This window comes from Thalassobacter stenotrophicus (genome assembly GCF_001458315.1).
GTDB classification, from domain to species: Bacteria; Pseudomonadota; Alphaproteobacteria; order Rhodobacterales; family Rhodobacteraceae; genus Thalassobacter; species Thalassobacter stenotrophicus.
The window spans coordinates 56,281-111,745 of record NZ_CYRX01000031.1 but is presented as its reverse complement, the minus strand read 5'-3'; the positions used below and the strand labels follow the sequence as shown (position 1 = coordinate 111,745).

Below are 55,465 nucleotides of genomic sequence, written 5' to 3'. Positions count from 1 at the left end.
ACCGAGTGGATTGGTCCATGGGCCGATGAGAAAGCTGGCTTCCAAGAGATCACCAAGACCTACTACACCGCTGGCTTCCATGAGCCAGGCGCAGGTCTGTCCGTGGCGACCAACCGCGAAGTGTTTGAGGGCCTGAGCCCCGCGCACCAGAAGGTCATTGAAGTCGCCTGTGCCGAAACCCACCAGTGGAACCTCGCACAGTTCTTGGCCAACAACGGGACCGCGCTGCAGCGTCTTCAGTCTGCTGGCGTCCAGATCCGCAGCTTCCCCGACAGCGTCTGGGATGCATTCGGTCGCGCCTCGCAAGAAGTCCACGACGAGAACATGGGCGACGAAATCTACAAGTCGGTCTACGACAGCGCAATGACCTCCATGCGTGCCTCGTCGCGTTGGATCGAAGCTGCCGAAGGCACATACCGCGCACAGCGTGACCGCGTGCTCGGCTAATCGCCAAAACGTGGGTGGGGCCGTCGTGGTCCCGCCCACACCTTTTGTCATCACATATGATAAGTGGGCATGAGCGTAACAGCTTGTGACGCAGTTTGTGGCGGGTCTTGTCCCGCCCAACCAACGATACACCCCGCATCGAAATGCGTGGGAGGGGAATACCGGTCAAAAGGTGCATAAACCTACCGGGTATTATCGCGAGGGAAACGAGATGCTCGACGCAGCGCTTTGGGTCATTACCAACATTGGAGCGGCCTTCTACAACACCGGCTATGCGATCCTAAACCCCGGCACGTGGCTTGATTGGTCCGATCCAGTCGCCAAGGTGCGGTTCATTTACTACGGCGGCTCGGTCGAGTTTTTCTTTGTCGTGTTCACGACGTTCCTTGTTCTGACAGGGATCGGCTTTTGGAAGCGGACGTTCCTGTGGGGGCTTGTGCGCGGGCTTGAGGGCTTTGCAAACGCGTTAGGCCGGTTTGCGGCTTGGGCGGGTCTGCTGATGGTGCTGCAACAGATCATGATCGTGTTCTTGCAGCGAATTTTCCGTGTGTCTGAGATCACGCTTGGGCCATTTGGCACCGTGTTTACGCGCGACCTGAGTTGGTACTCAGAAGAGCTAAAGCTCTATAACGCAATGATTGTTTGCCTGTGCGTGTCCTATACCTTCGTGCAGGGCGGCCATGTCCGTGTGGACCTTGTGTACGCGGCGGTGTCGCACCGCACCAAGCGGGTGATCGATATGCTGGGCAGCATTTTGTTCATGATGCCGGTTATGGTTCTGACGTGGATGTACGCGTGGTTCTTTATGTGGCGCCACCTCGTGACACCGAAAATTTCGGCCTCCGACAATCTCGATTTGTTGGAGCGCAAAGCGCGCATTTTGAAATGGAACGTTGAGACCATCGGCTTTTCGCCCAATGGATTTGACGCCTACTTCCTATTCAAGGTGTTGATCGTCGCGTTCTGCGGCTGTGTGTTCCTGCAAGCCTGCGCGTTTTTCTGGCGCAGCTACCTCGAATTCGTCGAAGGTGAGGCTTCCGCAGGCAAATATCTGGACAAAGACAAGCTGGGCGACGCGGAAGCGGAACGCGCGGCAGAAATCCACTAAGGGGCAGACAGATGATTTTGGGGTTGGACGGGATCGAAGTCGGTCTGTTGATCGTGTTTATGTGCCTTTTCGGGGGCATTATGTCGGGCTTTCCGGTGGCTTTTGCCATCGGTGGGGCGGGGATTATTTCGTTTGGCATCATCGCAGCACTCGATAGTGCGGGCATTTTGATCCACCAAGCGATCGACTCTGGCTCCGCTGAATATGGTGCGCTGGTGGCCGATGGGATCGCGCGTGATGCGATTTCGGTTTTCCGGTACCCGGAATTGCCGCGCGTCGAAGAGGCACTGTTCCCCGGTGGGTGGGAACTGGCGGTTGACCGCAACCTCAGCTTCATCGTGAACCGTATGAATGAGCGGGTGATCGCGGGCGCCTCTATCGAGACGCTTTTGGCGGTTGCGATGTTTGTGATGATGGGCATCACGCTTGAACGCTCAAAGATTGCCAATGATCTGCTGACGACGATGGCGCGTTTGTTCGGGCCATTGCCCGGCGGGCTTGCCGTGTCCATCGTGATCGTGGGGGCGTTCCTTGCGGCTTCAACCGGGATCGTGGGCGCGACTGTTGTGACGATGGGTCTGTTGGCTTTGCCGACAATGCTGCGCAACGGGTATTCGCCTGAATTGTCCACGGGTGTGATCGCGGCCTCGGGCACTTTGGGGCAGATCATTCCACCCTCGATTGTGATCGTTTTGCTCGGGACACTGGCCGGTGATCTTTATTCCACCGCACAAGAGCAACGCGCGCAGTTCGTGGGCTGCGGTGACGCGCTGACGTACCTTGGCAAGCCTGCGGTTGTATCCGTGGGGACCTTGTTCCAAGCCGCACTTTTGCCTGGCATTATGCTGGCGTTCCTGTACGCAGCCTATGCGTTTGGCTTTGCTTTGCTGAACCCGTCCAAGGCCCCGCCGGTGATTTTCGCCGATGATAAACCCTCGTTGATCACGCGATCAGACGCCTTGACGTGGTTCTTGTTTGCGCCGGTTGGCATAATCGTGGCTGTCGTCATCGCGGTGCAGGCAGGGTTCGTCGGCTCACAATCCGTTCAGGTCAGCGCGTTTTCAGCTTCTGGCCAAACGGCATCCTTGCGGACCAACGTGTCCGAACAATGCTCGGCCGCGATGATCGACCTACACGGCCAAGAAGCGTGGGACACTGCGGTGGCGGAGCAGGCTGAGATTGAAGCCTCGGGCGGTGTTGTTGCCTCACGCGAACTGACGACCGAAGAGCGGGACGTTCTGCGCCAAGAGGTCGTGGCCAATGCGCCTGCGATTGGGTCGGGCATCGCGACATTGTTCGTTCTCTTGGCATTAGTCCTGACGACGGCGCGGGGGGTGAACCCGATGGCGTCACCCGCGCCGCTGATTGTCGGAGGCTTGGGTGTCGTGTTGGCCTTTGCAATCGACATCGCGCTGCTGGGGCCGCTGACGTCCTCTGGCACGACGTTCGTGTTGATGGCCATTCCCTTGGCCTTGGTGGCTTACGGTTTGCGCACAGCGTTTGGGCGCTTGGCACAAAATGAGCTGCTGCGCGTAGTGTTCCCACCTCTGGTGCTGATCGTAGCGGTTCTGGGGTCGATCCTTGGCGGGATCACCAACCCAACTCCCGCGGCTGCTTTGGGGGCAGGGGGCGCTATCATGCTGGCCGCCTACCGCAAGCTGCGCGAGGATCAGAAATCCGGCAAATGGATCCTGATTGCGAGCTTCTCGATCATCATCCTGATCATCTTTGGTGTGAACTTCGATCTGCGTGTGGGCGTGGGCACCACCACGATTGCGGACCGGATCGCGATGCTGATCGCGCAGGCCTCGTACCACATCGCCTTTGGTGGGCTTCTGTATGCCTGTTGGGTTCTGTTCAAGACCGGCGTTCTGCCACCCGTGGTGCGTGAAACGGCCAAGGTTACATCCATGGTCTTCACCATCCTGATCGGTTCGCAATTGCTGAACCTTGTGGTGATTTCCTTCGGGGGTGAGCATTACATCCAAGAGTTCCTGCGCAGCTTCGACTCAGAGATCAAGGTGTTCTTGATCGTGATGCTGGTGCTGTTCATCCTTGGCTTTGTGCTCGATTTCCTTGAGATCATTTACATCGTGATCCCAATCGTCGGCCCGGTCATCTACGGCGGGACGATGGACCCAAAGTGGGTGACGATCATGATTGCCGTGAACCTCCAGACTTCGTTCCTGACACCGCCCTTTGGCTTTGCACTGTTCTATCTTCGCGGGGTCGCCCCGAAGGAGGTCACGACGGGCCACATCTATCGCGGGGTGCTGCCGTTCGTCTTGATCCAAATCGCAGGACTGGGGCTGTTGTGGATGTTCCCCGGTGTCGTGTCGATCGTTCCGGATTTATTACCGAACAACTGATAAGAAAAGGGCGCCCCACGGGGCGCCTTTTTTACATCTGCGGTCTGTTTTGGCCGATGCGCTTAGCGGGCAGGCTGGCTATTGGGCAGGGTGATCTTGGCCACCTGTTCCGCAATTGGATCGACGGACAAAGGATGCATCTCGGCGGTGTGGTCCTCTGGGTTGCCGATGTCCTGCCACTCACCATTCTTGTAAATCTCAAGACCCGAGAAGTTGGCTTTGTAACCCATCTTGGATGAACCCGGCACCCAATAGCCTAAGTAGACGTAAGGCAGATCGGCATCCAGCGCGATGCGTACGTGATCCAAAATGACATATGTCCCGAGGGAGGCTTTCTCCATCGTGGGGTCATAGAACGAGTAGACCATCGACAAACCGTCCTCGAGGACGTCCGTCAGGCACACGGCGCGCAACTCCCGCTCGTGGGCGGATTTCTGCCAATACTCGACCACACGGGATCGGATCGGTGTCTCTTCGACCATTGCCGCGAACTCAAAGATGTCCATATCGGCCATGCCGCCGTCGGCATGACGGCTATCGAGATACGACCGAAAGAGCGCGTATTGCTCTTCTGTGGCCCAAGGGGAGATCGCCTCGCGTTCAAGGGTCTTGTTGCGGCGGATGGTACGGCGCTGACTCTTGGACAATTCGAAGTCAGAGACCCGAATACGGGCGGACATACAGGCCGCGCAATCCGCGCAAGAGGGGCGGTAGAGGACGTTCTGCGAACGACGAAACCCCTGCTGAGAGAGCGTGTCGTTAAGCTGTTTCGCGTTGTCCCCCTGAAGTGCGGTGAACAACTTCCTTTCCTTCCGGTCCGCAAGATACGGGCACGGTTGCGGCGCAGTCACATAGAACTGCGGGGCAATGGGAAGGGTGTGGCGCATGGAGGTCCGACTGTTAATTTTGATAAACGTACCATTGCGCAAACGGTGTGACCAATGGTTTTTGGTCACAGAGTTTTTATCGGATCTTGTTCTTTAGAGCCGGGGGCGATTGATGGCTGCGGTGCCTAGCAACACATCGTGCAGACCCTGACGGCGCTGCGTCATTAACATCATTCCCCAAGAGATTACCTGAGGCAGGAAAAAGGTTAAGCTGATCAGGTAGAAGATTGTATGCAGGGCTGCTTCACCGGGGGTGAGTTGATGGCCCTCACGGTTGCGAAATTCGATGCCCACGATGCGCATGCCCGGCGTTGCGGATTTGGCGGCAATCGTGGTGATCCGGTAGACAACCGACAGAGCCAAAAACACGACCGGGAAAAAGAAGAACCCCACAAAGAGCGTCGCAAACCCAATGAGGACCGTCAGTGTCCCGATCACGGCCGTGTCGAGCACCCAAGCTAACACCCGTTTTAACGTGACCCCGTCATAAAAGCCGGGCTGGAATTCAGGATCGGGAAGGCCGGAGGTGTGCGTATCGTAATGCATGGTGCGGATCATCTGCTGAAACTATGGGTTGGAAGAGTATGCAGGCACGGGCCGCGTTTGTCAGCGGCCCTGTGCCTTGGGTGTTTATGCGTCGGCTGGTTCCGCCGCCTTGTCAGCGGTGGCCTTTTGGGCGGCCTTCGCACGATCAGCCATAAAGTCGTCGAACTCGGACTTGTCTTTGGCTTCGCGCAACCGCTGAAGGAATTCTTCAAACGCGGCTTGCTCATCTTCTAGGCGGCGCAACATGTCGGCTTTGTAGGCGTCAAAGGCAGAGTTGCCAGAGGTCGAGAAAGCGGTGCGGGCGTTGGCCGTGCGGCGGCAGGATTTTCCAGAAAACATGCGTTTGCTCCAAATCATATAGGCAAGAAGGGCGAGGCCGAGGGGCCAGAAAAAGATAAATCCAAGGACCATAGCGGCGATCCAAGCGCCTTTGCCACGGGCATCAAGCCAGCTTTCGGCGCGCGCGAGCCAGCCAAGGGGGCGGTTGGCTGTATCGGAGGGTGAGGCAAATGTGGTCATCGGGGCAGTCTCCTTGGTGCGGTGTAAATGTAGATGTAAATGCGTTTCACATCATAGGAGATGGGGAATGTTAATCACCTTAACAAGAGTGCCTGCCGAAAAAAGTGAATCTTTTTTACATTGATCGTCAGCTGAGTGCAGAGGCTAGACGAACCGCTCTAGCAATTCGCGTACGGCGACCTTGGCTTGCAGCTTGGCACAGAGCAAAAAGATACCGCCAAATTTTCGCTGCAAGAACAGTGCATCAATCGGTAAGGGCGGGGGGATAAATCCGGCAGCGGCCAGCGCGCGCCCTTCCTCCTGCATTCGCCGCGGCATCACCGGATCGGCCATATCAAAAGGCGTATCGCTGCGTAACGGTGCAAACACGATATCCATCATCCGGAGGATTTGTTCACGGTGCGCAGGTGCGGTTTCGCGCTGATAAAACCCGATCTCAAGGCAGATCGCGTCCATGGCTGTGTGGTCGGCATCAAGGCCTGCGCGCATCAGCCTGCGGTATTGCGCAACGATCTCTGGGCCCAACCGGCGCGTCGCCCCAAAGTCGAGCAATATGATCTGGCCAGTGGCGGGATCGTAGCGATAATTCGCAAAGTTCGGATCGGTTTGCATCACGCCGAATTCGAACAGTTCGCGCAGCAACAACTCAATCAGGGCATGGGCAATCGCGTTGCGCATTGGCTCGGGCGCTTGGGCGGCGGCTTCAATCGGATCCTCCTTAATGAAGCTCATCGCAAGGATGCCGGGGGTTGTCCAATCCTCGTGTAGGGTCGGCACGATGTAGCGATTATCACCGGCCAAGAGGTCACCGAATTCGCGCAAGTATTCACCCTCTAACGCGTAGTCGGTTTCATCGTGCAGTTGCTTGCGGGCTTCCTCTAGATAAGGGGCCAGCTCGAACCCCTTGGGCAGCAGGCCAGACATCCGCACGAGCGCGCCGACATTGGCGACATCGCTGTCGATACTTTGGGCAACGCCGGGGTATTGGACCTTGATCGCCATGTCGCGGCCATCGCGGGTTTGCGCCCTGTGCACTTGCCCGATAGAGGCGGCTGCGATGGGGCGGACGTCAAAGCTTTGGAACTGGCCCAGCCAACCCTTGGGCCAATGGGCGGCAAGCACCTTTTTCAGCTGTGCTGGAGGCATAAAGTGCGCGTCATCCCGAAGTCGGGCGAAAATGTCGGCCAGTTCTGGGGGCAGAACATCGCCCGTATCCATGGACACCAACTGCCCGACTTTCATAGCCGCTCCGCGCATCTTGGCCAATTGATCCGCCACGCGGGACATATTGGCCGGTGTCATCAGCAGATCGCGAAACTGGGGGCGTTTGCCACGACCCAACTCGGCTGCCCCCCGCAACGCCATGTTGCCGGCCACACCTGCGGTCATCGTGCTAAGCCGCGTGAGCCGTGAAATGCGGCTGGAGGGCACGGGCAATGGGCGGCTATCAGAGGGTGGTCGGGCCATGATTTGTCCTTATGGGGCGAACCTCAAGGATAGGGCGTGTAACGGCGCGACAAGGGCCGGATCAAAACATTGCGCAATCCGAGCCCGGGGGCAGGGGATCGGCGCCCTCCGGTAGGGTGGGGGTGTAGTCGAAACTGACGACAGATGCGCCGCTGTCAAAGGCGATGAACAATTGCCCAGAGCCGGGCCGGATCGCGATACCCTCGGGGTCGGTGCCGTATTCCAACAGGGGGGCGGTGGACAGAAGCGTGCCGTTTGCGTCGAACTCATAGAGGCTGTTCGTGCCCTCCAAATCATCAACAATCAGCAGGTGGCCCGTGCGCGGGTCGCGCGCGATTCCTTGGGCCTCACTTAGGGGCGGGTTGAGCGACAACGTATTTATCCGGCGCAGGATTTGACCGTTTGGGGCAAGCCAGCTGAGGTACTCAGGGTCGTCCTCAACGGTGATGATTGAGCCATCTGCGTCCACCACCATGCCTTCGGTATCGGCCCAGCTGGATGAGATTGTGAAGGGCGGCGCAATTGCCGCGCCATCCTTGGTGAGCCGTTGGAAATTACCCCGCCCGTCGGCCACGATCAGGGCGGACCCTTCAAGGGCTATGGCCTTGATCCGGCCCATGTCAGAGCGGATGCGGCGCAGCTCATACCCGTCGAGGGTGGTCAAAACCGCCTCCGGCCCTTCATTCGCGATCCAAAGGCCACAGAAATCCGGGTCGTACTCAAGGCTTGCGGGACGGTTGAGCGTGAAGGCGCCTGTTTGCGTCAGTTCCAATGCTGCCGCAGAGGTGCCCCAAAGGAGGGCGAATAGGATCATCAACCGGGTCATCGTAGCCTCCTGATAGGATGCTTTAACGATGGGGCGAAACGGGCCGGGTTCAAGGTTCGCGCCCTGTGTAACGGGCGCGTGAAGGCGGTTGGCTTAACTCGCGACAGGTTGAAACGCGGCTGCAAATTTCTCGCGCAGCTGGTTCTTTTGAACCTTGCCCATCGTGTTGCGCGGAAGCTCGGCCACGACTTCAATGTGCCGAGGACGTTTGAAACCAGCAAGGTCGCGGCGTGCGATCTCTTGGATGGCTGAGGCGTCGATCGTAGCGCCATCCTCGGGCACCAACACGGCAATCACGCTCTCTCCAAAATCGGGATGCGGCGCGCCAATCACAGCGCTTTCTTTGACGTTGGGCAGGGCATCAAGGAATAGCTCGATTTCCTTGGGATAGATGTTGTAGCCACCAGAAATGATCAAATCCTTGCCGCGCCCCACGATGTGGACATAACCCTTTGCGTCGATCAGCGACAGATCACCGGTGATAAAGAACCCATCGTCACGCAGCTCTTCGCGTGTCTTTTCCGGCATTTGCCAATAGCCCTTGAACACGTTGGGCCCGCGCACCCACAAAACACCTATCTCTCCGGTGGGCAGCTCTGCTCCGGTCTCTGGGTCGCAGACCTTTGCCTCAACCCCCGGCAGGGGAAACCCGACCGTGCCCGCGCGCCGCGCCCCTTCATAAGGGTTAGAGGTGTTCATCGAGGTTTCTGTCATGCCGTAGCGTTCCAGAATGCGGTGGCCGGTGCGGTCCTCAAACTGCGTATGTGTATCGGCCAGCAAGGGCGCAGAGCCAGAGATGAAGAGACGCATGTGCGCGACCAAATCTTTGGAAAAACGGGCCTCATCCAGAAGGCGGGTGTAGAAGGTGGGCACGCCCATCATCGTCGTGGCCTCGGGCAGGCGGCTCAGCACGGTTTCAACGTCAAACTTGGGCAAGAAGATCATCGACCCTCCGGCCAACAGCATGACATTCGTGGCCACAAACAGCCCATGGCTGTGGAAAATTGGCAGCGCATGCAGCAGCACATCATCGCGGGTAAACCGCCATGCCTCGACCAAGGATTTGGCGTTTGACAGCAGGTTCTCGTGCGTCAGCATCGCGCCCTTTGAGCGACCCGTGGTGCCCGAAGTATAAAGTAGGGCGGCCAGATCATCTTTGTCCCGGGCGACCGGAGTGAAGGCCGCCGGTTGTGCTGCGACCAAGTCCGTTAGGCTGCCTTCGCCATTCGCGCCCAAGGTTTTCAGCTGGGCGCCGGTCTGGGCTGCGATATCGCGCAACTCGGCCTCTTCGGATGGGTCGCAGACAAATAGGGCCGCACCACTATCACCGACAAAATACTCCAATTCGCGGGGCGTGTAGGCGGTGTTGAGCGGCAAAAACACTGCGCCTGATTTCACGCAGGCCGCATATAGGGCCAACGCTTGGCGCGACTTGATCACATGCACCGCGACCCGGTCCCCCGGCGCGACACCCAATGACACCAAGGCGTTTGCGGTGCGATCGACCTCTTGCAAAAACGCGCCGTGGCTGACGGTTGTCCCATCGCTAAGCTTTAGGAAAGGGGTCGTTTTGCCCTCATGCGGTGCGAAAAGCGCGTCGTACAGGGGATTGGTCATTGGGTCGTCTTTCTTGCTTGGCGCAATGGTCTAGTCGGCGGCGGCTGTGTCCGCTTTGTCTGCTTGGCTCAGGTACCTGGTAAAGCCGGAGGTTGTGTGCTGCTCACCCGCGCGGCGTGCCGCATCTGTGTCGCCTGCGATGATGGCATCGCTGATCGCGCGGTGCTCTTCGAGGGAGCGGGCGATGTTGGTCGCGTTCGATAGGCCGCGACGTCGGAACAGGTGCATTTCCTTGATCATGTTGTCGTACATCGCCTTGGCGCGAGGGTTGCCTGCGTTCTCAAGGATCAGATCGTGAAATTCGATATTCAACGGATAGTAGGCCTTGGGGTCGTTGCTATCGTTGGCCTTTTGCATCCGCTCAAGGTTTGTCTCTAGCTTCCGCGCGAGGTGAGGGGTGTCACCGTCGGCCATACGGCGGGCACAGGCGGAACACGCCATTGCAAAGATCGCACCACGCAGATCGTAGAGATTGCGGATCTCGTCCAAGGTAGTTTCATGCACGAACGCGCCGCGGTTCGCGATCAGATCGATCAGCCCAGAGTCAGCTAGGGACCGGATCGCCTCCCGCACGGTGCCACGGCTGACACCCATCGCGTTAGAGAGTGAAAGCTCGTTCAGCTTTACGCCGGCCGCAAGCTCGCCCTCAACGATTAATCGCTCAATCTCGCCACGGACCTCGCCAGCCAGCGTCGCGCGTCCTTGTCCGATTGTGTTTGTCGAAAGAGCCATAGGTTCGTTTCTCCCACCTCTGAAAATTTGTCAACAATTAACATTTATATTGCTAATCGCTGATCGCTGCCATACACCTTATCTTATAATTTGACCACGGGAGAACCAAGATGGCGCAACCCGCAGATCACGCGGACCACGATGCGGCTCAGCCAACGTCAAACGGCGCAAGCCCAGCTGCAAGCATGGCGTTGCGCGGCATCCGCGTTTTGGATTTGACCCGCGTTCGGTCTGGGCCGACATGCGTGCGGCAGTTCGCGGATTGGGGGGCAGATGTCATCAAGATTGAAACGCCCGTTGATAACGCGCAGCTTGGCGGGCCACGCTCTGGGCCGGATTTTCAGAACCTGCATCGCAACAAGCGGTCGCTGACGATAAACCTCAAATCAAAAGAAGGGGTTGAGGCGTTTCGCAAGCTGGCAAAAACAGCGGATGTGATCGTCGAAAACTTCCGTCCCGGCGTCAAAAAGCGCCTCGGCATTGATTATGAGACCTTGTCTGCGGACAATCCCGGGTTGGTCTATGCTTCAATTTCGGGCTTTGGGCAGGATGGTCCATTAGCCGGACGGCCAGGTTTTGATCAGATTGCGCAAGGCATGGGTGGGCTTATGTCCATCACGGGCCAGCCGGGTGAGGGGCCCATGCGCGTGGGCATTCCCATCGCGGATCTGTGTGCGGGTCTTTTTGCCGCACAGGGTGTTTTGATCGCCCTGATGGAGCGTGCGACATCAGGTAAGGGCCAATGGGTGCAAACCTCGCTGCTTCAGGCGCAGGTGTTCATGCTCGATTTCCAAGCCGCGCGGTTCTTGATGGATGGTGTTGTGCCGAAACAGGCGGGCAACAATCATCCGACGTCGATCCCCACCGGCGTGTTCAAAACCAAAGACGGCCATATGAACCTCGCGGTAGCAGGGCAGGAGATTTGGAAGCGGTTCGCCATAGCCGTTGAGCGGGAAGATTGGCTTGAGGATGCGCGGTTCGCCACGCCGGCCGCACGCTCTGACAATCGGGATGTTTTGGGGGGGCAGATTGAGGACATCACCGTGACCCGCACGACCGCAGAATGGATCGAGGTTCTGAATGACGCCGGGGTCCCTGTGGGGGAGATTAACGACATTGGACAAGTCTTTGATAACCCTCAAGTGCATCACCTTGGTCTTGCGCAGCCCGTCACCAGCCAAGAGCGCGGCGAGACGCATCTTGTGGGCCAGCCCATCTTGATGAGCCGCACCCCAAGCCACATTGCATCGCCCCCGCCGCTTGCGGGGCAGCATTCGACCGATATCCTCAAAGAAATCGGATATTCTGATGCAGACATCACATCCATGAAAGCGCTTGGCGCGATCTGAACCCTACCAACGGACGAGACTATGACCGATAAAATCATCACCGAAAAATCGGGCGATATTGCCCGCATTATTTTTAACCAACCCGAAAAGCGGAACGCCGTTTCGCTTGAGATGTGGGAGGCGGTCGAGGCGGCGCTTGATGCGTTTGAGGTCGACCCCGAGGTTCGCATTCTGATCCTGTCGGGTGCGGGTGGTAAGGCGTTTGTTTCGGGGGCCGATATCTCAAAGTTCGAAAGCGAGCGCGCCAGCGAGGAGGGCGTTGCGCGTTACAACGCCACGACCAAGCGGGTCTATGACAAGCTCGAAGCGTTCCCCAAGCCCACCATCGCCCAGATCAACGGCTTTTGCATCGGTGGCGGTGTCGCGCTGTCGCTGAGCTGCGATATGCGGATTTGTGGCAAGGGCTCGCAGTTTGCGGTGCCTGCCGCAAAGCTGGGCCTTGGATATGGGTTCCCGGGCATCAACCGTCTCGTGAACGTGGTCGGTCCGTCCTTTGCCAAGGAAATCTTCTTCACCGCGCGCCGATTTGATGCCGAAGAGTCGCGGGTCATGGGCTTGGTGAACCGTGTGGTCGAGGACGAAGACGTCGCCCAGGTGGCTGAAGATACCGCCAAGATGATCGCGGCCAACGCGCCGATGACCGTGGCCTCGGTCAAATTCATCGTTGGTGAGACGCTGAAGGACGAAAGCAAGCGCGACGAAGAGGAATGCGCCCGCCGGGTCAAAGCCTGTTTTGACAGCCAAGACTACGTAGAGGGGCGTCGCGCCTTCCTCGAAAAGCGCAAGCCCCAGTTCGTGGGGGCCTGATGGCGGATGATCGTCCTGCCCGTGTAGATGAGGCAGTCGTTCGAGAGCACATGGAAGAGGTCATCGAAAGCCATGAACAGGCGTTCGAGACCTTTTTCTTTGCTCGGTTCCTTGGCCTAAACTTCGAATATCTCCCCGCCGAGGCCCCGGATGCGGACAAAGAGGTCTGTCGCCTAACGTTTGAGGTCACAGATATGCTGCGCAATCCGCAAGGGTCGTTGCATGGCGGGGTTATGGCGTCGGCGATGGATATCTCGATGGGGCACTTGGTGAATAAAATCGCAGGTGCTGGTGCGACGATCGAATTAAAGGTCCAATTCATGCGCCCCGTGATGGAGGGGCTGGTCACTTGCGAGGGACGGTTTACAAAGAAGGGGCGGTCCTTGTCCTTTATGGAAAGCCGTCTTATGGGGCCGGATGGGAAACTTGCGGCCTTGGCCACAGCAACATGGAAAATGCCGGGATGACTGAACAGCTTACGTCCGAGATTAACCCTCAACTTTTGTCTGAAATCAGGGGCCGCTTTGCCCATGTCGATAGCTGCCCGTTTGAGGGCGAACGGGTGTTCTTTGAAAACGCCGGGGGCGCGCTGACGCTGAATTCGGTTGTGGAAACATCGGCTAAATTTGCGGCCATCCCTGACAATCAGGGCCGCGACAATCCCGCAGCTCATGCGCTTGTGGCTTTGATCAACAAAGCCAAGGCCGACATGGCCGTCTTTTTTAACGCGCCCGAGGGGCAATTTTTCGTGGGCGAAAGCGGTACGGAATTGTTGTTCCGTCTGGTCCGGACGGCTTGTGTTGCCACAGGGGCGGGCCGTGTTTTGGGCACGACGCTTGAACACCCAGCCACCCGCAGTGCCGCGCGCCACTGGTGTGAGGTTGTCGGCAAAGACCACGTTTTGGTGGCACATAACGACGCGACCGGCTCTGTCACGGCGGCCGAATACGCAGCTGAGGTCACGCCGGACACGCGTGTGGCCACCATCCTGCACACATCTCCCGTCACGGGCATGGGTGTTGATGTGGCCGCCATCGCCGCTGCAATCCGCAAGGTTGCGCCCGAGTGCATCATCATCGTCGATGGCATTCAGCACGCGGCCCACGGGCGGCTTGATATCGCAAGCTACGACATTGATGGCTATGTGGTCTCGCCGTACAAGGTATTCTCGCGCCATGGTTACGGTGTTGCGTGGGTGTCGGATCGTTTGAACGCGCTCAAGCACGAGCATCTGATCGATGCCCCCGGTGATCCGTGGGAATTCGGGACCCGCGACACGGGCGCCTATGTGACGTTCTCGGACGTGGTGGACTATTTCGATTGGTTGGGCGGAGAGGTGTCTGACGCCACCGATAAACGCGCGCGGATCGTAGCGGCAGGTGCGGCCATTCATGCGTACGAAAAAGGCCTGACCGACGGAATGATCCACGGTGTTGGGAACCAAACTGGGCTGGCGGATATGCCAAGCGTCACGATCATCGGCGGCGTCGACAATCCGCAGCGTGAGGGCCTTGTGTCCATCACTGTGGATGGGATTGCCGCCCCTGATGTGGTCACGCAGCTGCGCGAGCGCGGTATCCGCACCCACACCCGCAAGGCAGATCACTATTCGGGCAACATCCTTGATCCCCTAGGGATGGAGGCTGCGGTGCGTGTATCCATGTGCCACTATAACAGTGATGCTGAGGTCGCTCAGTTCCTGCAAGCGATGCGGGAGATTACGGAAGCCGCGTCCTAGGCGTCTTCTGCAAGAGCCGTCAGACTGTCCAGCAGGTCTGGTGCGATTTCGATCCCTTCCTTGCGCGCAGACGCGAGTGAGGCAAGGGCCCGCGCACCGGGCAGGCGCGGCGGGTTCGTTTCGGTGCCGGGGACCGCGCTATTGCGCACCAATTTACGTGCATCGTTGATCCGGGTGCCAAGGGTGTCACGGCTTATAAGCTTTGCGGCATCGATCACGATAAACATGTGGCCAACATTTGCCGTCGCACTGGTATCGAGGTTGGCGTTTGGCACTTCTGATAGCATCGCGGCGCCGGACAAGCCGCCCGCAAGCAAATCAAGACACAGCGCGAGGTTGGCGCCTTTGCCGCCGCCAATCGCCTGCATCAAACCCTTCATTGCGGCTGCTGCATCGGTTGTCGGGATGCCGTCCGCATCAGTGGCCCAGGTGTCTGGGATCGGTGCGCCTTTGGCAGCCGCTTGTCGGACTTTGGACCGTGCTGCGACAGACATCGCGATATCAAGGATGACATGCTGGCCGCTTGGATCGGGCAGGGCAATGCCAAGGGGCGTGTTGCCGATGACCGCGCGATTGCCGCCCTGGGGGGCGATCATGGGGGATGTATTGGTTGTGAATATTGCGGCAAAACCCGCGTCTGCCGCGCAAAGTAGTTGCGGTGCCAAGGCCCCTAAATGGGTTGAGGCCCGGCAAAACGCGGCGCCCATTCCCACATCGCGGGCGGCCTCAATCGCGGCGCGGGTGGCCCGGATTGCGACGGCGGCCCCCAAGCCGTTTTGACCATCCACATGGCGCAAGGCGGGGGCTGGGGCGCGGATGATCGGCACGGCATCAGGGTTCGCCCCACCATCGCGCAAGCGCGCCACATAGGCTGGTACGCGGGCCAGACCGTGAGTGCGGATGCCCATCATTTCGGCAAGGACAAGCATCTCAGCGGCGTCATCGGCCATGTTGGCCTGCATCTTGGACGCCCTAAAGGCCCTCGAGACTAACGCGCGTGTGTACTCCTCGGGGAGCCGTGGCATGGTGCTATCCATCCGCCTTCGCCGGTTGGTCGACCTTGGGCTTGCCGAAACGGTTCAGCATCGGCAGCAGCACGATCAATGTGAGCGTCACTCCGATAATCCATAGTGACGGCGTGCGTTCCACAAAGATGGAAAACGAGCCTCGGGAAATGGTCATGGTTTGGCGCAAGGCTTCCTCTGCCAGTGGCCCCAGCACGAGGGCCAACACTAACGCGGCAGGCGAAAAACCATAAAGCCGCATAAAGAACCCGACGATGCCAGCGGCGAACATTAAATACGTCTCAACAAAACTGGCATGGACGCTAAAAGTGCCAAGCGCGCAAACCACGACGATGCAAGGGGCCAGCATCCGGTAGGGAACCTTGATGATTTGTACGAACAGCGGGATCGCAAAGATCGAGATTGCCAAAAGCGCCATGTTCCCAAGGTACATGGAGGCAATCAGCCCCCAAGCAAATTCGGGGTTCTGCTCCATGAACAACGGACCGGGGCGCAGGCCCCACATGATGAACGCGGCCAAAAGAACCGCTGTGGATGCTGAACCGGGAATGCCCAGCGTCAGCAGCGGGATCATCGCCCCAGACGAGGCGGCGTTGTTGGCGGTTTCAGGCGCAACAAGGCCTGCCATCTCACCCTTGCCAAAATTCTCGGAGTTTTTGGACAGGGAGCGTTCCGTTGAATACGCCATGAGCGAGGCAATGGTCGCGCCGGCACCGGGGATCACGCCCACCACAAACCCTAGAACCGAGCCACGCACCATTGTCATCCGTGTCGAAAGCCAGTCCTGAGCCGTGGGCCAAAACCGTTCCTCATTGTCGTATTGTACGATCCCGCCGGTGCCGGTTTTGTGCAGGCCATTGTAAAAGGCGTAGAACAGCTCACCCAAGCCGAAGAGCCCAATTGCAATTGGGATGAAATAGATGCCCCCAATCAATTCAGCGGAGCCAAAGGTATAGCGACCTTGGCCTGTTTCCAAATCGACGCCGACGGTGCCAAGAGCAAAGCCGATCAGTGCTGAGATCACGCCGAGCTTCCAGTTGGAGCCGATCATGACCAACAGGGTGAGCATCCCCATCACCGCCAAGAGAAAGTATTCCGGTGGCCCAAAGCTGCGCGAGACTTGGCTAAACAGCGGCGCGAGGATCGTGATCAAGATCACACCGACAGTGCCGCCAACGAATGACGCGGCAGCTTGCATCACAAGGGCAGGGCCCGCGCGGCCGTTTTTGGCCAATGGAAATCCGTCGAAGGTCGAGGCGACCGTGGCGCTTTCGCCCGGAGTGTTCAAAAGGATCGAGGTGATCGTACCGCCGTACATCGCCCCGTAATAGATCGCGGCCAGCATCATGATCGCGCCAATCGGGTCCATCCCGAACGTTACCGGCAACAAGATCGCAAGCCCTGCCGAAGGGCCGAACCCGGGAATAACCCCCACGATCATGCCCACAATAGCACCGATCAAAAGGTAGAGAATGTTGATCGGAGAGATGGCAACCGACAGCCCCATCATCAGGTCCGCAAAGATATCCATGGGTCTACTCCGGCAAAAGGGTGGCGCGCAGCCAGTAGGGCGTAAAGGTCATATCGGTAGTTCAAACAGCGCCGGGGGCATGTTGGCGTTTAGAACGCGGTCAAACAGCAGGTACACTCCGCTTGGCACAAGGGTCGCGACAAGGACGTTCTTGATGGGTTGTGCCCGGTTCAGCAGCATCAAAGTCGCGCCAAGGAAGATAACTGTCGCCACAAAGCCGCCGAACAGCTTCAAAAGGACAGCGTAGCTACAGGCCAGTGCCATCAGGATCACGACGTCTTTCCATTTTCTGGGATCGGTGCGCTCGCGCTCGGCTTTGCGCAGTTCCTCAACGAGGGTCCAAAGCGTGAAGATGATGGCGGCGGTACCAATCAATCGAGGGAAAAAGCCCGGACCAGGTCGGCCCGTTCGCGTCAAGAAGTTGAGGTCGGCATAGGCCACATAAGAGTAGAAGATCGCCCCCGCGAGGAGAACGACAAAGAAGGCGACGCGCATGATCTTGATGTCCTGTTGGGTCTTGTCGTCGGCCCCAACCTATGCGGGGCCGACGACGTATTCGCCAAAGTGGGCTTAGTCGATTGCGCCGACTTCGCGCAGAACAACCTCAAAGCCGTTCTTTGTGTTCACGAGGAACTGGCGGAAGTCTTCACCATACAGAACCGTGGGGGTCAGCGTGTTGCTGGAGATATATTCACCCCATTCTGGCGTCTGCACGACTTCTTTCATGGTGTTGATCCACCACTCCTGCGCCTCTGCTGGGGCGTTGGGGGCAAGGATCAGACCGCGTGGCATCGACACACCGATGTCAAAGCCGATGCTTCCCATTGTTGGCACGCCTTCCAGTGCGGCGGGCGTTGTTTGGCCAGAGAACACCAGTGGTTTCAGATCACCAGACTCGATGAGACCGAGGATCTCACCGGGGTTGCCGACCATCGCATCAAGCGCGTTGGACAACAGGGCGGTCGTCTGCTCGGACATGGAGTTGAACGAGACGTAATCGAACTCGAACCCCGCCTTTTCCGCAAACAGCGTCGGCACGATGAAGTCCACATTGACCGAACCGGTGCCGCCGATATTCGTGGGGTTCGCTTTGGCGTTTGCAATGAATTCGTCGATCGTGTCGATCTCACTGTCGCCGTTTACAACCAGCACAAGGTCATCGGTTGCCAAAAGGGCCACGGGGGTGAAGCTTTCGGGTTGCCACGGTGTATCCGCCTGAAGCGGGGTGGTGACAAAGCTGCCCGATGTGGTCGAAATGCCGTAGGCGTTGCCGTCTTGGCCATAGAGATAGCCCCAGCCCACAGCGCCTGAACCGCCCGCGCGGTTTTCGGCCGAAATCTCACCATCATACAGGTCGTACTTGTTGAGAATTTCGATGATGCTGCGGGCCATGATGTCGTTGCCGCCACCGGGACCGAACGCGATGGTCCAATCCAGCGTCTCGTCTGCGGATGGGTAGCTTTGTGCGATCGCAGGTGTCGCGACGGCCAGTGGTGCCGCAATGGCCGCAGCACAAGCCGCGCCCAACATCCGGCGTCCAAGAGTTTTCGTCAGTTCCATGGATTTTCCTCCCTATATCCAAAAGAAAGCGAATGATCCGGCGGTTTTTGTGCCTGTGATCATTTGGGGTCTTGTCGTTATGTTTGCGCGCCTCGCTCGCGGCTGTAGGTGCCCAGAAGACGTTGTTTGCCGTTCAGGTGGTGTTGGCTGCCAGCGCGACTTGCGGCTTTGATGTCCCCGCTTTCAATCGCGCGGACAATCGCCTCGTGCTCTTGATTTGAGACCTCTAACGCCAATGGACCGCTCAGAACCCGCAGGCGCATCAGGCGCACTTCTTTGCAAAGACTGATATACAGTTCGGCCACCCGTCTGCTGTCGGCGGCTTCTGCAATTTTGTCGTGAAATGCGAGGTTTTCGGTGAAGTAGGTACTTTCGTCCTCACGCTCGGCAGCTTCGGACATTCGGCTCAAGCTGGTGCGCAAGTCAGCAAGGGCTTGGTCGTCGCCGGTGGCCGCGACCCGTGCGCACAAATAGCCAAACACCATGGCGCGCAATTCATACAGCTCAAGCGCGTCATCCAAGGTCAGCTTGCGGACGTAAACACCCTTATTGGCTACGGTTGTGACCAACCCGTCTTTCTCCAGTGAGCGGGCAGCCTCCCGCACAGGGGCGCGGCTGACGCCCATCAAAGCCGCAAGGGTTTGTTCATTCAATCGCTCACCAGCAGGGACTTCGCCGCCCAGAATCATTCGCTCCAGTTCATCCCTCACTTCGAGGACGAGTGGCTTTTTTCGCTTCAATTCTAGGTTGTTTACCATGATGTCCCCCCACTCTGGTATGCATATGCAGCAATATTAAATGTCGATTGTCAACATTATTTCGTTGATTAACCCCTTAAGCCTCAGTACCCAAATGATAGAGTTAACGTAACGTCTGCTTTGCGGACTGCAACAGGAGGGCGGCTGCCTATGGATCGCACACTTACAGGGAAGACGGCGTTCGTTTCCGGCTCAGGGCAGAACATCGGACGGGGCGTTGCGGTTCGGCTGGCGCAGCTTGGGGCGAATGTCGTGGTCAATGGATCCAGCAATACGCAGGCCTGCGAAGGCACCGCCACGGCCGTGCGCGCGCACGGTGTTGAGGCCATGGTCGCGATGGGCGACATGAGCAATGCACAGGACGTCGAGCGGATCACCAAGGCTGCATTGGCGCAGTTCGGCGCGATTGATATTCTGGTGAACAATGCGGCCCGACGCCCGCACAAGCCGTTCCTGGAAATGTCGGATGACGATTGGAACGGTGTCGTGGATGTCGCGCTGACAGGTTCTTTCCGAACTGCGCGGGCGTTTCTGCCCGGTATGGTCGAACAGGGGTGGGGCCGGATCATCAACTTTGCGGGGATGAAGGCGATCAAAGGCTATTATGAGGGGGCGCCGATTTCTGCCGCCAAACACGGGGTTTGGGGGCTAACTAAGGCGCTGTCCACTGAGTTCGCTTCCAAGGGGATCACCGCAAATGCGATCTCACCGGGGCAAATCGCCAAGGATGGCGGGGACACGCAAGACCCCAAGCGTGTGGGCAGTATCCCGGCGGGTTTCATGGGCACATCCGAGGATATCGCCGCGGCGGTTGGCTATCTGGCCTCACCCGAGGCGCGGTTTGTGACCGGCCAGATGATCGCCGTTAATGGTGGTGAGACAACCTAGATGCACAGAAATACACTCCGTTAGGCGGCACATGATGGGCAATATATCGGGCATTGCTGGGACGATCGCCTTGTCGGGCGTGGGGACAGTGCTCCTCGTGTGGCTGGGTGCTCCGCTGCCGTTCTTATTCGGCCCGTTGGTTGCCTGTCTGCTGGCGGCCTTGGCTGGAATGCCCGTGGCCAAGCCGGGCAAGCTCGGGACGCTAATGCGCACCGTTCTTGGGGTCGCAATAGGGGCCTCGATCACGCCAGAGCTGATTGAGCGCGCGCCGCAAATGGTGATCTCGCTCGCGATGGTGCCGGTCTATGTGATTGTGATCGCGTGCATTGGCATTCCGTTTTTTCGTCGGGTGTATGGGCTGGATCAGCCCACGGCCTTCTTTGCATCCATGCCCGGTGGTTTGCAGGAAATGACGGCCTTTGGAGAGGAATCTGATGCCAATGTCCGCACGCTTACCCTGATCCATGCAACGCGGTTGCTGGTCATAGTGTTGGTGGCTCCGATCATCATGGTGGTGGGGTTTGGTGCTGACCTCGACAACCCAATTGGTGCGCCAGCGGCGACGCTGCCCCTGCATGAGTTGGTGATCATGGCCGCGGCCGCCATCATCGGTTGGAAGGTTGCGGCGCGGATCGGCATCTTTGGCGCAGCTATCATCGGGCCGATGGTCCTTGCGGCGGCGTTATCGCTTGGGGATGTCATCCATTACCGCCCCCCGTCCGAGGCGATCTTGGCGGCACAGTTCTTTATCGGGATGGGGCTGGGTGCGGGCTATGCCGGGGTCACGTTGGCCGAGCTGCACAAAGACGCCTTCGCGGGGTTGGTCTATGTGGTGATCGTAGCAGCTGTAGCCGCAGCCTTCGCCGAGGCCGTGATCTTGATGAGACTTGCCCCAGCATTGGATGGCTTCTTGGCCTTTGCCCCCGCCGGACAGGCAGAGATGGCGATTTTGGCCATCGTTGTTGGGGCGGATTTGGGCTTTGTCGTTTTGCATCACGTGATCCGGGTGTTCTTTATCCTAACGTGTTCGCCCATCGCAGCACGGCTGTTGGGGTTTTCCGGACCGAGGACGGGGGACCAATAAAATGGGTGCTACGTGGCATGTTGAGGCGTCCGTGCATTGCCCGTTGGGTGGTCCCGGGGATCCGGGGCCGTATTCCGGTGCGGACAGCTTTACCTTTGTCAGGCTGCTGCTGCGCGACCCAGATGGGGTTGAAGGCACGGGCGTAACGGGACGGTTTCTTGCGCCCGAAGTTGCACATTTCCTCAATCGCGTGGTGCCCGATGTCTTGAGCCGCGGATCGCACGACCCCGCCGCCGACATCGCCAAGAAGTTCAATCCAAGGCAGATGGGTGGGGTCGTGGTGTCAGGGCTGTCGGCTTTGGACATCGCGCTCACGGATATTCGCGCCAAACGGTCGGGGCAAAGCGTGGCCTCGCTGCTTGGGGGGCAGCGGCGCGCGGCCCCGGTTCATGTCACCTGCGGATTTCCGGAACTGGACACCGACGCGTTGGTCGAAAGCTGCGGGCGCGAGGTTGCGGCCGGTGCCCTTGGGGTGAAGGTCTTGATCGCAGCCAAGGGCAGGACGGTGGCCCAAGACCTAGCCCGGCTAAGCGCGGTGCGCGATGCCATAGGTCCACGGGCAGAATTGATTGCAGACGCTAATTGCCGTATGGACGTGGAAGCCGCATTGGCATTTGTGCGCGGTGCGGGCGATCTGAACCTCACTTGGTTGGAGGAGCCTGTGCACGGCAACGACACCGCAGGCCTTGCGGCACTGGCGGGGCAGGGTGTGCCGCTCGGCGCGGGACAGATGGAACAAAGCCTCGAACGCTTCGGGCTATTGGCGGGCGCAGGGGTGAAAGTGCTCCAACCCAACGCGGTGTTCACCGGTGGCTTTGGCCCGGCCATAGACGCCGCGCAACTGGGCATGAATGTTTCACCAGCGGGGGGCTGGGAAATCATCAACCTTCATTGGGTCTGCGGCGCGCTGGCGTCCGGCGCGGTAGAGCTGCACCGGGCACAATCGCGGATCGTCCGGCTTTTGATGCCAGAGGGGATCAACATGGTGGATGGTCAAATCCACGTCCCCGACAAGCCGGGGCTGGGCCTATCGCCGGATGAGGCGGGCTTGGCCGCGTGTCGGATAGGTTAGCGTGCTTCGGCCAAATCGGCGTGGGCGTCACCTGTTTTCCATCCGCGCCCAAAATGTTGATTTGCCTGCATGCATCGTTTGCAGCGCTTTGCGATAGTCAGAGTGCGTTTGCACATCACCGTAGTCGAGGATCTCAAGGCTAAGCGCCTCACAGTCGCGCAAATGGTTGATCGCGTGTCCGTACCGCGACGTGCGACCTGAACACAGGGCAAAGTCGATCATCGCACGAAGCAGCAGAATGGCGGCCAGAGGGTATTGCGCGCGCAAGGCATCCGCGGCTCCGTTCAGGAACTCATAGTCCTCACCGTCAAGCTGATCCGCCCGTGCCATCACCAACTGAGATGCGGTCAATAGGTCAGGCCACGTGAGGCAAAAGTGCAAGGCTGCCGCCAAATTTGGATAGGTCAAAACGTGCGCACGCGCGCGGTCCTCGGCCTCGACGTCGTCAAAATCTGGCAAAACTTTGAGAAAGGCACGCAGGTGCGATGCGTTCAAGTTAGCCTCGAAGCAGGTCCAGCGATGTGCTTGTGCGTCTTGGGTGCGGTCCAGCGCCAACAGGGTGTCGATATACGCGCTATCCCATGCGTCTTGGCCATAGGTGCCACGAGACCGCTCGGCGTTTTCTAAAATGGTGAGCGCGTCTTCGGCTTGCCCCTCTGATACCTTCAACATTGCGACCTCGGCCGCGACAGATTTGCGTTGCAGGTCATCGGGCGTGAACTGGGCAATATAGGCATTTGTATCGCCGCTGACCTCGGCAATCTCTTGCAGGCACTTGCGCACCAAGGCTAGGCGTCGCTCGGCACGGTAGTCTCGATCCCCTCTGAGGGAGCGCAAGAATTCAAAAGCCTCGTGATCCGAGCCCGTATCGGAGCCGGGCGCATCGCGGTATTGCTGCACCTGTTGTTTAAGCGCATCAAGCCCGTCCGTGCCCAACGTTTCGGCCAAGAGCCCGATGATATCGTTCCACTCACCATGCGCGTTGTCCGATACCGCGGACCACACACGCTCAGCTAAGGCTGCGCGATCCATCTGAGCGCGGGGGCCGATGTTTTCAAAATGCTGGAGGGCGGCTTGAAACACGTCTTCTATATCGCCGCGACGATCATCCGCGCGCGCATAGATCGATGGTGCAAGTTCCATGAACTGCCACAACAACTCAAACGCCGTGCTGGGATCTTCCGGCGCGATTTTGTCCACGATCATAGCGATCTGTGTGTTTAGATCGGTCACAAGTGCTTTGCGCTTGCGCCAACTGACATAGCTTTTGGATTTGCGAAGCGAGACCAATCGTTTGCGCACGTCATGGGCCAACTCTTCCGGGCCAAGGTTATGGCTCAACTCCATCCGTAGCCGCCGTTTGATATCGGCGCTTCCGGTGCTGACTTCGATCAGAAGATCAGCCAAGCGCTCGGCGCCGAGGGCCGCAAGGTTGGCCGCATTCAGGGTCTTTTTGGACATAGGAAAAGATGGGCTTTCAGGAGGGGGCTTTGCAACCGACTTTCGCGGTTATTGCGGGTCGCGCAGGGCGGTCAGATCGTCCTGTTGCAGGGTCAGGCGCACGCCCAATGTGCCGCTCGCGTGGGCAACTGGGAATTTGCGCAGGCAAATGTCTACGCCTTGGATGTCGTCAAATGTAGCGCAAAGCTGGGCAATTTGGGTGATCAGCCATTCTTGGGTTTCGCGGTGGCCTGTCTTGGCAAGGGTCTGAACGGCAGCGATCAACGGATCATAGTCAAACACATGGTCCATTTCATCATTGGGGATCAGAACGCGTGCCGGGGCAACCGAAAGCGTCAGATCCAAAAGGTGATGATCGGGCACAGGTTCATCGGGTCCATAGGTCCCAATGTCCGTCGGCAGGATCATGTCGCGCAATTCGATTGTGCTTGTGGCTGTCATGTCTGGTTATGCTCCCCACTGCGGCCCTTGCAGAGGTCAGCAGATAGCGGCAATCAGGGGGCTGGCAACCTGTTGGCCCTGTTCCCGGGCACATCCGGTATTACTTTCTGACATCCGCATCCAAGAAACGCCCGAAAGGAGGGTGAGCATGTCCGACAATCCCCACCTGCCGGAGCGGCTATATCTGGATTTTGACAGCTTTTTCGCCTCCGCTGAGCAGTACTTTAACCCGGATTTGCGGGGCAAGCCGATTGGGGTGGTGGCGCTCGATTCCGCCCATACCGGGTGCATCGCTGTCAGTCGTGAGGCCAAGGCGTTAGGCGTGAAAAACAATATGCCTGCGCGTGAGGCGCGGGCGATACTCCCTGACATGACTTTCGTTGTGGCCCGGCCCGATGTTTACGTGCGCCTGCACAAGCGGATATTGGCGGTGATTGAAACGGTCGTGCCGATCCAGCACGTCAGATCCATTGATGAGGTCGTGTGCGCCTTGCTGCCCAGCGAGGGGCGGCAGTGTTTGGTTTTGGCCAAACGGATCAAGACGGCATTGGCCCGTGAATTCAGCCCCGTTTTGACCTGCTCAATCGGGATGGCCCCGACGGAGTTGTTGGCGAAAATCGCCGCAGAAAGGCATAAGCCGAATGGCACGCTTGTGTTGGATCCCGCGATGCTGCCCGCCCAACTTGCGGACCTCAAGCTTGGTAAATTGCCGGGCCTTGGGGAGGGGATGATGACACGGCTGGCTGCGGCTGGGGTGCATGACTTTAACGGTCTTTGGGCCCTTGCGCCCAAACAGGCCCGCGCGATTTGGGGCAACGTAGAGGGAGAGCGGCTCTGGCATGAATTGCATGGCACCCACGCGCCCCGCGCGGCCACCCGCAAGCGGATGTTTGGTCATAGCCGCGTATTGCCCTCCGATTGGCGCACGCCGGATAAGGTCGAGGATTGCGCGCGCCAGTTGCTAGCGGGGGCCGCGCGCCGGTTGCGTCGGGCTGATCTGCGCGCATCACGCCTATCGCTGTCTTTGCGCAGTCAACGCCTACGATCCACCCGCACCAAAAGCGCCGAGGCGCTTCGGTGGAACTGGGAAAGTCAGTTCCAACCGTCCCGCGATGACCGCAGTTTTGTCCGAACCCTTGGGCAAGGTTTGGCAGAGGCGCGGAGGCATCTGACCTTTACCCCTCATGCCGTTTCGGTGGTGTTGCACGGGTTAGACGGCGACGCGGATATTACGGGCGATTTGTTTGATATGATGTCAAACGATGCAAGCGACCGTGCCCGTTGGGAAACCATAAGCGATACAATGGATCAGGTGCGGGCGCGGTTTGGGGGCAAAGCGCTGTCGCTTGGGGCTCATGAAACGGTGCCAGGGGGATATGTAGGCGGCAAAATTGCCTTTGGCCGCATTCCAGAGGCCGCGGATTTTGAAAACGCCACCGGCGCGGACGAGGACACGCATTTTTGCACGTTCTAGGGCGCGTATGTCCCGGCCTTCACTTAAGGACGCCGCTTGCCGCGCCACACCAAGGATTGCGCATTCAACGCAGCAAGATCCGCTTCCCCCGCAATAATATCCTCGCACAGAGCGACGGCGTGTACGGCCTGTTCATGCCTTAGATGTTTGTACGCAGGGCGTGCCACATGGTCGTACCAGACACCGCCACAAACAGCGTCTAGGACGATGCGCTGAAAGCAGTGGTCGTTGCGCACGGGCCAGTGTGTGTGGCTGGTGCGCGCGAGCTGTGGCATCGTCTCTTTGGTCAGGACGCTATAGCGCGACACGAGGTCTGCTGTCTTGGGTTTGGTTTCTGTCATTTCCGCCTCTTTGTTGATGGGAGAGTTAGCGCGCATGAGCCGGCGGCAATCGCGTGATTGTCGCAGGCAGAAGGCCTCGACGCTTGGGTGTTCGCTGCTACGTCAGGGCGCACCAAGCGAGCTGATCCCTTTATCTAGGCTCGATATCCATTCTGCCCCGCCGACCTGCGCAATCACACTCAGAGCATCACGTCATGAAAACCAAAGACCTCATCGCTGATCTGGCAATGCAGACCGAACGCCCTGATTTCACACCAACCCGCGCGGCGGGGCTGGCGCGGCTTGCGGCCTTTGCGGATCGTTCGGGTGATCTCTATGGCCGGTGTCGCAACTACGATCTTGGCCCTGCGCATCGTGCCAATGTATCCGCTCTTTCTCCGTGGATCCGGCATCGGTTGATCGCCGAGCGCGAGGTTCTGGACATTACGCTCCGCACCCATGGCTTTGAAAAAGCGGAAAGCTTTGTCCATGAGGTGTTTTGGCGGACTTATTTTAAGGGCTGGCTGGAGCACCACCCAACCGTTTGGCCGGCCTATCAGGCGGGGCTGCGCCGGCAGCTTAAAAGCGTGGGAAAAGACCGCCGTCTGGCCGCGCAATATGCCCAAGCCTGTGCTGGTGAAACCGGTATCACGTGTTTCGACACGTGGGCGGAGGAACTGGTGACAGCTGGATATCTGCATAACCATGCGCGAATGTGGTTTGCTTCAATCTGGATTTTCACCCTGAAGTTGCCGTGGGAATTGGGCGCGGATTTCTTCTTGCGACATTTGATGGATGGCGATCCTGCCTCAAACACGTTGGCATGGCGGTGGGTCGCGGGAATACAAACAAAGGGTCGTCCGTACATCGCGCGGGTGTCGAATATTTCAAAGTTCACACATGGTCGGTTTTGCCCCACACATCAGTTGCTGACAAACGTAGAGGCCATTGAGGACCCAGCCGAGCATTTGCGCAAACCGCTCCCTGCCGCTGTGGGTGTGGGCGACGTTCCCAGGGACTTTTTGTTGTTGGTGACAGAGGACGATATGCAGATCGCTCATGCGTTGCCGCATGCGCCAATCGCCACCATAGGCGCGCTCACGACAGAAGGCAGATCACCGCTCGCCCTAGGTGAAGTTGCGCATCACTTTGCGACCAAGGCGATGCGGGATGCCTGTGGTGACAACCCCATCATTGGTCACAAGAGGTGGGCTGAGGCCATTATTGAGGCCTGTGCAGCCCACAACACCAAGACAGTTGTCACGGGGTACGCGACCGTCGGGCCTGTCGCGACGGCCCTGAACAACGCGCAGGGGGATTTAGATGTTGCCGGTATCCGGTTGATACCCGTTCGTCGTGATTTCGACACTTTGGCTTGGCCGCATGCCACCAAGGGCTTTTTCGCGATGAAAAAGGCTGTGCCCAAGGTTTTGGCGTCTCTTGGGTTTTCACTGTAGCGATAATGTTGATCGCGGAGCGGTTTTGAAACGCATCCGGGCGCAAGTGTTGCTAAGCTATTTATAGACCGCGCGGCGGTCGCCAAAGTCGCGCACCCGTTTGCGCCACGCGCGGTAACTGCCGGGCTTGAGGCTCTCTCGCATAAGCGCTTTGACCTGTTTTTCGGCCAATCCATACTCACGCTGAATATCGGCAAAGCTCACGTGGTCCGAAAGCGCCATTTCGATAATTTCACTGCGGTGAGCGTCGAGAAGGGGGTCGTTCATTTTATCAGCCTAGCTGCGATACAGGTGCACGGCGGCAACTGCGATTTCGGCACGCATTGCGCGACCGATCGCAAGGATGCCAATGCGGCGCAGACGGGCAGGGTCAAATGCCGCATCTGTTTTGTGCGGGATCATCTGGTCAAAGGGGAGGCGCACGGTCTGCCATGTGCTGGGCGCGATAAAATCGGTCCGAAAGGATTGCCAAGGACGGCGCAAAGCATCCGTGCGCAGGCGGAAATCATAAGGTGCGTCGTTCCCGCAGGTGGTCAATTCAAACCCGTCCCAATCGCTGGCGTCATAGATACTGCCGTCCGCGTTTAGATCCGCAGCGATCTGCACGAACCCACCATTGTTATCGAGCGAAACGTCCCCGCACAGCACGTTGGCCGAGCGCCCCTGATAGACCTCATCCCTAATATCACCGGTAGACCTGCCACCCATCACGGTGTCCGCAACGTATTCCCATGCTGGGATCAGGCGCTGTGTTTCGATGCTCTCTTCCATATGAGATAGGTAGGTCGTCTTTGCGTGATGCAAAGCGGCGCTCCTCTTATTCTGACTGTCATTATCAAAGTCGTGTGGATCAATTGGTTTGGGTACGCATTCGCTGAAATCGAAAGGCGCAACCGATCAGTCCATTTGTTTATCGTATGAACGATCTTGGATAAGAGACGAAGTAAAAGAACGCTTTGCTGCTGCGGTTAGAGCAGAACGCCCTCTGCGCTCGTCCGTCCTAATTTTGCGATAGGTGGTAAATGTCAGGATCACCGGATGACCAGCGGCCAACCCCTATAGAGCTTGTCTGCGCCTGACGGATGGAGCGCGGCCGCCATAAAATTGCATCAATAGCCAGTCAGTGCCATTAACGACCAAAGTCGAAAACCTCTAAAGCCGTTATCGTTAATATGCGCAAAACTACCAGTAAATATGGCGGAGACTGAGGGAGTAATACCCAAATTGTTTCTACAGCTAAAATCCACAATAAACCACTGTAAATAAATAGATAATATGTATTTGTGTATCTAAGTGTTGCTCGCTGATTCTGTAAATGTCATACACTTTGTGTATCCAGAGTGTATCCGCAGAGGGCATGATGACACTAGCAACAGATCTGGCAATTCGTAAATGGAAGCCGGCGAAGGATGGTGAGGCGATAGGCACAGGTGGTCGAACCGGCTTATATGTTCGTGGCTGGCGATCCGGAGCCAAGGCTTTTTACTTTCGGGCTAAGACGTGGATCAAGCTGGGTGACTATCCAGACACATCGCTTGCATTGGCGCGCGAACTATCCACGGTGGCCAAGCGACTTGCACGGGAAGGCTTTGGTGTGGAGGCGCTGCGCCGAGGGTTTGCCAATGCAAACACGGCAACGGAGCTTGAGGCGGTAGTAAGGGGTGAGGTGCTAGCAGGCTTAGCCTGCACGGGGGCGACGAACGCGCCCACCTATCATGAGCTTTGGAGTGAATGGTACGAGGGCCGCAAACTCAAGCTGCAGGAGGGCCCAAGCCGTCGCCGCCCTGAAGCAATCCACCTGCACCACATTAAGCCCGTTTTAGGGGATCGACCGATCACTGACATTAGGCGGCGTGAGATATTTGCACTTTTGGAGCCTTTGTTCCGTGACAAGCCAGTGACGGCTGGGCACGCATTAGGACACATTCAGGCTGTTTTTGAACGGGCTGCAAACAAAGAGCTTATTGAGGCAGATCCAACGCCCCGTAAATCGGCCTTTTCTGATGCAGTGGCGCGACGCGAGGTCAAACACCACGGCACCTTGGCACCTGATCGGATGCCTGAGCTTTGGCAGTGGTTGGCCACAACAGATGCAAGCGACACAGCAAAGCTGGCGATCCTGACGGCAATGACGACAGGACACAGGATCGGTGTCATCGTCCACGCTGAATGGGCACACATCAACGACGCAAGCGGTGTGTGGACCGTACCGGCACGTACGGACCGCAGCACTCCGGGCCGGATGAAGTCTGGCAGGGAATACGCCCTACGCTTGCCTGAGGCGCTTCTGGAGAGACTGAAAGCCCTCCGAACCGACCCTGACAAACAGTATGTGTTTGAAAGTCCGACAACGACAGGTCCGATAACGCCCAATGCGATCCGAAAGACGCTGAAGCGGTTTGATCCAGATCTGACAGCGCACGGCTTTAGGAACGCGATCAAGGGTTGGTGTAGGGCTGCGACGCCACCGGTGCCTGACCATATCGCCGATGCCTTTTGTGACCATAGCTTGCGGGGGCTCGACGCTGCCTACCGTCGCGGTGACACTTCAGCTGAACGGGCAGAGCTAGCAGCGCGACTGTATGATTTTGTGACGGGGGTGAAGGCATGAGTAACCCTGATAGCGCGACATACCAAGAGCTTTTGGTACTCTGGAATCTGTACAAAATTAGCAAAAAAAATGGCTACAGAAACACCGCGTTGCTCGCTGATATGATGGCGTCAGACGCTGACTTCTTCATGACCAAAGAGATTTGGGATGAGCTGATCTCAATCTTGCGTGAGTTTGATAAGTTTCAGCAAAACGAAGACAAAAAGCAGACACTCGATACAGAACGAGGATGGTTTTTTTGGGGTCACTACAGAAACTTACGTGACGGCTTAGGCGTTATGGAGTCAAAGCAGTCGATCGCCGATTACCACGGGGTGTCATTCGATAAGGTCGATAAGGTTATTCAAAGGCATTATAAATTGGCCCTTGAGGATAAAGAACCAGAATTTGGGAAACTTTACGATGAGCTGAGAGCGCAGGACACCTAAAGATCCTTTAGGACAAATATCATTTTTGTCCTTAGATCCAACGCTCATACATGTGTTCATTCCAGTGTCAGAAGCAAATGGAGTATTGCTATGTCTGACACAACATCCCCACAACGCTGGCTAAACGCCGAGCAAGTCGCCGCACGTTACGGATGCGGTCGCGTCACAGTTTACCGCATGGTCAAACGCGGCCAGATCCCGGCACCCGTTCAATTTTCTGGACGGATGAGCCGCTGGGATGTTGCTGGCCTGAACGCAGCCGACGAAAACCGCACACCCAAATAAAAAAACGCCCGCTACAAGCGCGGACGGGAGTTAGTCGGGTTGAGACCAACAAACTAGCACCGCTTTGCGCTTTGGGCAAACCCTTGAGGCCCAAATGCAAAATCAACCTTCACAGACCGCCGCCGAGATGGCCGCGCGTCTAATTGATAACGGCTACGCGCCTATTCCGATTCCACACGGGCAGAAAGGTCCGCGCATCGCCAATTGGCAGCATCGAACCTTCCAACCCACAGACTTTGCAACAAACGCAAACATCGGCATCCGTTGCGGTGATAGCGGTGTCGCGTTTTGTGACATCGACGTTTATTGCCCAGACATCGCAGAGGCGATCAGCTTTGAATGGCTGCGCCGCTTTACTGCGTCGGACTGCAACTGGATGCAGCGCACGGGACAAGCGCCAAAGACAGGGTACCTTTTCCGATATAGCGAGCTAAACGTCCCGGTGGCAAAAAGTGCTAAAATCCCGACTGGGATGGCCCCTGTGAGCAAAGATGGCAAACCGAAGGATGAAAAGGTTGAGATCCTGTCGAAAGGCCAACAGTTTGTGGCGTTCGGCACCCATCCGGAGACAGGAAAGCCATATCGTTGGGGCGCCGCGAACAACAAACTCAACCCGCTTGATGTGTTTCTCGGGACTTGCGACGCACTGCCCGCCCTCAGCTCTGCAGAGGTTGCCAACTTCCTCGAATGGGTGTCGGCCACATACGGACAGGAGAGGGAGCAGCAGACCCTCTCTGGGCACGCTACAACTGCCATTCGGGACCCTTCAGCCGCTGGCATTTATGTCGACACAGGTAGTGGCTACCACGCGGCCACAGAGACTACGCCCGAAGAGGCATTGGAGATCATTTCTTGGATCGATACTGATGACTATCACACATGGATAAAGGTTCTCGGGGCGTTGCATGAAAAAGGCGACCACATGCTGAGTATCGCCGAAGACTGGTCGTCCAAGTCTGGAAAGTACCGAACTGGCGAAGTGGCTCAGAAGTGGCGCACCTTCAAGCCGAGTAAAGGCAACGTTTGGAATAGTGTATGCAAGATGGCCGAAGCAAACGGCGCTAATCTTTCAGCTATCGCCACCAAGCATAAGACCGTCGCGTCTTCAGCGCAGGACAAGAGTAAAGACACGGCAAACGAAGTGCGTTCCGAAGGACCTGATAAGTTTGCCGAGCAGATCAACCGTTTCCAATCTGGCATTTTCCGCGCCTGCGATCTGGAGGGGCAGCCGGTGCCAGAGCGTGTTTGGCATGTGCACGACCTGATCCCGGCCAATACCGTGACGTTGCTCAGCGGCGATGGCGGTACTGGCAAGAGTCTTTGCGCACTGCAACTCGCCGTCAGCACTACCTTGCAGCGCCCGTGGCTGGGCCTCGCCGTCCGACATGGCAAAGCCGTTTATCTATCCGCAGAAGATGACAAAGCAGAGCTACACCGTCGCCTTGCCGATATCACACGGGCAGAGAATGCAACGCTCGCTGATCTCGGCGATCTAACGCTTCGCAGCCTTGCAGGCGAGGATGCTTTGCTCGCTACCGTTGCCAAGGGCGGCACGCTGCAAGCGACCCCTCTGTTGGAGGCAATCAACCAACTACTTCTGGATGGCTGCCCTGACTTATTGGTGCTCGACACCTTAGCCGACTACTTCCCCGGCAACGAGAATGATCGGGCGCAGGCGCGGCAATTTATTGGGATGCTGCGTGGCCTAGCTATTAATCACCGTTGCGCCGTGATTATGCTGGCGCACCCATCTGTGGCGGGCATGGCCTCTGGCACAGGCACCAGTGGCTCAACCGGCTGGAACAATTCCGTTCGCAGCCGCCTATACCTCAGCCGGGTTGTGCAAGACGGATATGAGCAGAACCCGGACGCGCGGGTCATCCGAACAATGAAATCTAACTATGCCCGCACAGGCGCTGAGATAACGCTGAAGTGGCAGGCCGGTGTTTTTGTAGCGGATGCACCAGTCACTGGGCTAGACCGCGTGGCGGCATCGGCCAAAGCCGAGAGGCTGTTCCTGACATTTTTACGGCATGCCCAAGAACAAGGGCGCAGGGTAAACCATTCAGGGGGGCGTACCTACGCGCCCGCAGTGTTTGCAGAGCACCCGGAAGCAGAGGGGGTGACCAAACGTGCATTTCGGCAGGCTATGGAAAATTTGCTTGCATCGGACAAGGTAAAGATCACTGAAGCCGGGCCACCGTCGAAGCGGCGACAATTTCTTATGGTGGCAGAATGAGGCTTCCAACCCCCTTCCACCCCCAATTCCAACCGTGTTCCAGCCCGATGACAAAGGGTGTTCCAACCTCCTTCCAACCCCCTGTTCTTCCACCCCCCTTATACCCCGTTGGGTTGGAAGCGCCCTTTAGGGCGCTCACAACCTAAAGAACAGCCATTTGGCGCTAGCTGGCCGGAAACCCGGTGGCTGGTGGAGGATCAACTTACCTACTGGAAAGAAGACACAAAATGAGCACCGACCAAGCCAACACTTTGGCCAATGAAATTTTAAATACAATGCGCAGAATAGGCCCTGAGCCAGCAAGCAAGCTAATGGAGGATCGCTGGCAAGACATTGATTTCATCCGCAAGCATGAGCCAGTGCGCATCATTCACATGCGGAATATGATCCGTTTTATGGAAGCTGCGGGTGATGAGACCGATGATGAAAAAAAAGCAAAGCGCGAGGCACATGACGCAAAGTATTGCAGTCGGTGTGTCCACATTTTGCCTTGCCCATACGCAAAGAGCACCGCTTGTGGGCCAACCTACATGTTCACTGAAGACAAGCGCTGACAAAGGGGTTGCCTATGCAGCGCCGCTGAAACGGAGAAAATTATGACAAGCAGCACAGAAACACGAGTCCGCAGGGAAGTGGAGCGAGCCGTGGAGGGGGTCCTTGATCGATGGGCGACTGGGAACGTCGCAAAGGATGTCGAAAACTACATCACAAAGCTGCGTCTGACAGCCGCGCACCTACGCAGCGAGGCGCAGGCGATTGACGAACTGGCGGACCAAGAGGCCCAAGAGAGCGGGTCCTCCTGAGAGGCACCCAATGCGGGTACGCGTGAGGCACTTACGTTTCCTAGTCACAAAAAGTTATGATAAGGTCGTCTAACATCACGGAGATTGATATGGCGACAGTTCTGGAACTTGCCGAGCATTTGGGGATGTCGCATAAAAATGCGAACGAACTGATCAAAAAAGGCGTTATTGAGGCAAAAGGGCGTGGGAAATACGATCTTGATGTTGCGCCCAACCAATACATCACCCACGTTCGAGAGATTGCTGCTGGTCGCGCCAAGGTTGGCGATCTTGACTTGCAGGAGGAACGGGCGCGTCTTGCCAAGGAGCTGTCACGTATTTGTGCCGCCCCAAGTGCTCGTTTAGGCCACTTTCCGTTCGAAGGCGACCGGGCTTTTCCAGCCCAGTGCTGAGTGCCGCCGCCGCGGATTGTAGAAGCCATTGATGTATTCGAAGATTGCCATCTCAGCTTGCCGCCTGGTTGCCCATGACCGCCGCCAGATCAGCTCTGCCTTGATGGTTTTGAAGAACGTCTCAACGGCTGCATTGTCATAACCATTACCTTTACCGCTCATGGAGGCCCTGAAGCCATGCTGGCGCAGGATCTTCTGATAGTCATGCGACCAATATTGCGACCCACGATTGGTGTGGTGGATGCAGTCCTTGGGCGGTTGCCGGAACGCGATGGCCATGTTCAATGCCCTGATCGCCAGATCGCGCTTCATTCGATTGCTTACGGCCCAGCCGATCACGCGCCTGGAATGCAGGTCCAAGATGACCGCTAGGTACAACCATCCCTCACGTGTCCAAATGTAACTGATATCGCCTGCCCACTTTTGGTTTGGCGCATCTGCGTTGAAGTCACGATCCAGCAGGTTCGGTGCAATGTTAAACTTGTGATCACTGTCGGTTGTGACCTTGTATTTACGTGTTCTGACCACCGATATGCCGTTCTGACGCATCAAACGGCCGACACGACGGTGACCGACATCTAAGCCAATCTCTTTCAGCTCTTCCGTCATCCGTGGCCTGCCGTAGCTGCCAAGACTTAGACGTGACTGTTTCTTGATATGCGCCAGCGTGACCAGATCAGACCTCTGCCTGCGACTGGCAGGGCGGCTGCGGAATGCGCGTAGCCCGCGTGTGCTAACGCCGACGACATCACACAGGCGGTTGGCTGGAAAGCTGCACCTGTGTTCTTCGATGAATCTAAATCTCATTGCTTTAGACCCGCGAAGTCCGCGGTCGCCTTCCTAAGAAACAGCCATGTTAGCCTCCGGTGGTAACTCTTGCAAATCATACCCGAGTGACTTGGCTCGACGTTTGAGATTGCCAAGCACGCGATTGCGGTATCGTTCCTCATAATGGGACGCACCGGGCTCTTTGTATGTCATGCCGTGTCGGAGGGTGTTGTAGAACAGGACGGCAATCTTGCGCGCGGTGGCCGTGACTGCTTTGGCTTTACCTGCGCGTGCCGCTAATCTCCGGCAAAAAGCCCCCAGAGCTGTATCGCTGCGCCCGATCGTGACCGCGGCCAAACGCAACAAGGCCGCAGCCTGGCTGGAAGATCGCCTTGTTCGTGATGACAGCACCTTACCGCCAGATATCTTGTTACCCGGAGCCAAGCAGAGCCACGAGGTGAAGTGTTTGGCGCTTGGCCATGCGCGCAGGTCAGTGCCACATTCGCCAACCAATTTAAGTGACAGCGACGGCCCCATCCCATGGATCTCAGTCAGATCAACGCCAAGGACGGCGAACAGTGCAGCCCGTACATCAAACGAAGGCGTGCTGACTTGCTTGGTCTTTGTGCTTGGTCTTTGTGCCTGGGCGTGGCAGTTGACTGGGATCATGTTCGGTATCTGCGCCCAATGCCGCAAGCGTCGTTTCAAGATGGCGATCACATTCCAGCATCTTGGCCTGATAAAAGTCATAGAGCTCGAGCGACTGGGTCAGCCCGAAGATGTGTTCGGGGCGATCATTGCCATTGAGCGCGGCTTTGATTGTCTCTGTTGAAGCCTTGCAACGCACGTCGCGATACGCGGCTAACACGTCCAAATCCCGTTCGCCCGCGACAATCGCACGGATGATCTTCATCCCTGTAATACCCGTGATGTCAGACACGACATGATGCAGCTGGACGTTCATTTCCATCAGGGCCTTCTGCATGTGCTGGATATGAGCTGCAGCGTATTCCACCAACCGTTCCCGCTGCCGCAGATACGCCCGCAGAGTGGCGATCTCGACAGATGGTCGGAAGCTGCCACGCAACACCCCATAAGAATGCAACTGTCGCAACCAACTGGCGTCACTAACGTCGGTCTTACGACCCGGCACGTTCTTGGCGTAGCGTGCATTGACCAGAATGACCTCGAAGCCATTCTGTTCGAGTATCTCGTAGGCTGGGATCCAATACACACCGGTGGATTCCATCGCAACACTCGTGACACCGTGCGATCTGAACCAGGCAGCCAAATCATGCAGGTCATGGGTAAAGGTGCCAAACGCACGTACCGGCGCATCCGTCACATCAGGGTTTACCGCAGCCATGTGTTCACGCGAGCCGATATCAACAGCAGCAGCGCCGATGTTCACGGTCTCAATCGTTTGGGTCTTTTGCTTTGCCATCTTCTGTCCTCCTCTTGGCAACAGAAGGGCGTAGGCTGTGCAAATCCGTCATCTTCCTAACCGGGATCACCGCAGGACGGCGTCACCACTCTCAAGTTCGCATCAACCCATGGACCACGTTTTTTAACAGAGATCCCGACAGCGTCGGTACCACCAATAAGCGAACGGCCGCTGCCCTTCATAGCGCAACATAGCACAGGCTGTTTCTACCGCGCACAGGCGGCCCCCAACCCGGAACGGTTTTTTAGGATGTCCCTCTCCTCCTTGAGGATGCGGTTCTCACGCCGAAGTCGCTCGTTCTCCCGCGCAAGCTCGCGGTCCTCGGGCGAGACTACATCCGTGTCGCGGTGCACGGTCACCCATTTGTTCAAGGTCGAAAGCCCAACGCCCAAATCGTCCGCAACCTGACGCCTTGTCAGCCCGCTAGTCAGCGCAATTCGCGCCGCATCCCTGCGAAATTCATCCGTTCTTCCTGTGCCCATAGCTCGGCTCCTTTGCTGCACATTATGCTATCAAAGGAGCGGCACCAAACCGCGACAGGTCCAGAACGCCTCGCTCCATCAGGAAGCCCCGCGCTTGATGGATCAGACGGGTCCGGTTGTGGACCAGTCGTTCGCGCAGGCGGTGAAGCGCTTGCAAGTCCAACTGTTCCTCTGACTTAATTGTCACGAAAGACATGGTTGGCCGTGTGGCGGCTTCAGCAATGGCCTCAGCGTCCCGATCATCATTCTTGTGAACTTTCACATAAGGGCGAACATAAAGCGGCAACATCAAACGCGGCTCGTGGCCTTGCTCGAGACAGAAGCGGCCAATGTGATGCGCCCCACCGCATGCTTCCATCGCAACAACACAGGCCGGTAGCTTGGCCAGAAAATCCAAGAGCCTGAAGCGTTGTATGCGCTTACGCAAGACAACCGCACCAGTGCCATCAAGACCAGCCACGCTGCACACCGCTTTGCCCAAATCGATCCCAAGAACCGCAATTTCCATCAGAATTATCCTTTTCTCCACCATTCTCCGCAACATTAGCGGTATCTCGGTGGGAAGGCAGTTCATCCCATTAGGTCACTGGGGGGATTACCCAGCAGGAACGCCACCTCTGCTTAAGCGACACCTTCAATCTCAACCGAAGCGCCGCTCTTCCCGAGTCGCGTCAGCTTTGTTTTGGATAAGTTCACGCATTCCGTAGTGATCGGAGACGGGTTCGACTTGGACTGCCGTCACCCTACTTGGGCGTTTGGCAGCAATCTATTGTTTCGGCCCGCGCAAAATTGGCTTTGGCGCTGTATGTAACTTTACTCTCATTTGTTGAGTTAAAAAGACTTCGCACCATTGAGGACCAAAGGTGTCTACCTCCTTAAAAAGACGGATAGGCGTGTCACATATTCGTTACGCCCGTGTCCTAATGGAGTCTTCCGATTAGACAAAAAAAGAGTGGGAACTATGACAGAACTGAAAACCACTTGCGGCAACACTGCTTCGTCTCTTTGTTTCGGGTGCATGCAATTTGGCGGAACAGCGGACGCTATGCTCAGCCGTGCCATGTTTGACGCATGTCGGTCAGAGGGCGTGAACTTTTTTGATACTGCCCATGCCTATACTCAGGGTAAGTCCGAAGAATTACTGGGCGAATTCGCGCAAGGCGAAAGAGATCAGCTGATCATTGCGAGCAAAGCGGCCTACACCGGCGGAAGCACGCGAGCGACAATCTTGGCGCAATTTGACGAAAGTCGGAGGCGCTTGAAGCTCGAAATGATTGATGTTCTTTACCTGCATCGATGGGATCCCCACACACCTCTCTCAGAGACTTTTGAGGTTCTGGCGAGGCTCCAAGAAACAGGCAAAATTCGATACATTGGCGTTTCAAACTTCGCGGCATGGCAGGTTGTTAAGGCGCAAGCCGTGGCCGAACGCTTGGGCACACGTATCGACATTATCCAACCGATGTATTCACTTGTGAAACGGCAGGCCGAGGTGGAACTGTTGCCTATGGCCCAGTCTGAGGGACTTGCTGTGGCGCCCTATTCGCCGCTCGGGAGCGGATTATTGACGGGCAAGTATTCTGTCGGCGGGACAGGACGTTTGTCGTCGGATACCCGCTATGCCGCGCGTTATGGGCAGGATTGGATGCAACAGACAGCGAATGCGCTATCCGAACTGGCCGCTGAGATGAATGTTCCTGCGGCGACTTTGGCGGTGGCTTGGGCGCAGGGGCATGCAGCGGTGACTGCCCCGATTATCAGTGCCCGCAATACAGAGCAACTCAAGCCATCGCTCGCGGCACTAGCGTATCGGCTTAGTGACGCCGATTATGCGCGGATTGAGGCGTTGTCGCCCCGGCCCGCACCAGCGACAGATCGGCTAGAGGAGGCGGCGACCTAAGCCGGCCCCGCCTGCTTGCTTTGCCAATGGTCACCCATGGCCACTATACACGACGTCCCGTTGGCGTAGTTTTGCACAATCAACCACTCGCCATTATGGCGGGTGACCCAAACCTCTAGCATCGTTTCAGGGTCGCGCAGGCCGCGACCTTGTCTGTCGGCATGCATCACGTGGGTAAGAGTTTGGGTCATGCGTTTGCTGTCGTCGCACTTTAGATCAGCCATCTTGGCATGAACGGACGCGGGTAAGGCCCCACAAAATAAAGCTAAAATAGATATACACTTCATCATGCGGTAAGGATACGCGGCTTTCAGGCAAAAGTGTAACAGTTTTATGACGACCTGTGGATAACTTTCCACGCCTTCATGTCAGGTGCTTTCTAGCTGACTGAATTGACTGTCACATTTCCTTTGTATTTTTGTAAAAAATTTGAATCAAAAGCGTCACAAAACTGTTGTTCACGCCACCTAAACGCCTCTCAACGACTGGGGGCGACATGCTGCACATTGAAAAACTCACCAAAAGGTTCGGAGATAAAATTGCCGTAGACGCGGCGAATATCTCTGTTGGCCAACCGACTATGATTGGGATCATCGGGCGCTCTGGCGCGGGTAAATCGACGCTTCTGCGTATGCTGAACCGTCTGAGCGACGCGTCCGAAGGCACCATCCAGTTCGAGGGTGAGGACATCACATCGCTGCGTGGTGCGGCGATGCGGGATTGGCAGTCGCGGTGTGCGATGATCTTTCAACAGTTTAACCTGGTACCGCGCATGGATGTTGTATCCAACGTGCTGCATGGCACCCTGAACAAACGCTCAACGCTCGCGACGATGTTCAATCTGTTTCCGCAGTCCGACATTCACAAGGCGATCGAAATTCTGGATCGTCTTGGCATTGCGGAGCAGGCGCCAAAGCGCGCGGAGGCTTTGTCCGGTGGTCAGCAGCAGCGCGTCGCAATTGCGCGGGCCTTGATGCAGGATCCCAAGATCATCCTCGCTGATGAACCCATCGCAAGCCTTGATCCGATGAACGCCCAAGTGGTGATGCAATCCCTGCGCACCATCCACGAGGAAGATGGCCGTATGGTCATCGCCAACCTGCACACGTTGGACACCGCGCGCCGCTATTGCGACCGCGTGATCGGTATGCGCGATGGACGCATTGTTTTTGACGGCACGCCCGAGCAACTGACCACGGGTGTCGCCCGCGACATCTATGGCGCTGGCGCGGATTTTTCCGAAGCCGCCACATCCACCGAAATCGAAACACTGGACAGGCAAAAAGTCATCGCCTGAACCAGTCTTGGCTCCGGGAAACCACGGGGCATTCATCGACCCGCCCACAGATCGCCATGAGGCGATGGGGCAATCACTCTGGAGAGAGACCTATGACCAAAACTATCGCACTGGCGCTTGTTGCCACAACGGCCCTCACGACCGGCGCATTCGCGCAAGACATCAGCGAATTCCGCATCGGCATCCTAGGCGGGGAAAACGCCCAAGACCGCATGAATTCTTACCAGTGTCTGGCCGACTACACGACCGAAACACTGGGCGTCGAAACCAAACTGTTCGCCCCCGCTGACTACAACGGCGTGATCCAGGGCCTGCTGGGCGGCACCATCGACATGGCATGGCTTGGCGCATCGGCTTATGCGGCGACCTACCTGCAAGACCCCGAAGCCGTTGATCCCGTTCTGATCAAGGTGAACGTGGACGGCTCCATCGGCTACCACTCCATCGGGTTTGCCCGCGCCGACAGCGGTGTGACATCACTGGACGACATGGAAGACAAAGTGTTCGGCTTTGGCGATCCAAACTCCACCTCCGGCTACCTGATCCCCTCCATCGAGATCCCACAGTACAAAGACGGCGTGACCATGGAGTCCGGTGAGTACTTTGGTGAAGTGAAGTTCACCGGTGGCCACGAGCAGACCATCGTTGCAGTCAACAACGGCGACATTGACGCTGGCGTGACTTGGGCCGATGCTCAGGGCAACTGGGAAGACGGCTACAACTCCGGCGCGCTTCGCAAAGCTGTGGACGCAGGCCTGATCGACATGAACGAGCTGGTGCAAATCTGGAAATCCAACGTGATCCCCGAAGGCCCCATCGTTCTGCGCAAAGCTCTGCCCGCCGATGTGCGGGAAAAAATGACAGCGCTTGTCGACGGTCTGCATGAGCGTGACGAAGAATGCGCCTACGGTGTTGCAGCTGGCGAAACGCTCGGCTTCCAGCCCGTCACACACGACACATACGTGTCCATCGTGGAAGCCCGCAAAGCCAAAATCGGCGGCTAATCCACTTTGTCAATTGACCGGCGGCGCCATTGGGGCCGCCGGTTTTTCTTATCCGGGGACCAGCGATGTTAGACGCGACCTTAGGAGGCTCCACGCCGATAACTGTGGACTCCATTCAATCTAGTTACACCGCCCAAGTGAAGCGCCGCAGGTTATATGGCGGGCTGACGCTGTTGATTTTTGTGCTGTTGATGGTCTCGGGGTTCAACGTCGCCGATGATCGCAATGCAGGCGGGTTCTGGGACGGGTTGCACCAGATCGGTGATTATCCGGCCGATGTTCTGTCTGAGGCGTGGGAAAAGCGGGCCGAGTTGCCCGGGCTGGTGGCCAAATATTTCCCCGCACTTGTCGAGACGATCAATATCGCCGCTGTCTCCACGTTGATCGGGGCGTTGGGTGGGTTGTTTTTGTCGCTACTCGGGACGCGCGGCCTGGCCAAATGGCCGCGGTTGATCCCGCTGTTTCGCCGGATTTCCGACATCATGCGCGCGGTGCCTGAAATCGTGATCGCTTTGATGCTGATCTTTGTGATGGGGGGCGGACCGGTGCCTGCGATGATCGCGATTGCGATCCACACGGCCGGTGCCCTTGGCAAGATGTTCTCTGAGGTGGCCGAAAACGCCGACCTCAAACCTGTCGAAGGCTTGGCCTCAACTGGAGCGACGTGGTCGCAACGGATGCTGTTGGGGGTTCTGCCGCAGGTCGCACCGAACTACGTCAGCTATTCGCTGCTGCGGTTTGAGGTCAACATTCGCGCTTCTGCGATCCTTGGCTTCGTGGGCGCAGGCGGTCTGGGTTATGAGCTGCGCAACGCAATGGCGTGGGGACCGGGCCGTTTTGATGAGGCGGCCGCGATCTTTATCCTGCTGTTCGGCACCATCGTCTTTTTTGATCAAATCTCGAGCCACTACCGCAACCGACTGACCGAAGGCCAAGGCCAATGACCACCGCAGACCTAACCCTTACCAAAGAGCACGCGGCCAACCTGTTTCGCCGCAAGCGTCTGATCGGCTTTAGTATTCCTGCCGTAATCGCGGTTTACTTCATCTATATCTTTTTCGCGTTTGACCTGCCGGGGCTGGCGCAGCGCGCGAGCCTTGAAAAAGCCGTGACACTGTTTTCGGACAGTTGGTCCCATAAGGTGCATGTCACCCGAAACAATCGCACCGGCGAAATCGACTATGCCGTGGAGGGCGAGCGGAAAGGCCGCTATCCCGAAGGCGAACGTCCCGATTGGGTGACCGGTGATGAGATCATCACCATTGATCTAGGTGCGGATCACATTGTGCGTTACCTGCCGAACAACCGGACCGAGGTCGAAATCCCGGGCTTTCCGATGATCGAGGTGCAGGCCGAGGGCCGCAGCCTGACGACGAACCTGCCTGCGGATTTGCCCGATTGGATCTCAGCCTCCAAGCGGCGCATCGGGATCACCACGCCCGAAGGTCGGATCACCCTGACCGGCGCGCGGACCGAAGTGTTCAATTACTTCCCCGGGTGGGAGCTGTTCTGGTTCACCCTCGACAGCCCTTATCACGGCCACGGTGTGACCGAGATATTGTTCGGAGAGCAATTGGATCCAAGCCGCTCGAACGTGGCGGGCGCAGTTACGGACTGGTGGAACAACAAGATGTGGCGCCACAGGGATGTTGCTTGGGCAATTGGTGAAACGATCCTGATGGCGTTTCTGGGCACGATGGGGGCGGCCATGCTGGCGCTGCCGTTGGCCTTTGTCGCGGCAAAGCGGTTTTCGCCGATCATGGTGGTGCGGGCCGCTACCCGCCGGGTGTTTGATTTCGTGCGCGGCGTGGACGCGTTGATCTGGACGGTCGTTTTGGCGCGTGCCTTTGGGCCGGGGCCTTTGACCGGCGCGCTGGCAATCCTGATCACAGACACAGGGACTTTTGGTAAAATCTTCTCTGAGGCGTTGGAAAACGTCGACCAAAAGCAGATTGAGGGCGTGACCTCTACCGGGGCCAAGCCGTTGCAGCGGTACCGTTTTGGCGTGATCCCACAGGTGGTGCCTGTGCTGCTGGCGCAAATCCTCTACTTCCTCGAATCCAACACACGTTCTGCCACGATCATCGGGGCTATCACGGGCGGCGGCATCGGCTTGATGCTGACCCAAGCGATCCAAACCCAAAAGGACTGGGAAGAAGTGGCCTATTACATCGTTCTCGTGATCGCGATGGTGATGTTCATGGATTGGTTCTCGGGCTGGCTGCGGGCCAAGTTGATTGGCCGCAAGGACTGAGTGATGGCCAATATCCTGATCACGGGGGCGAACCGTGGCCTTGGACGGGCGCTGTTTCAGGCGGCTCAGGCCATGGGTCACACCCCCATCGGCACCACGCGGGATGGGCGCGGGGGCACTTGGCGGCTCAACCTTGATGAGCCGACAACCATCGCGCATCAACTGGTCGGTCTGGGGCCAGTGGACATTTTGGTCAACAACGCGGGCGTGATCACCCCAGCCCGGCAATCGCCGCTGGATATGGACTTTGCGGGCTTTGCGCACACCATGACCGTAAACGCGATGGCGCCGCTGGCGGTGGTCCAAGCCGTGCTGCCGCGACTTCGGCAAAGCGCCGCACCGAAAATTCTGTCGGTGTCCTCACAGATGGCATGGATGGGATACCGCAAGGCCGACAGGATCGCCTATCGCGCCTCAAAGGCCGCTTTGAACAAAGTGATGCAGGGGTTGGCCACCGCGCTGGAGCTTGAAAACATCCCCGTGGCCTTGGTCGATCCGGGCTGGGTACGTACCGATATGGGCGGCCCAGACGCGGAGGATGACCCGGACACCGTGGCGCAAGGCCTGCTCGCGATCGCGGACAGACTTACGATCAAAGACACCGGAAAGTTCTTTCGCTTTACCGGTGAAGAAAGGGCATTTTGATTATGGCGCGGCTTTCTGCGGATATTCCTTTTGTGCATCTCGAATGTGAAATCACCGACAGCCATTTCGGTGCTTATGTCGAGATCGGCAAAGGCAGCCGTATCGCGCATTCGACCTTTGGTGACTACAGCTATTGCGACCGCTATGCGGATATCGCCAATGCTCGGATCGGCAAATTTGCCAATATCGCTGCCTTTTCGCGGATCGGTGCCACAGATCATCCTCTGGACACCGCGGCCTGCCACCATTTCCTGTATCGCTCAGACGACTATTGGGATGATGCTACACGCGACCGGGCCTTTTTCGCGCAGCGCAAGTCGCGCATAGCCCACATCGGGCACGATACGTGGATCGGTGCAGGCGCGATGGTCAAGCCGGAGGTGACCTTGGGCCACGGGGCGGTTGTGGCCTCAGGCGCGGTCGTGACCAAAGACGTGGACCCCTACACCATTGTTGCGGGCACCCCCGCCACGCCCCTGCGTCTGCGCCAGCCGCGCGATATCGCGGACCGTTTGATCGCGCTTGGGTGGTGGGATTGGTCCCATGACCGCCTGCGCACAGCGCTTGAGGATTTCCGCAGGCTAGAGGTTGAGGCGTTCCTCGAACGCTATGGCGGCTAGGCCGACCAACGTCACACTGCGGTCCGCCACGCCGGACGATGCCGCGGTAATCCCGCGGCTCGAAGAAGCCTGCATGCGCGACTATGCCGTAGCCCTGTGGGGTGAATGGCGGCCCTCTGCCACGGCCGATAGCCTTGTGGTCGCGGGCCATGAGATGGTGGTGATAACGGGCCAAACCGTCGGTTGCATTGCCGGTGAGCCACGGCCAGAGGCGCTTTTGATCACCAAGCTCTATCTTGCCGAGGAAATTCGCAATCGCTGGATTGGCGCGGGTTTGCTGCGGCAAAAGATTGAACTGGCGGCGTCCATGAACCTGCCCGTTAGGCTGCGCGTGTTGAGTACCAATCCAGATGCACTGCGGTTTTACCTGCGGATGGGTTTCAAAATCCTGATGCGCGACGCCGAGCGGGTTTTTGTCGAATACAAAGCAGGATCAGACACCTAAGAGGCGATTTGATGCCGAACCCCCTACTATTGACCAACAAAAAATGCGCCGGCGGGGGACCACCGGCGCATTTCGTTTGATGGGGGTTCAGATCAGAACTTACCGGGGGACCAGAAGTACGTCTCACCAGAGCTGTCATCTACACCGTCGTTGTCGGTGCTGATCCATGCGGTGCCGTCCTCAAAGATTGCCAAGCCTTCGACCTTGTCCACGACATAGCCGTTCAGGGCCAACAGATCAGGGATCAGGTCGCGCACTTCTTCTTTGGTCACGACAGGCAGCGCGCCGCCCAAGGGGGCAGGGACCATTTGTTCGGCTGGGATGCGATAGACCTTTTTGGTGACCGCCGCGGCCCCGATCTGGTTGTCGCGTTCGACGACATAAATGTAGTCGCCATGTGCCACGATTTCCGACAGGCCGACCCAGCCCGTGTCAGGGGCCGCCTTGGGGTAGTGAACCGCGCCCCATTCCTTTGTCTCAAGGTTATAGGCCACCAGTTTCACGTGATCCTTGGGGTCATCCGCCCATTCGCGCTGCACGGCCATCCACAGGGTGTCCCCAACCTTGGTAATCCCCTCAAAGCCAAAGCGACGCTCAACCGCCATCAACTCGGGTGGCAGACCGATTTCACCCGAGCGGAACTGGATCTCACCGCTGGCGTCCACATGGTAGATCGCATGGGGAATAACGCGGTCCGTACGCCCCTCAGAGGCGATAAAAAAGCCGCCTTCGCCGTCAAGGGTGATCCCCTCCATGTCGATCTGCTGGGCCGCTTGACCGTTTTGACGGGTCACGGGCAGTGCATCCACGATGGTGGCCGGAGTGGTCTTGGTGTCGATCTTAAAGATCGTGGGTTGGAAGCCATAGAAGCTGTCGTTGACGGCCCAAACGATGCCGTCTTGATCCGCAACCATGCCCGAAATCGCACCCCAACCGATCAGCTGGTCGGCACCGGCCGATGTCAGCTGTGGGTAGGCGGGGGCGGCGTCTTGCAACTCATAGATCATCACGTGGCTGCGCACGCCGCCGTCTTCGATCAGATCAACCTCGTTGGCCGTGACAAACAGGTTGCGCGACGGGATCGCGACGGCGCCCTCTGGGCCGACGCCGCTGGGCAGAAGCTGTTCCAGCGTTGGGGCCGCAGGGTCGCTCAGGTCATAGACACCCACGATGGAGGACCGCTCTGCGAGGATAAAGGCCATCGGCGTGTTGCCAAAGACACCGAATTCCATGCCTTCGGGTTCCACACCCTTACTGTCGGAGCGTTTGTCAGGATAATGACCGACCTCAACGATGGAATGTTCAAAGCTGGTGCCGTTTTCATAGACCAGCGTGCCGTCTTGGCTAAAGATTGACCAACCGCGCGTTCCGCCATCCATGTCGCCTTCGTTGGCGATTGCAAAATGCGTGTCGTCGATCCATTGCACAGCGTCCGGTTCGCGCAGGCGACCGGGTTGGCTTTCGTTAAAAATCAACGCGGCCCGTTCGTCGGTGGCGTCGATGTTCTCCAGATCAACCGCACCAGCGGAGAAATGGCTCAGCACGCCGTCTTTGGTGGCGACGACGATGTGGTTGTTTTCTTGCAGGGTGACGACGATCTCGCCCTCTGCGTTGATGTCGACAAACTCAGGCTCTGGGTCCTGCGGGGCAACATCGGCCAACCCGGTCACGTCGATGACGTTCACCGTGTTACAGTCGAGGCTGCCGTTGGCTACGTCCACAGTCACAAGGAAACCGCCGGGCATCTGACCGACGCGGCCATCGCCGAGGTCTTCGTCACGCTCGTTCTCAATGGCGACGGCGATGAACGATCCGTCCGGTGCGGCGGCGGTGGAATCCGGCTGGCCACCCAGATCACAGGCTGCGGTCTCTTGCAGGGTGGTTAGGTCAAACGCCTTTACCATGCCCGAAGGGTTCGTGAAGCTTTCGGAGGTATTCACACCCACGAACGCCGTGTTGCCGATGATGGACACAGCCGTTGGCTCACCCCCTACGGCGATGTTGCCTTTGGGCTGTGGGTTTGCAGGATCGGAGATGTCGATCAGGCCGATCACTTCAAGCGGGCTGTCGGAATAAACCAAGGTCATGCCATCCGCCGTCGCACTGATAATCTCAGCGGAGCTTTCGGCGTTGGTGTCGGCGTTGTTGAGATGGGTTGGAAAGCTGGCGATGCGGTTAAAGGCGTCGGCGTGCGCGACCCCTGCGGACAAGGCCACAACGGATGTCATGACGGCGAATGTACGGATCATTTGAGATTTTCCCCAGTTAGTAACCAGAATACGCGTGCAGCGGTACGGTGACAGTTCGGTGAAGGGCGCAAGACAGTTTTGTAAAACTACGCATCGCTTTCCCCATGATCCGCGGCGCGGGCGCAGAAATATGCCGCCGTCATATAACCTTTGCAAAAATGTTAACTATCCTTCGCATTGCTGCTTCAGAGCAGCGGCGCAGAGCGAGGCTTGGGGCAGCGGTTCAGCGTGAATGCCACAGCCGCCCCACGTCGCCGTTTCTGTCCAACACAATTTTGCCTGACAGGCTCTGTTCAATGGAAGGTTCAGGAATGTCCAAAACCACGCTCATCAGCGTTGCTGCGTCTTTGGCGCTCACGACGGCTGCCACCGCACAAACCGAAATCGAACTCTGGCATGCCATGGGTGGCGCGCTGGGTGAGACCGTCAACCAGATGGTTGAAAACTTCAACGCCTCCCAGGGCGATGTTCAGCTGACCCCCGTGTTCAAGGGCTCGTACGAAGAAACGCTCACCGCTGGTATCGCCGCATTCCGCGCAGGTGAGCAGCCAAACATCATGCAGGTGTTTGATGCCGGTGCTGCCACAGTGATCGGTGCCGAGGGTGCGACGATCCCGGTGCAAACCCTGTTGTCCGAAAACGGCGTTGCCTTTGACATCGAAGACTACATTTCGGGCGTGCGCTATTTTTACGCTGACAGCGATGGCAAGATGATCGGCATGCCGTTCAACTCCTCCTCGCCCATCATGTACTACAATGTTGATGCGTTGGAAGCGGCTGGCGTTTCGGCCCCCAAGACATGGGAAGAGTTCCAAGAAACCACGGCGCCCGCACTGGCAAAAGCAGGCTACATCCCGCTGGCGCAATCGCACCTACCTTGGATCTTTACCGAAAACTTCCACAGCCGTCACAACCTGCCATTCGCCACGAATGACAACGGCTACGATGGTTTGGACACCAAGATCCTCGTGAACAACGACGCAATCAAGGCACACTTCACCGCTTTGTCCGACTGGAAAGAAAACGGTCTGTTCGAATGGTACGGCACCGGTTGGGGCGACAACCAAACACCGTTTGAAGAAGGCAAAGTCGCAATCTGGCTCGGCTCTTCGGGCTCCTTCGGTGGGCTTGCGAAAAAAGACCTCGGTTTTGATTTCTCGGCCACCTTCATGCCCTATTGGGAAGCTGTGACCACAGAGCCCACGCAGACCTTCATCGGTGGTGCAGCCCTGTTCGCCATGTCCGGTCATTCGGCAGAAGAAAACGCAGCAACCGCGAAGTTCTTTGAGTATCTGTCGTCGCCCGAAACACAGGTCTTCTGGCACAAAGAGACTGGCTATGTGCCAATCACTGAGGCCGCCTACGACATGGCCAAGGCGCAGGGCTACTACAATGAGCAGCCCGCAGCCGAGGTTGGTATCCAGCAGCTTTCCCTCGACGCAGGCGACAACACACGCGGCTACCGCATGGGTTTTTACGTGCAAATCCGTGACGTGATGAACCGTGAATACGGCCGTATCCTGACCGGAGAGACGTCGGTTGAGGACGCGTTCCAGAACATCGAGACCGAAGCAAACCAACTGCTTGCACGGTTTGCCAAGACCCAAGGCTAAGGCCTGTCGTCGATAACTCGATTGGGCGGCTGCTTCTAACGGCAGCCGCCCATGTTTTTGCCGGAGGGGATCATGAAACGCGCCGGATTTACCACTGTATCGCTGCCAGTCTTTTTGTTGCTGCCGCAGCTCGTGATCATCGCAGTCTTTTTCTATTGGCCCACGGTCGTGGCCCTGCAGTCTTCGTTCTATTTGCAAGATCCCTTTGGGTTTGGGTCCACCTTCGTGGGCCTCCAGAACTACGCGGATTTATTTACCAGCCGCGAATACCACCGCATCGCGAGCTTCACTGTCGTGTTCTCGGTGCTGGTGACGTTTTTCTCTCTTGCGATCGCATTGTTGTTGGCGGTTAAGGCCGACAAGATCCTGCGCGGCGCCAAGACGTACCGCACCCTGTTGATGTGGGTCTATGCCGTGGCACCGCCTGTTGCGGGCTTTATCGCGGTGATCATGTTCAACCAAAGCTGGGGTCCGCTGACGCAGTTTTTCGGCATGTTTAACTACACCTATCTGGTGGGAGTGAACTTTAACGACACCGCTTTTGCCATGGTGCTGGCGTCAGTGTGGAAACAGGTGCCGGTCAACTTCATTTTCTTTCTCTCGGGCCTGCAATCCATCCCGCGTTCAGTGCGCGAGGCGGCGTTGATCGACAACGCCTCTGCCATGGGGCGGTTCTGGGATGTGACCTTTCCGCTGTTGGCGCCCACTGGTTTTTTCCTGCTGATTATCAACATCACTTATTCGCTCTTTGACACCTTTGGCATCGTCGACACGGTGGTAAAGGGAGAGCCGGGCAACAACCCCATGACGCTGGTCTACAAGGTCTATGTCGATGGGTTCCGCGGCAATGATCTGGGCGGGTCGTCGGCACAATCCGTGATCCTGATGGTGTTGGTGCTGGCGCTCACGATCTTTCAGTTCCGCCTGATCGACCGGCGGATCCACTACACATGAGCCTTTCCAAAATGCGCAAACTCAAACTTTCGATGATCGTGGATCATGGCGTGCTTATTCTGGGCAGCCTGTTCATGATCTTGCCGCTGGTGATGCTGTTGCAGATGACAACCATCCCCGACACCGAAATCATCAAGACAGGCCCCACGCTGAAAATCGGCGATCAGTTCGATGACAACTTGTACAAGGCGATGTTTGAGGCGTCGGGCTTCGCGGGGGAAAACTCCGGGCTGTCGATGCTCAAGAACAGCTTGATCCTCGGGATCGGGTTCGCGGTGGGTAAAATCCTTATCGGCATGTTGGCCGCTTATGCGATTGTTTACTTCCGGCTGCGTTTCGCCACGCTGGCGTTTTGGCTGATTTTTACGACGCTTTTGTTGCCGCTCGAAGTGCGCATTTTGCCCTCCTATGAGGTGGTGCAATGGCTGGGCATGTTGAACACCTATCAGGGCCTCATCATCCCCTTGATCGCCTCCGCGACGGCCACGTTTTTCTTTCGGCAGTTTTTCCGCTCCGTGCCCGAAGAATTGGTTGAGGCCGCCCGGATCGATGGCGCGGGCCCGGTCAAGTTCTTCATCGATATCCTTATGCCCCTAAGCAAAACCATGATCGCGGCGATGTTCATCATCATGTTCGTCTACGGCTGGAACCAATACCTGTGGCCGACGATGATCACGACCGATGAGGACATGTACACCTTGGTGCGCGGCATCAAGCAGATCGTTCAAGTTCTGGAAGGCGCTGTGGTGCCGGAATACGGCCGTTCGAACGTTCTGGCCTTGGTGGCCGTTATTCCCCCCGTTCTGGTGGTGGTCTTCTTCCAAAGTTGGTTCGTCAAGGGCCTCACTGAATCCGACAAGTAGGCAAAAGAAAAATGGCGCAGGTTCAATTTAACAGCATCACAAAAACGTATCCCAACGGGTTTGAGGCTTTGAAGCCGACGAACTTTACGATCAAGGAGGGAGAGTTCGCGGTTCTGGTTGGCCCGTCGGGCTGCGGAAAATCCACACTGCTGCGGATGGTAGCAGGGCTAGAGGATATCACGGCAGGGGATCTGTCGATTGGCACCCGTGTCGTCAACCACGTAGACCCTGCCGATCGTGACATCGCCATGGTGTTCCAGAATTATGCGCTTTACCCCCACATGACCGTGCGCAAAAATATCGGTTATGGCCTCAAAAATCGCGGTACTGCTAAGTCCGAGATTGCGCGCAAGGTGGATGAGGCCGCCGCCATGCTCAACCTGACGCCCTATCTGGAGAGTAAGCCCAGCCAATTGTCCGGGGGGCAGCGGCAGCGCGTGGCGATGGGGCGGGCGATTGTGCGCGATCCGGCCCTGTTTTTGTTCGATGAGCCGCTGTCCAATTTGGACGCCAAATTGCGCAACCAGATGCGGATCGAGATCAAGGCGCTTCAGCGGCGGTTGGGCGTGACGTCAATCTATGTCACCCACGATCAGGTCGAGGCCATGACCATGGCAGACCGCATCATCGTGATGAATGAGGGCCGGGTCGAGCAGATCGGCACTCCGGCGCAGGTCTATCACAACCCGGCCACCACCTTTGTGGCGTCCTTTATGGGCGCGCCACCGATGAACTTGCTGCCTGCGGTCGTGGACGGGGGGCAGGTGATGCTGGAGGGTGTTTCATTCGGTCCCGCGCCCCATCGTGGCAAGGTAATCGCAGGCATTCGGCCTGAGGATTTCAGTCCAGATCCTGAGGGTGATCTGACCATTCACGTGGATTTGGTTGAGGAGTTGGGCGCGCACCGCCTGCTGCACGGGAAGCTGGGCGAAGAGGCGGTTACGGTGCATGTCGCCAACGAAAGCGTCGCGCAGACCGGTCCTCTGCGCGTGGGTGTGAAGCCCGACGCGCTATGTCTATTTGATGCGGTCGAAGGAAACCGGATATGACCCCCAATGTGCCGGAGCTAAAGTTGATTTCAGGCAGTGAGGTGAGCGAGATTGCCACCGCACCGCGCACCCCTGATGCGCATCGCGCGCTGTTGGGGCGGTTTGAGGCGCTGAATGCGGTGCAACTGGGCGGTGCGGCCTCAATGCAGCGGTTGCCTGCGGCCTTTACTGTCCTTGCCTGGAACCTTGAGCGGTGTCTTTTCCCCGAGGATACTGCCGCCCACATGGCCGGTATCGCTCCGCAAATTGTCCTGCTGTCCGAGATGGATCACGGCATGGCGCGGACCAAACAACGCCACACCACCGCCGATGTCGCCCGCTGCCTCGGCATGACCTATGCCTTTGGTGTTGAGTTCTTTGAGATGGACTTGGGCAGTGAGATTGAGCGCGCCTTTTGCGATGATGATTTCAACGCGCGGGGCTGGCACGGCAATGCCATCCTGAGTGCGGTGCCGTTTGAGAAGGCGACGATGATCCGGCTGGATGATCACGGCTATTGGTTCGTGCCCGAATTCGGCGGTGACAGGAACCAACCGCGGGTTGGTGGGCGCAACGCGATTGCCGCTGTCGTGCTCGGTGCGGATGGGCCGATTTGTGTGGTCTCAACGCATCTAGAAAGCAACGCGGGCAGCGCGCATCGTGCGGAGCAGTTTGATCGGCTGATGGATGCGGTGGACGCCTTTGCCCCGGGTCTGCCGGTTATCATTGGCGGCGATCTGAACACCGGAAATCACATGCCCCCGAACTATGATTGGCAAGATGAGGCGCTGTTTCAGCGGGCGGAAAAGCGCGGGTATGAGTGGTCGTTCACGGCGGAGGGCATGACCACGCGCCCCAGCCTGTTGACCCAGCATCCTGATCGCCAGATGAAGCTTGATTGGCTGTGTGGGCGCGACATGACCTGTGTTGCGACCGGGATCTTGCCCTCGCTTGATGCAACGGGCCGCCCCTTGTCGGACCATGACGCGGTTGTCGCGCGGGTGTCGGCGGGTCCTGCTTAACGCGCCCCCTCAAGGGTCAGTGTGACGCGGTCCCCTGCAAACCATGTGCGGCCATATTCGACGGGTATCCCTGTCTCATCCACATTAACGCCGGAGGAGCGTAACAGCGGATCGCCCTCTGTCAGCATCAGGTGCAAGGCCTGGGTCGCCGTTGCGCGCACTGCCGTCAGCCGGGTTGAGGCGCGGGTGTAATCCGCCACGCCTGCCGCGCGCAGGGCCTCTGTGACGCTGCTGGTGGTTTTTAGGGCCTCTGGCATCTGCGTCAGACGGGGCAGGGGAAAGAGGCTTTCAAACACGGCAATCGGTTGGCCATCCGCAAGCGATAGCCCGTGATAGGAACAGACCGGATCGCCCGCAGACAGGTGCAACGCCTCCGCCTCTCCGCGTGTTGCGGCGCGGGTCTCGACCGATAGGATCCGTTTGTCGGGACGTCGCCCAGCGGCAATCAGGTTCTCGTGAAACCGAACGCGTTGCCCGATGGGGTAATCCGTTGGCACAGCGGCCACAAAAACGCCTGAACCACGCCGGGTGCGCAACAGTCCTTCTTCCACCAGCATAGAGATCCCGTGGCGCACGGTGTGACGGTTCACGGCAAAGCGCTCCGCGAGGGCTGTCTCGGTCGGGAGTTTATCTCCTGGTCCATATCGTCCCTCCGACAGGTCAACGCGCAGGGCATCGGCGATGGCCTTCCAGATCGGGGTCTTGCCAGATGTGTCACGCAAAATTCACAATTCTCCGCTGTTGCTGCTACGTGGTCGTGATAAGATAAGTATAGTTGTATAGATATGCGGAATGTTGTCGAGATGAAAGATACCGTCGACGAAATCAATCCTCGCAAAGCGTGGATGAGCGTGCTGGCCAAGGCGTCTGAGGGGCGGGTCGCGCAATTGCTGGACGCTGCAATCGCGCGCCCCGAATTCGCGTGGCTGCGCGCACCAGAAATCGGCAGCACGATGGTGCGTGCGCGGGCAGGGGCCACAGGCGCACCGTTCAATTTGGGCGAAGTGACGATCACACGTTGCGCGCTGACGCTCGACACGGGCGAGGTCGGACATGCCTACATCAAGGGCCGCAACAAGGTCGATGCGCAGGCGGCGGCCTTGGTTGATGCGTTGATGCAAACCGACAAGGCAGAGGTCCTGCGCGCCCAAGTGATTGATCCGTTGGAAGCGGAACAAGCGGCAGCCAAAGCCGCACGCGCCGCAAAGGCGGCGGCCACAAAGGTCGACTTTTTCACCATGGTACGGGGCGAAGACTGATGCAGGCAGAGATACTTTCGGGCGGTTTCGCGGACCCGGCCATCCAATCAGCCCACGCCTTTCGCAGCGTGATGGAGGCGATGGCCCGCCCCGGCACGATCCACGATATCGCAGGCGCCACTCCGCCGGCGCCCCTGTCCCCCGCCGCCGGTGCTGTGCTGCTGACCCTATGTGATACGGACACGCCCGTGTATCTGGCGGGCGCATGCGATTGCGACGCCGTGCGCAATTGGTTGGCCTTTCACACGGGCGCGCCCTTTGCGGGCCCTGCTCATTGCATGTTTGCCATCGGTACGTGGGACGCGCTGGCGCCGCTGTCGGCCTACCGCATCGGCACCTCTGAATACCCAGACCGCTCTGCCACGTTGATCGTGGAGCGTACGGATCTGTCTGCCTCTGGCACCCTCCTCAAAGGTCCGGGCATCAAGGGTCGCGCGGCGCTGTCACTGCCCGAGGTCGCCGCGTTTCAGGCGAACGCAACTTTGTTCCCCTTGGGGTTGGATTTCCTTTTCACCAGTGGCGACCGGTTTGCCGCGCTGCCGCGCACGACGGAGGTGATGTAATGTACGTTGCTGTCAAAGGGGGTGAGCGGGCCATTGAAAACGCCCACGCATGGCTGGCCGAAGAACGCCGGGGTGACACGGATATCGCAGAACTCAGCGTTGCTCAGATCCGCGAACAGCTGAGCCTTGCGGTGAACCGGGTGATGGCGGAGGGTTCGCTCTATGATCCGGACCTTGCGGCGCTGGCGATCAAACAGGCGCGTGGCGACCTGATCGAAGCGATCTTTTTAATCCGCGCCTACCGCACGACCTTGCCCCGGTTCGGCGCGTCAGAGCCGGTCGACACGGGCAAAATGACCTGTGATCGCCGCATCTCGGCCACGTTCAAGGACCTGCCTGGTGGGCAAGTTCTGGGGCCGACATTTGACTACACCCACCGTCTGCTGGATTTCAAACTTGCGGCCGATGGTGAGGTGCCCCAGGCGCCCACACGCTCCGGCATCACCGCCGAGGACGTGCCCCATGTGTCAGAATTTTTGAACCGGGAGGGGCTGATTGAGGGCGCGCCGCACGACGACACGCCCCCGCCGGACCTGACGCGTGAGCCGCTGGAGATGCCCGCCGACCGCGCCCTGCGGCTACAAGCACTGACCCGCGCGGATGAGGGCTTCACCCTTGGGCTCGCCTATTCCACACAACGCGGCTACGCGCGAAACCACGCCTTTGTGGGGGAGCTGCGCATTGGGGCCGTGCCGGTCGAGATGGAAATCCCCGAGCTGGGGTTCGCCATTGAGGTGGGGGAGGTCACGGTGACGGAATGTGAGACCGTCAACCAGTTCAAAGGGTCCAAAACCGAGCCGCCGCAATTCACCCG

Annotated in this window: 57 protein-coding genes and 3 pseudogenes (2 of these 60 running past the window's edge); 35 read left to right on the top strand and 25 right to left on the bottom strand. The window is 57.9% G+C overall.

Features of this window, described 5'->3' with window-relative positions:
* From THS5294_RS11250 to THS5294_RS11240, 3 genes are all read left to right on the top strand, one after another.
* On the top strand, positions 1-447 hold the 3' portion of the coding sequence (locus tag THS5294_RS11250) for a TRAP transporter substrate-binding protein (protein WP_038003382.1). 636 nt of this gene lie to the left of the window's left edge; only the last 447 of its 1,083 coding nucleotides appear in the window; its start codon lies off the left edge, out of view; the stop codon is at positions 445-447.
* Between the two features lie 211 nt (positions 448-658).
* Positions 659-1,555 carry a TRAP transporter small permease subunit gene (locus THS5294_RS11245; RefSeq protein ID WP_058123842.1) on the top strand — a complete coding sequence of 299 codons (897 nt, stop codon included), beginning with the start codon at positions 659-661 and terminating at the stop codon, positions 1,553-1,555.
* An 11-nt stretch (positions 1,556-1,566) separates the two neighbouring features.
* Entirely contained in the window at positions 1,567-3,924 is a 2,358-nt protein-coding gene (locus THS5294_RS11240; RefSeq protein WP_058123841.1) for a TRAP transporter large permease, read from the top strand.
* 62 nt (positions 3,925-3,986) lie between these two features.
* Here the strand turns inward: THS5294_RS11240 and THS5294_RS11235 are convergent, their stop codons facing one another.
* From THS5294_RS11235 to THS5294_RS11205, 7 genes are all read right to left on the bottom strand, one after another.
* Complete coding sequence (locus tag THS5294_RS11235; RefSeq protein ID WP_038003376.1) at positions 3,987-4,811, bottom strand: arginyltransferase; 825 nt, start codon at positions 4,809-4,811, stop codon at positions 3,987-3,989.
* 93 nt (positions 4,812-4,904) lie between these two features.
* Positions 4,905-5,369 carry an RDD family protein gene (locus THS5294_RS11230; protein ID WP_233486471.1) on the bottom strand — a complete coding sequence of 155 codons (465 nt, stop codon included), beginning with the start codon at positions 5,367-5,369 and terminating at the stop codon, positions 4,905-4,907.
* Between the two features lie 72 nt (positions 5,370-5,441).
* Positions 5,442-5,876 (bottom strand): DUF2852 domain-containing protein, encoded by a 435-nt coding sequence (locus THS5294_RS11225; RefSeq protein WP_058123839.1) that lies wholly within the window; start codon positions 5,874-5,876, stop codon positions 5,442-5,444.
* 144 nt (positions 5,877-6,020) lie between these two features.
* Entirely contained in the window at positions 6,021-7,343 is a 1,323-nt protein-coding gene (locus tag THS5294_RS11220; protein WP_058123838.1) for an ABC1 kinase family protein, read from the bottom strand.
* A gap of 61 nt (positions 7,344-7,404) precedes the next feature.
* On the bottom strand, positions 7,405-8,169 hold the full coding sequence (locus THS5294_RS11215; protein ID WP_058123837.1) for an SdiA-regulated/phytase-like domain-containing protein: 765 nt from the start codon (positions 8,167-8,169) through the stop codon (positions 7,405-7,407).
* Between the two features lie 93 nt (positions 8,170-8,262).
* On the bottom strand, positions 8,263-9,786 hold the full coding sequence (locus tag THS5294_RS11210) for a malonate--CoA ligase (protein WP_058123836.1): 1,524 nt from the start codon (positions 9,784-9,786) through the stop codon (positions 8,263-8,265).
* Between the two features lie 30 nt (positions 9,787-9,816).
* Positions 9,817-10,518, bottom strand: coding sequence for a GntR family transcriptional regulator (locus THS5294_RS11205; protein ID WP_052068406.1), 702 nt, complete (start codon positions 10,516-10,518; stop codon positions 9,817-9,819).
* Positions 10,519-10,628: 110 nt separating this feature from the next.
* Here THS5294_RS11205 and THS5294_RS11200 point away from each other — a divergent pair, with 110 nt between their 5' ends.
* From THS5294_RS11200 to THS5294_RS11185, 4 genes are read left to right on the top strand one after another with little or no spacing between them, the layout of a single operon-like run.
* Complete coding sequence (locus tag THS5294_RS11200; protein ID WP_082645009.1) at positions 10,629-11,867, top strand: CaiB/BaiF CoA transferase family protein; 1,239 nt, start codon at positions 10,629-10,631, stop codon at positions 11,865-11,867.
* Between the two features lie 21 nt (positions 11,868-11,888).
* On the top strand, positions 11,889-12,674 hold the full coding sequence (locus tag THS5294_RS11195) for an enoyl-CoA hydratase (protein ID WP_038003361.1): 786 nt from the start codon (positions 11,889-11,891) through the stop codon (positions 12,672-12,674).
* Complete coding sequence (locus tag THS5294_RS11190) at positions 12,674-13,141, top strand: PaaI family thioesterase (protein WP_038003358.1); 468 nt, start codon at positions 12,674-12,676, stop codon at positions 13,139-13,141. Before THS5294_RS11195 ends, THS5294_RS11190 begins: the two co-directional genes overlap by 1 nt.
* Positions 13,138-14,412, top strand: a complete 1,275-nt coding sequence (locus tag THS5294_RS11185) for an aminotransferase class V-fold PLP-dependent enzyme (protein WP_058124179.1) — start codon at positions 13,138-13,140, stop codon at positions 14,410-14,412. Before THS5294_RS11190 ends, THS5294_RS11185 begins: the two co-directional genes overlap by 4 nt.
* On the opposite strand, the gene THS5294_RS11180 is transcribed toward THS5294_RS11185, so the two are convergent.
* The 5 genes from THS5294_RS11180 to THS5294_RS11160 all read right to left on the bottom strand — a co-directional run bounded on the left by THS5294_RS11180 (position 14,409) and on the right by THS5294_RS11160 (position 19,286).
* Positions 14,409-15,437, bottom strand: a complete 1,029-nt coding sequence (locus THS5294_RS11180) for an Ldh family oxidoreductase (RefSeq protein ID WP_158508597.1) — start codon at positions 15,435-15,437, stop codon at positions 14,409-14,411. The genes THS5294_RS11185 and THS5294_RS11180 overlap by 4 nt on opposite strands.
* Positions 15,438-15,441: 4 nt before the next feature.
* Positions 15,442-16,968, bottom strand: a complete 1,527-nt coding sequence (locus THS5294_RS11175; RefSeq protein WP_058123834.1) for a tripartite tricarboxylate transporter permease — start codon at positions 16,966-16,968, stop codon at positions 15,442-15,444.
* Positions 16,969-17,016: 48 nt separating this feature from the next.
* Positions 17,017-17,463 (bottom strand): tripartite tricarboxylate transporter TctB family protein, encoded by a 447-nt coding sequence (locus THS5294_RS11170; RefSeq protein ID WP_058123833.1) that lies wholly within the window; start codon positions 17,461-17,463, stop codon positions 17,017-17,019.
* Positions 17,464-17,538: 75 nt separating this feature from the next.
* Positions 17,539-18,528 carry a Bug family tripartite tricarboxylate transporter substrate binding protein gene (locus THS5294_RS11165; protein WP_233486470.1) on the bottom strand — a complete coding sequence of 330 codons (990 nt, stop codon included), beginning with the start codon at positions 18,526-18,528 and terminating at the stop codon, positions 17,539-17,541.
* Between the two features lie 77 nt (positions 18,529-18,605).
* Complete coding sequence (locus THS5294_RS11160) at positions 18,606-19,286, bottom strand: GntR family transcriptional regulator (protein ID WP_072936617.1); 681 nt, start codon at positions 19,284-19,286, stop codon at positions 18,606-18,608.
* 150 nt (positions 19,287-19,436) lie between these two features.
* Here THS5294_RS11160 and THS5294_RS11155 point away from each other — a divergent pair, with 150 nt between their 5' ends.
* From THS5294_RS11155 to THS5294_RS11145, 3 genes are read left to right on the top strand one after another with little or no spacing between them, the layout of a single operon-like run.
* Complete coding sequence (locus THS5294_RS11155; RefSeq protein WP_058123831.1) at positions 19,437-20,174, top strand: SDR family NAD(P)-dependent oxidoreductase; 738 nt, start codon at positions 19,437-19,439, stop codon at positions 20,172-20,174.
* A 31-nt stretch (positions 20,175-20,205) separates the two neighbouring features.
* A complete protein-coding gene (locus THS5294_RS11150) occupies positions 20,206-21,258 on the top strand; it encodes an AbrB family transcriptional regulator (RefSeq protein ID WP_058123830.1) in 1,053 nt (350 codons plus the stop codon).
* A 1-nt stretch (position 21,259) separates the two neighbouring features.
* Complete coding sequence (locus THS5294_RS11145; protein ID WP_058123829.1) at positions 21,260-22,330, top strand: enolase C-terminal domain-like protein; 1,071 nt, start codon at positions 21,260-21,262, stop codon at positions 22,328-22,330.
* Between the two features lie 27 nt (positions 22,331-22,357).
* On the opposite strand, the gene THS5294_RS11140 is transcribed toward THS5294_RS11145, so the two are convergent.
* The gene (locus THS5294_RS11140; RefSeq protein WP_058123828.1) at positions 22,358-23,791 is read right to left on the bottom strand and encodes a DUF6880 family protein; all 1,434 of its coding nucleotides are present in this window, start codon (positions 23,789-23,791) and stop codon (positions 22,358-22,360) included.
* A 48-nt stretch (positions 23,792-23,839) separates the two neighbouring features.
* Complete coding sequence (locus tag THS5294_RS11135) at positions 23,840-24,232, bottom strand: dihydroneopterin aldolase (protein WP_058123827.1); 393 nt, start codon at positions 24,230-24,232, stop codon at positions 23,840-23,842.
* A gap of 148 nt (positions 24,233-24,380) precedes the next feature.
* Here THS5294_RS11135 and THS5294_RS11130 point away from each other — a divergent pair, with 148 nt between their 5' ends.
* Positions 24,381-25,706 carry a Y-family DNA polymerase gene (locus THS5294_RS11130; RefSeq protein ID WP_058123826.1) on the top strand — a complete coding sequence of 442 codons (1,326 nt, stop codon included), beginning with the start codon at positions 24,381-24,383 and terminating at the stop codon, positions 25,704-25,706.
* A 23-nt stretch (positions 25,707-25,729) separates the two neighbouring features.
* Here the strand turns inward: THS5294_RS11130 and THS5294_RS11125 are convergent, their stop codons facing one another.
* Positions 25,730-26,047 (bottom strand): hypothetical protein, encoded by a 318-nt coding sequence (locus THS5294_RS11125; RefSeq protein WP_058123825.1) that lies wholly within the window; start codon positions 26,045-26,047, stop codon positions 25,730-25,732.
* A gap of 194 nt (positions 26,048-26,241) precedes the next feature.
* On the opposite strand from THS5294_RS11125, the gene THS5294_RS11120 reads away from it, so the two are divergent.
* Positions 26,242-27,483, top strand: a complete 1,242-nt coding sequence (locus tag THS5294_RS11120; protein WP_058123824.1) for an FAD-binding domain-containing protein — start codon at positions 26,242-26,244, stop codon at positions 27,481-27,483.
* 57 nt (positions 27,484-27,540) lie between these two features.
* Here THS5294_RS11120 and THS5294_RS11115 read toward each other — a convergent pair whose 3' ends face one another.
* Complete coding sequence (locus THS5294_RS11115) at positions 27,541-27,750, bottom strand: TIGR03643 family protein (RefSeq protein WP_058123823.1); 210 nt, start codon at positions 27,748-27,750, stop codon at positions 27,541-27,543.
* A 9-nt stretch (positions 27,751-27,759) separates the two neighbouring features.
* Positions 27,760-28,287, bottom strand: coding sequence for a CIA30 family protein (locus THS5294_RS11110; protein ID WP_306434228.1), 528 nt, complete (start codon positions 28,285-28,287; stop codon positions 27,760-27,762).
* Positions 28,288-28,843: 556 nt separating this feature from the next.
* Here THS5294_RS11110 and THS5294_RS11105 point away from each other — a divergent pair.
* The 7 genes from THS5294_RS11105 to THS5294_RS11075 all read left to right on the top strand — a co-directional run bounded on the left by THS5294_RS11105 (position 28,844) and on the right by THS5294_RS11075 (position 34,241).
* Complete coding sequence (locus tag THS5294_RS11105; protein ID WP_233486469.1) at positions 28,844-30,094, top strand: tyrosine-type recombinase/integrase; 1,251 nt, start codon at positions 28,844-28,846, stop codon at positions 30,092-30,094.
* Positions 30,091-30,522, top strand: coding sequence for a hypothetical protein (locus THS5294_RS11100; RefSeq protein WP_058123820.1), 432 nt, complete (start codon positions 30,091-30,093; stop codon positions 30,520-30,522). Before THS5294_RS11105 ends, THS5294_RS11100 begins: the two co-directional genes overlap by 4 nt.
* A gap of 90 nt (positions 30,523-30,612) precedes the next feature.
* The gene (locus THS5294_RS11095; RefSeq protein ID WP_058123819.1) at positions 30,613-30,807 is read left to right on the top strand and encodes a helix-turn-helix transcriptional regulator; all 195 of its coding nucleotides are present in this window, start codon (positions 30,613-30,615) and stop codon (positions 30,805-30,807) included.
* Positions 30,808-30,901: 94 nt separating this feature from the next.
* Complete coding sequence (locus tag THS5294_RS18085; protein ID WP_082645008.1) at positions 30,902-33,046, top strand: AAA family ATPase; 2,145 nt, start codon at positions 30,902-30,904, stop codon at positions 33,044-33,046.
* A 227-nt stretch (positions 33,047-33,273) separates the two neighbouring features.
* Positions 33,274-33,600 carry a hypothetical protein gene (locus THS5294_RS11085; protein ID WP_058123818.1) on the top strand — a complete coding sequence of 109 codons (327 nt, stop codon included), beginning with the start codon at positions 33,274-33,276 and terminating at the stop codon, positions 33,598-33,600.
* Between the two features lie 42 nt (positions 33,601-33,642).
* A complete protein-coding gene (locus THS5294_RS11080; RefSeq protein WP_058123817.1) occupies positions 33,643-33,849 on the top strand; it encodes a hypothetical protein in 207 nt (68 codons plus the stop codon).
* A gap of 89 nt (positions 33,850-33,938) precedes the next feature.
* The gene (locus THS5294_RS11075; protein WP_058123816.1) at positions 33,939-34,241 is read left to right on the top strand and encodes a hypothetical protein; all 303 of its coding nucleotides are present in this window, start codon (positions 33,939-33,941) and stop codon (positions 34,239-34,241) included.
* Here the strand turns inward: THS5294_RS11075 and THS5294_RS11070 are convergent.
* The 5 genes and pseudogenes from THS5294_RS11070 to THS5294_RS11055 form a co-directional block, all read right to left on the bottom strand.
* Positions 34,191-35,066 (bottom strand): annotated as a pseudogene (locus tag THS5294_RS11070) (IS3 family transposase); the annotation flags it as partial. The gene THS5294_RS11075 and the pseudogene THS5294_RS11070 sit on opposite strands and share 51 nt — an antisense overlap.
* Positions 35,067-35,081: 15 nt before the next feature.
* Positions 35,082-35,678: a transposase gene (locus THS5294_RS18910; RefSeq protein WP_442478156.1), complete on the bottom strand. Its 597-nt coding sequence runs from the start codon at positions 35,676-35,678 to the stop codon at positions 35,082-35,084.
* Positions 35,602-36,453, bottom strand: a complete 852-nt coding sequence (locus tag THS5294_RS18610; RefSeq protein WP_233486468.1) for an IS110 family RNA-guided transposase — start codon at positions 36,451-36,453, stop codon at positions 35,602-35,604. The genes THS5294_RS18910 and THS5294_RS18610 overlap by 77 nt, the downstream gene beginning before the upstream one ends.
* 242 nt (positions 36,454-36,695) lie before the next feature.
* Positions 36,696-36,935 (bottom strand): annotated as a pseudogene (locus THS5294_RS11060) (transposase); the annotation flags it as partial.
* A 67-nt stretch (positions 36,936-37,002) separates the two neighbouring features.
* Positions 37,003-37,443 (bottom strand): annotated as a pseudogene (locus THS5294_RS11055) (IS110 family RNA-guided transposase); the annotation flags it as partial.
* 453 nt (positions 37,444-37,896) lie between these two features.
* Here THS5294_RS11055 and THS5294_RS11050 point away from each other — a divergent pair.
* Entirely contained in the window at positions 37,897-38,835 is a 939-nt protein-coding gene (locus THS5294_RS11050) for an aldo/keto reductase (protein ID WP_058123812.1), read from the top strand.
* On the opposite strand, the gene THS5294_RS11045 is transcribed toward THS5294_RS11050, so the two are convergent.
* Entirely contained in the window at positions 38,832-39,026 is a 195-nt protein-coding gene (locus THS5294_RS11045; RefSeq protein WP_139278624.1) for a hypothetical protein, read from the bottom strand. The two genes, THS5294_RS11050 and THS5294_RS11045, sit on opposite strands and share 4 nt — an antisense overlap.
* A gap of 305 nt (positions 39,027-39,331) precedes the next feature.
* On the opposite strand from THS5294_RS11045, the gene phnC reads away from it, so the two are divergent.
* The 7 genes from phnC to THS5294_RS11010 all read left to right on the top strand — a co-directional run bounded on the left by phnC (position 39,332) and on the right by THS5294_RS11010 (position 45,100).
* The gene (gene phnC / locus THS5294_RS11040; RefSeq protein ID WP_058123810.1) at positions 39,332-40,132 is read left to right on the top strand and encodes a phosphonate ABC transporter ATP-binding protein; all 801 of its coding nucleotides are present in this window, start codon (positions 39,332-39,334) and stop codon (positions 40,130-40,132) included.
* A 92-nt stretch (positions 40,133-40,224) separates the two neighbouring features.
* Entirely contained in the window at positions 40,225-41,136 is a 912-nt protein-coding gene (gene phnD / locus THS5294_RS11035; RefSeq protein ID WP_058123809.1) for a phosphonate ABC transporter substrate-binding protein, read from the top strand.
* Between the two features lie 65 nt (positions 41,137-41,201).
* Positions 41,202-42,080 (top strand): phosphonate ABC transporter, permease protein PhnE, encoded by an 879-nt coding sequence (gene phnE / locus THS5294_RS11030; RefSeq protein ID WP_058123808.1) that lies wholly within the window; start codon positions 41,202-41,204, stop codon positions 42,078-42,080.
* Positions 42,077-43,390: a phosphonate ABC transporter, permease protein PhnE gene (phnE, locus tag THS5294_RS11025; RefSeq protein WP_058123807.1), complete on the top strand. Its 1,314-nt coding sequence runs from the start codon at positions 42,077-42,079 to the stop codon at positions 43,388-43,390. The genes phnE (THS5294_RS11030) and phnE (THS5294_RS11025) overlap by 4 nt, the downstream gene beginning before the upstream one ends.
* A 3-nt stretch (positions 43,391-43,393) precedes the next feature.
* Positions 43,394-44,035 (top strand): SDR family NAD(P)-dependent oxidoreductase, encoded by a 642-nt coding sequence (locus THS5294_RS11020; RefSeq protein ID WP_058123806.1) that lies wholly within the window; start codon positions 43,394-43,396, stop codon positions 44,033-44,035.
* Positions 44,036-44,037: 2 nt separating this feature from the next.
* A complete protein-coding gene (locus THS5294_RS11015) occupies positions 44,038-44,655 on the top strand; it encodes an LbetaH domain-containing protein (protein WP_058123805.1) in 618 nt (205 codons plus the stop codon).
* A complete protein-coding gene (locus tag THS5294_RS11010; protein WP_058123804.1) occupies positions 44,645-45,100 on the top strand; it encodes a GNAT family N-acetyltransferase in 456 nt (151 codons plus the stop codon). The genes THS5294_RS11015 and THS5294_RS11010 overlap by 11 nt, the downstream gene beginning before the upstream one ends.
* A gap of 92 nt (positions 45,101-45,192) precedes the next feature.
* On the opposite strand, the gene THS5294_RS11005 is transcribed toward THS5294_RS11010, so the two are convergent.
* Complete coding sequence (locus THS5294_RS11005; protein ID WP_058123803.1) at positions 45,193-47,349, bottom strand: esterase-like activity of phytase family protein; 2,157 nt, start codon at positions 47,347-47,349, stop codon at positions 45,193-45,195.
* A 311-nt stretch (positions 47,350-47,660) separates the two neighbouring features.
* Between THS5294_RS11005 and THS5294_RS11000 the strand changes: the two genes are divergently transcribed.
* The 5 genes from THS5294_RS11000 (at position 47,661) to THS5294_RS10980 (ending at position 52,829) form a co-directional block, all read left to right on the top strand.
* On the top strand, positions 47,661-48,962 hold the full coding sequence (locus THS5294_RS11000; RefSeq protein WP_058124177.1) for an extracellular solute-binding protein: 1,302 nt from the start codon (positions 47,661-47,663) through the stop codon (positions 48,960-48,962).
* A gap of 72 nt (positions 48,963-49,034) precedes the next feature.
* Positions 49,035-49,916 carry an ABC transporter permease subunit gene (locus THS5294_RS10995; protein WP_058124176.1) on the top strand — a complete coding sequence of 294 codons (882 nt, stop codon included), beginning with the start codon at positions 49,035-49,037 and terminating at the stop codon, positions 49,914-49,916.
* Entirely contained in the window at positions 49,913-50,779 is an 867-nt protein-coding gene (locus tag THS5294_RS10990) for an ABC transporter permease subunit (protein ID WP_058123802.1), read from the top strand. The genes THS5294_RS10995 and THS5294_RS10990 overlap by 4 nt, the downstream gene beginning before the upstream one ends.
* A gap of 11 nt (positions 50,780-50,790) precedes the next feature.
* The gene (locus THS5294_RS10985) at positions 50,791-51,828 is read left to right on the top strand and encodes an ABC transporter ATP-binding protein (RefSeq protein WP_058123801.1); all 1,038 of its coding nucleotides are present in this window, start codon (positions 50,791-50,793) and stop codon (positions 51,826-51,828) included.
* The gene (locus THS5294_RS10980) at positions 51,825-52,829 is read left to right on the top strand and encodes an endonuclease/exonuclease/phosphatase family protein (RefSeq protein WP_058123800.1); all 1,005 of its coding nucleotides are present in this window, start codon (positions 51,825-51,827) and stop codon (positions 52,827-52,829) included. The genes THS5294_RS10985 and THS5294_RS10980 overlap by 4 nt, the downstream gene beginning before the upstream one ends.
* On the opposite strand, the gene phnF is transcribed toward THS5294_RS10980, so the two are convergent.
* A complete protein-coding gene (gene phnF, locus THS5294_RS10975; protein WP_058123799.1) occupies positions 52,826-53,551 on the bottom strand; it encodes a phosphonate metabolism transcriptional regulator PhnF in 726 nt (241 codons plus the stop codon). The two genes, THS5294_RS10980 and phnF, sit on opposite strands and share 4 nt — an antisense overlap.
* An 81-nt stretch (positions 53,552-53,632) precedes the next feature.
* On the opposite strand from phnF, the gene phnG reads away from it, so the two are divergent.
* The 3 genes in view from phnG to THS5294_RS10960 are tightly spaced (each overlapping or abutting the next) and all read left to right on the top strand, a layout consistent with a single transcriptional unit that may run on beyond the window.
* A complete protein-coding gene (gene phnG, locus THS5294_RS10970; protein WP_058123798.1) occupies positions 53,633-54,088 on the top strand; it encodes a phosphonate C-P lyase system protein PhnG in 456 nt (151 codons plus the stop codon).
* A complete protein-coding gene (phnH, locus tag THS5294_RS10965) occupies positions 54,088-54,651 on the top strand; it encodes a phosphonate C-P lyase system protein PhnH (RefSeq protein WP_058123797.1) in 564 nt (187 codons plus the stop codon). The genes phnG and phnH overlap by 1 nt, the downstream gene beginning before the upstream one ends.
* Positions 54,651-55,465 carry the 5' portion of a carbon-phosphorus lyase complex subunit gene (locus THS5294_RS10960; RefSeq protein ID WP_058123796.1) on the top strand. Its footprint extends 277 nt past the window's final position, so 815 of the gene's 1,092 nt are visible here — the first part of the coding sequence; it begins with the start codon at positions 54,651-54,653; the stop codon falls past the right edge of the window. Before phnH ends, THS5294_RS10960 begins: the two co-directional genes overlap by 1 nt.

Excerpts from the sequence above, each read along its gene's own strand:
- THS5294_RS11245 (WP_058123842.1), top strand. The coding sequence starts at position 659 with ATGCTCGACGCAGCGCTTTGGGTCATTACCAACATTGGAGCGGCCTTC.
- THS5294_RS11240 (WP_058123841.1), top strand. The coding sequence starts at position 1,567 with ATGATTTTGGGGTTGGACGGGATCGAAGTCGGTCTGTTGATCGTGTTT.
- THS5294_RS11235 (WP_038003376.1), bottom strand. The coding sequence starts at position 4,811 with ATGCGCCACACCCTTCCCATTGCCCCGCAGTTCTATGTGACTGCGCCG.
- THS5294_RS11230 (WP_233486471.1), bottom strand. The coding sequence starts at position 5,369 with ATGATCCGCACCATGCATTACGATACGCACACCTCCGGCCTTCCCGAT.
- THS5294_RS11225 (WP_058123839.1), bottom strand. The coding sequence starts at position 5,876 with ATGACCACATTTGCCTCACCCTCCGATACAGCCAACCGCCCCCTTGGC.
- THS5294_RS11220 (WP_058123838.1), bottom strand. The coding sequence starts at position 7,343 with ATGGCCCGACCACCCTCTGATAGCCGCCCATTGCCCGTGCCCTCCAGC.
- THS5294_RS11215 (WP_058123837.1), bottom strand. The coding sequence starts at position 8,169 with ATGACCCGGTTGATGATCCTATTCGCCCTCCTTTGGGGCACCTCTGCG.
- THS5294_RS11210 (WP_058123836.1), bottom strand. The coding sequence starts at position 9,786 with ATGACCAATCCCCTGTACGACGCGCTTTTCGCACCGCATGAGGGCAAA.
- THS5294_RS11205 (WP_052068406.1), bottom strand. The coding sequence starts at position 10,518 with ATGGCTCTTTCGACAAACACAATCGGACAAGGACGCGCGACGCTGGCT.
- THS5294_RS11200 (WP_082645009.1), top strand. The coding sequence starts at position 10,629 with ATGGCGCAACCCGCAGATCACGCGGACCACGATGCGGCTCAGCCAACG.
- THS5294_RS11195 (WP_038003361.1), top strand. The coding sequence starts at position 11,889 with ATGACCGATAAAATCATCACCGAAAAATCGGGCGATATTGCCCGCATT.
- THS5294_RS11190 (WP_038003358.1), top strand. The coding sequence starts at position 12,674 with ATGGCGGATGATCGTCCTGCCCGTGTAGATGAGGCAGTCGTTCGAGAG.
- THS5294_RS11185 (WP_058124179.1), top strand. The coding sequence starts at position 13,138 with ATGACTGAACAGCTTACGTCCGAGATTAACCCTCAACTTTTGTCTGAA.
- THS5294_RS11180 (WP_158508597.1), bottom strand. The coding sequence starts at position 15,437 with ATGCCACGGCTCCCCGAGGAGTACACACGCGCGTTAGTCTCGAGGGCC.
- THS5294_RS11175 (WP_058123834.1), bottom strand. The coding sequence starts at position 16,968 with ATGGATATCTTTGCGGACCTGATGATGGGGCTGTCGGTTGCCATCTCT.
- THS5294_RS11170 (WP_058123833.1), bottom strand. The coding sequence starts at position 17,463 with ATGCGCGTCGCCTTCTTTGTCGTTCTCCTCGCGGGGGCGATCTTCTAC.
- THS5294_RS11165 (WP_233486470.1), bottom strand. The coding sequence starts at position 18,528 with ATGGAACTGACGAAAACTCTTGGACGCCGGATGTTGGGCGCGGCTTGT.
- THS5294_RS11160 (WP_072936617.1), bottom strand. The coding sequence starts at position 19,286 with ATGGTAAACAACCTAGAATTGAAGCGAAAAAAGCCACTCGTCCTCGAA.
- THS5294_RS11155 (WP_058123831.1), top strand. The coding sequence starts at position 19,437 with ATGGATCGCACACTTACAGGGAAGACGGCGTTCGTTTCCGGCTCAGGG.
- THS5294_RS11150 (WP_058123830.1), top strand. The coding sequence starts at position 20,206 with ATGATGGGCAATATATCGGGCATTGCTGGGACGATCGCCTTGTCGGGC.
- THS5294_RS11145 (WP_058123829.1), top strand. The coding sequence starts at position 21,260 with ATGGGTGCTACGTGGCATGTTGAGGCGTCCGTGCATTGCCCGTTGGGT.
- THS5294_RS11140 (WP_058123828.1), bottom strand. The coding sequence starts at position 23,791 with ATGTCCAAAAAGACCCTGAATGCGGCCAACCTTGCGGCCCTCGGCGCC.
- THS5294_RS11135 (WP_058123827.1), bottom strand. The coding sequence starts at position 24,232 with ATGACAGCCACAAGCACAATCGAATTGCGCGACATGATCCTGCCGACG.
- THS5294_RS11130 (WP_058123826.1), top strand. The coding sequence starts at position 24,381 with ATGTCCGACAATCCCCACCTGCCGGAGCGGCTATATCTGGATTTTGAC.
- THS5294_RS11125 (WP_058123825.1), bottom strand. The coding sequence starts at position 26,047 with ATGACAGAAACCAAACCCAAGACAGCAGACCTCGTGTCGCGCTATAGC.
- THS5294_RS11120 (WP_058123824.1), top strand. The coding sequence starts at position 26,242 with ATGAAAACCAAAGACCTCATCGCTGATCTGGCAATGCAGACCGAACGC.
- THS5294_RS11115 (WP_058123823.1), bottom strand. The coding sequence starts at position 27,750 with ATGAACGACCCCCTTCTCGACGCTCACCGCAGTGAAATTATCGAAATG.
- THS5294_RS11105 (WP_233486469.1), top strand. The coding sequence starts at position 28,844 with ATGACACTAGCAACAGATCTGGCAATTCGTAAATGGAAGCCGGCGAAG.
- THS5294_RS11100 (WP_058123820.1), top strand. The coding sequence starts at position 30,091 with ATGAGTAACCCTGATAGCGCGACATACCAAGAGCTTTTGGTACTCTGG.
- THS5294_RS11095 (WP_058123819.1), top strand. The coding sequence starts at position 30,613 with ATGTCTGACACAACATCCCCACAACGCTGGCTAAACGCCGAGCAAGTC.
- THS5294_RS18085 (WP_082645008.1), top strand. The coding sequence starts at position 30,902 with ATGCAAAATCAACCTTCACAGACCGCCGCCGAGATGGCCGCGCGTCTA.
- THS5294_RS11085 (WP_058123818.1), top strand. The coding sequence starts at position 33,274 with ATGAGCACCGACCAAGCCAACACTTTGGCCAATGAAATTTTAAATACA.
- THS5294_RS11080 (WP_058123817.1), top strand. The coding sequence starts at position 33,643 with ATGACAAGCAGCACAGAAACACGAGTCCGCAGGGAAGTGGAGCGAGCC.
- THS5294_RS11075 (WP_058123816.1), top strand. The coding sequence starts at position 33,939 with ATGGCGACAGTTCTGGAACTTGCCGAGCATTTGGGGATGTCGCATAAA.
- THS5294_RS18910 (WP_442478156.1), bottom strand. The coding sequence starts at position 35,678 with ATGATCCCAGTCAACTGCCACGCCCAGGCACAAAGACCAAGCACAAAG.
- THS5294_RS18610 (WP_233486468.1), bottom strand. The coding sequence starts at position 36,453 with ATGGCAAAGCAAAAGACCCAAACGATTGAGACCGTGAACATCGGCGCT.
- THS5294_RS11050 (WP_058123812.1), top strand. The coding sequence starts at position 37,897 with ATGACAGAACTGAAAACCACTTGCGGCAACACTGCTTCGTCTCTTTGT.
- THS5294_RS11045 (WP_139278624.1), bottom strand. The coding sequence starts at position 39,026 with ATGACCCAAACTCTTACCCACGTGATGCATGCCGACAGACAAGGTCGC.
- phnC (WP_058123810.1), top strand. The coding sequence starts at position 39,332 with ATGCTGCACATTGAAAAACTCACCAAAAGGTTCGGAGATAAAATTGCC.
- phnD (WP_058123809.1), top strand. The coding sequence starts at position 40,225 with ATGACCAAAACTATCGCACTGGCGCTTGTTGCCACAACGGCCCTCACG.
- phnE (WP_058123808.1), top strand. The coding sequence starts at position 41,202 with ATGTTAGACGCGACCTTAGGAGGCTCCACGCCGATAACTGTGGACTCC.
- phnE (WP_058123807.1), top strand. The coding sequence starts at position 42,077 with ATGACCACCGCAGACCTAACCCTTACCAAAGAGCACGCGGCCAACCTG.
- THS5294_RS11020 (WP_058123806.1), top strand. The coding sequence starts at position 43,394 with ATGGCCAATATCCTGATCACGGGGGCGAACCGTGGCCTTGGACGGGCG.
- THS5294_RS11015 (WP_058123805.1), top strand. The coding sequence starts at position 44,038 with ATGGCGCGGCTTTCTGCGGATATTCCTTTTGTGCATCTCGAATGTGAA.
- THS5294_RS11010 (WP_058123804.1), top strand. The coding sequence starts at position 44,645 with ATGGCGGCTAGGCCGACCAACGTCACACTGCGGTCCGCCACGCCGGAC.
- THS5294_RS11005 (WP_058123803.1), bottom strand. The coding sequence starts at position 47,349 with ATGATCCGTACATTCGCCGTCATGACATCCGTTGTGGCCTTGTCCGCA.
- THS5294_RS11000 (WP_058124177.1), top strand. The coding sequence starts at position 47,661 with ATGTCCAAAACCACGCTCATCAGCGTTGCTGCGTCTTTGGCGCTCACG.
- THS5294_RS10995 (WP_058124176.1), top strand. The coding sequence starts at position 49,035 with ATGAAACGCGCCGGATTTACCACTGTATCGCTGCCAGTCTTTTTGTTG.
- THS5294_RS10990 (WP_058123802.1), top strand. The coding sequence starts at position 49,913 with ATGAGCCTTTCCAAAATGCGCAAACTCAAACTTTCGATGATCGTGGAT.
- THS5294_RS10985 (WP_058123801.1), top strand. The coding sequence starts at position 50,791 with ATGGCGCAGGTTCAATTTAACAGCATCACAAAAACGTATCCCAACGGG.
- THS5294_RS10980 (WP_058123800.1), top strand. The coding sequence starts at position 51,825 with ATGACCCCCAATGTGCCGGAGCTAAAGTTGATTTCAGGCAGTGAGGTG.
- phnG (WP_058123798.1), top strand. The coding sequence starts at position 53,633 with ATGAAAGATACCGTCGACGAAATCAATCCTCGCAAAGCGTGGATGAGC.
- phnH (WP_058123797.1), top strand. The coding sequence starts at position 54,088 with ATGCAGGCAGAGATACTTTCGGGCGGTTTCGCGGACCCGGCCATCCAA.